Raw genomic sequence first — 57,671 nt, forward strand, 5'->3', positions numbered from 1 at the left:
CGCTACACATGCCTTGCGCCATCAATTGATGGATGCGCTCCACCGCTTCCTGCTGTTCTGAATGGCTCAGTGATAGGATACCTGCAAGCATGTGTTTATCTCCAGTCAAATAGCTTTAAAGTATACATATACGCCTTAAAGCGGTAGAACCCAATTGCGGGTTATTTAGGCGGGCCACACGCAACCAGGCATGCGCGCAGCGACTGACTATGGCAGAATAGCCAGCAACGACAACCAGGTTGATTAAAGTTCATGAATATCTCCACCCCAAACATAAAGTCCTTGCCCTATACCCGTAGCGCGCTGGTGGAATACTTCACACCGCTTGCCCGGCAACCATGGGCGATGCTGCTGCATTCGGGATTCGCCGAACATCCACACAATCGTTTCGATATTTTGGTGGCAGACCCCCTAACCACGCTGACCACCCACAGCGCGCTTACTGAAATCCACCAGGGTGGGAGCAGCAGGCAATCATCACAAGATCCCTTCAGCCTGCTGCAACAACAGTTGGATACCCACCGGTGGCAGCCACAATTTCGTGCTGGCCTGCCGTTTCAGGGCGGTGCTTTGGGGCTGTTCGGCTACGATCTTGGCCGACGGATTGAGCAACTGCCACAGCATGCTGTGGCAGACATCGCGCTGCCAGATATGGCTGTGGGCATTTATGACTGGGCGCTGATCGCCGATCACCAACAACAAAAGCTGACATTACTCAGCTATCAGGATGTGGAACAGCGCTGGCACTGGCTCAAGCAACAACCGGTAACAACTCCGCCCCCCTTCGCCCTGACCAGCGGCTGGCAAGCCAATATGACACGGCAACAGTACGGTGAGAAATTCCAGCATATTCAACATTATCTGCGCAGCGGTGATTGTTACCAGATCAATCTAGCTCAGCGTTTTTCTGCCACCTATCATGGGGATGAGTGGCAGGCTTTCCAACTGCTGAGTGCCAGTAACCGTGCGCCGTTTTCCGCTTTTATCCGCCTGCCGAAAAACAGCGTGTTGAGTGTCTCTCCTGAGCGTTTCCTGTGGTTGGAGCAGCAGCAGATCCAAACCCGGCCTATCAAAGGCACCTTGCCGCGACTGGCCGATGCGCTACAGGATGCTGAACAAGCGCGTCGTCTGGCTAATTCCGCCAAAGACCGCGCTGAAAACCTAATGATCGTCGATCTACTGCGTAACGATATTGGCCACGTTGCATTACCGGGCAGCATGCGCGTGCCTGAGCTGTTTGCGGTTGAACCCTTTCCGGCGGTGTATCACCTGGTGAGCACCATCACAGCGGCGCTGCCAAACACTACGCCAGCTAGCGAACTGCTGCGCGCTTGCTTCCCCGGTGGTTCAATCACTGGCGCGCCCAAGGTACGGGCGATGGCCATCATTGAAGAGTTAGAGCCACAGCGCCGCAACGCTTATTGTGGCAGCATCGGCTACCTGAGCGCCTGCTGTACCATGGACACCAATATCACCATCCGGACCCTGGTCACTGAAAACGGGCGCATTTATTGCTCCGCAGGCGGCGGGATTGTGGCAGAAAGCCAGGAACAGGCAGAATATCAGGAAACCTTTGACAAAGTTGGCCGGATCTTGCCACAGCTTGGAGATCATTGCGCCTCAAATTAGCTTGCTGGCTCACAGAGTTTTAAAAAAACTATAAACCCGCTCTTAAACCGTATCAAAGACCGGTCAAATGATGCTATCTTCAGATAGCTTATCGTCAAAATAAGGATAAATAAGGATTAAGTGGGCGCGATTAGGCTTTATTGAGGGTGTATTGGGTTAGTTGCTTACAACCGGCCAATAGGCCGACGAACATCAGGGCAGCAGCGCCCAACAGGATCTTCTTCATTTGTGCTTCATAGCGACTGCCAGTAAAAATACCACATATAATTGATTAAATTATCATTATAAAGTCTTACTGGTTATGGAAGAAATGAATATCGGGCAGTGATTAGGGGGATAAGGCGCACTCACCAGTATGTCAGTACGCTATTAGGCAGGCTGAGGAGACTATTATTGTGTTGGTACTGAGTTGAGAACCTCGATAAGGGTGGATACGCACCTGCTCAAGATCGATCTGGTCACGCTCGTTGGCAGCGTTGACGATCTGCAATTGCTTGATGATTGCGCTTTTAAGGGAGGCATTTTCGGCGATGACCTGAGCCAACGCCTTCTCTAACCAAGGTTGAACGTGCGCACATCATGCGCAGGTTCAATATCATCTTTTCCAGCAACTATGGTAATTGCATATCTTCAGCCATAGGCTAAATACCTGCACCAAATAGTAGATCACTGAAGGAACTCAATCCGGTTTGAGCGATCTGATCAATCGCCAAACATCACAACCCCTCACAACCGGACTGAGTAATGCCGAACATAGCACCCATACCCCGACATGAACGACGTCAGATACAAAAAATTATCCAGAAAACACCAGATAAAAATTATGCCAGACGCCTTATCGCCATGTTGATGTTACACCGTGGCTACACGCTGAATTACCTAGGTAAAACCTTATGTGCCGCTGTCGGACGATGGGTTAATTTGTTCACATTGGGCGGCTATGAAGGATTGGCAAGCCTTTCACCTGGACGCCCCCGAAAATGGCCCACGGAGGCGATGTTGAAGATGCTTGATTTGCTCGTTCAGCGTTCTCCATAGGACTTTGGCTATCTGCGCTCTCGGTGGAATACTGAGATGTTAACGATTGAAATTAATAAATTATTTAACTCAACGTTACATCCTGGCTCACTTCGGCGCTGGTTGCCGAGAGCCGGTATTGTGTGGCGTAGAGCGGCTGCAACATCCCGTCTTTTACGAAGATGAGGTAGACATCGATATGAACCCTAAAATAGGTGCTGACTGGCAGAAAAAGGGTCAACAAAAACGCATCACGACACCGGGACAGAATGAAAAGCATTACCTCGCGGGTGCCCTTTATGCAGGAACCGGAAGAGTTGATTATGTCAGTGGAAACCATAAAAACTCGGGTTTATTCATTAGCCTGTTACGCAAGCTGAGAAGCACATACCGAAGTGCCAAAACCATTACGCTGATTGTCGATAATTACATCATTCATAAGAGTAAAGAAACGTTGAGCTGGTTGCGGCGCAACCCGAATTTTATTGTCATTTATCAGCCAGTTTACTCTCCATGGGTAAACAGGATAGAGCTCCTATGGTTGGCTTTATATGAGACAGTCACACGCAATCACCGTTGCCGGACGAGATGGCAATTGCTAAAAAATATGGGTCATTTTATGAAAGCCGCCTCACCGTTACCAGGCAATAAACCTGGCTTAACGAAAGTGGAGCGGTATTAGGCGCAGGTATTTAGTGCATAAACGAGATTCTTATCGCCTGGCGGATTACTATGCTGAAAATCACCTGTTTCTCAAGCCTTGGGAGCCGGTACGTGATAACAGCCACTGCTACCATACGGTTGGCATGTGTGGCTAGATGATCACCGAGATGCAAAAACAAGGCAGTGCCTACTATCTCCTTATATTTGATGCGCAAGAACATGAGGTAAGAGACGCAGCGAATTTTAGCAATGTGTTGCGTGATGCGTTTCATGCCTGTTTCCTCGGTTATTCATTGGGTGAAAAATGGCAAGGGCAGGGGCTAATGTACGAGGCATTGCAACCCGCCATCCGTTATATGCAGCGCCATCAGCACATGCATCGCATCATGGTCAACTACATGCCGCACAATCATCGTAGCGGCGCACTGCTCAACCGCCTGGGGTTTGAACCTGAGGGGTATGCCAAGGATTATCTGCTAATCGACGGGCAGTGGCAGGATCATATATTGACGGCGCATTAACCTAACCTATAAAGAATGGTTACCGCCACGCTAGCGTCATCTGGGATGGTAGCTATTCTGCTGCGGATACGTAAACTTACCTGGTAGTTTCATTCACGCCTGCTGATGCAGGCGTCGATATTTATTGTACAGAGCAGAAAACGACATGAACCTACTAAAATCACTGGCCGCAGTCAGTACTATGACGATGTTTTCACGGCTGCTGGGTTTTGCGCGTGATGCTATCGTAGCGCGCGTTTTTGGTGCTGGTATGGCAACGGACGCCTTTTTTGTGGCGTTCAAGCTTCCTAACATGCTGCGCCGCATTTTTGCTGAAGGGGCGTTCTCCCAATCGTTTGTGCCGATCTTGGCCGAATATAAAAGTCAGCAGGGTGAACAGGCGACGCGCACCTTCATTGCCTATGTATCCGGCATGTTGACGCTGGTATTGGCGCTAGTGACGGTATTGAGCATGTTGGCTGCACCCTGGGTGATCTACATCACCGCGCCAGGTTTTGTCGATACACCGGACAAGTTCGCCTTGACTTCAGCACTACTGCGCATCACTTTTCCTTATATCTTGCTGATTTCGCTCGCTTCGCTGGTAGGTGCAATCCTCAATACCTGGAACCGCTTCTCGATCCCGGCCTTTGCGCCGACGCTGCTTAATGTCAGTATGATTGGGTTTGCGCTGTTTGCCGCTCCTTACTTCCACCCACCGGTGTTGGCGCTGGCCTGGGCGGTGGTGGTGGGTGGTGTATCGCAACTGGGCTATCAGTTGCCGCATCTGCGCAAGCTAGGCATGCTGGTGCTGCCGCGCCTCACATTGCGTGAGGCGGGGGTATGGCGCGTAATGCGCCAGATGGGGCCTGCGATCCTCGGAGTGTCGGTAAGCCAGATCTCATTGATCATCAACACTATCTTCGCCTCGTTTCTGGTGTCCGGCTCGGTATCCTGGATGTATTATGCTGACCGCCTGATGGAGTTTCCTTCCGGTGTGTTGGGGGTGGCATTGGGGACTATCCTGCTACCGTCGCTAGCAAAAAGTTTCTCCAGTGGTAATCAGGATGAATACTCACAGCTGATGGACTGGGGATTGCGTCTGTGCTTTCTGCTGGCGTTGCCGAGTGCTATCGCGCTGGGCATTCTGGCTAAACCGCTGACCGTTGCGCTGTTTCAGTACGGCAAATTCAGCGCCTTTGATGCGGCGATGACTCAGCGCGCGCTGGTGGCTTACTCGGTGGGGTTGATGGGGTTGATCTTAGTGAAAGTGTTGGCACCGGGCTTCTACTCGCGTCAGGACATCAAAACGCCGGTTAAAATTGCCATCATTACGCTGATTATGACTCAGGTGATGAACCTGACGTTTCTCAGTTCACTCAAGCACGCCGGATTGGCGTTATCGATAGGTTTGGCGGCTTGTTTGAACGCTGCGCTTCTATATTGGCAACTACGCCAGCAGAAAATTTTTCAGCCGCAGCCGGGTTGGGCGGTTTTTATCAGTAAACTGGGAATTGCCGTGCTGGTTATGGCGGGGGTGTTGATGAGCGTGATGTTGCTTATGCCGTGTTGGGATCAGGGCAATATGCTGGAGCGTCTATTGCGTTTGGCCGTAGTTGTGGTTGCCGGGGTGGTGGCCTATTTTGCGGTGCTGGCGGGGCTGGGTTTCCGTCCGCGCGATTTCGCCCGCCAGGTCGCTTGATTTGGCGCTATCGCGTAACTTTCTTTATTGTCTTATAAGCACCTACGGCCAAATGGAACTTACTTCGTTGATGCTGGAGTCTACGGTTTTAATATCATTAACTAAGGTGAAACCGTAAGTTCATGTTCGAATGCTCCCGCTATTCCCAGCAACAATAAACGGGCCGTTGCCACGGATCGGGCTCGTTTTGCTATTTGGAATTACCGTTTCAGGAACAATTAATTCATCTGAAACAACCAGTATTACTGTGAAAAAAGGGGACTATATCAGAAGTATGAAACGGTAAATTTTGCGGTCCCCGGCGTTGTTGAATAAATCGAACTTTTTGGCCGGCATGAGGATCCGATCACTCTCATTCTGTCAAAATAGCGACATTCCGTGGCCCAGCAAAAGTTCAACATCACCAACTGGAAGGCTTACAACAACGCCTTTATCACTCGGGGCTCACTCACTTACTGGGGGGATGAAACGGCACTTCACGCCTGGTACTGCGAGGCAAAACCTTCTCTGCGTGGTCGCCCACCACATTATTCCGATATGGCAATCACCAGCGTATTGATGCTGAAACGGATTTTCGGCCTGACACTTCGCGCCATCCAGGGCTTCGTCGATTCCATTATCACACTGATCAAAGTGCCGTTGAACTACCCGGACGACACCTGCATCAGTAAGCGGGCGAAGTCCGGCCATGTCCCGTTTAAAACCCCAACGCTGGGTGAAATGGCGCACCTCGTTATCGACTCTACCCGGCTCAACGTGTTGGGTGAAGGGGAGTAGAAGGTAAAAAAACACGGTCAGGAAAAACGGCGTATCTGGCGAAAACTGCATTTGGCCGTAGATACAGAAACACATGAGGTCATCTGTGCTGACCTTTCTTTGAGCAATGTCACCGATACCGAAGCCTTCCCAGGTCTCATCCGTCAGAGGTACCGTAAAATCAAAGTCGCCTCGGCGGATCGGGCTTAGGATACGCGAGTGTGTGATGATAAGTTAAGGGGCAAGAAGCTCAAGGCGTTAATACCGCCCAGCAGCGGAGCCTGTTATTGGTCGGCAGACTATGCAGAGCGAAATTAAGCGGTGGCGAAACAGCGCGTTACCGGAGACAACACACGGTGGAAAAGTATCACAAGCTACCACCGACGTTCGATAGCGGCAACAGCGAGGTACAGAGTAAAATAGCTATTTGGTGGTCACCTGTCGCTGCGAGATTATGATGGGCAAGTTGCAGAGGCGCTGGCCATGATCTGTGCATTAAATAAGATGACGCTCGCCGGTATGACAGAAAGTGTACGCCTTGCCTGAAAGATGCCCATTCACGGGACTCTTTATTACAAATCCGATTTATTCAACAAAGCCCGGCTCTACGCCACACAATACCGGCTCTCGGCAACCAGCGCCGAAGTGAGCCAGGATGTAACGTCGAGTTAAATAATTTATTAATTTCAATCGTTAACATCTCAGCACTCCACAGAGAGCGCAGATAGCCAAAGTCCTGTGGAGAACGCTGAGCGAGCAAATCAAGCATCTTTAACATCGCCTCCGTGGGCCATGAACGGGCGGCACATAAGGTTTTACCTAGGTAAGTCAGCGTTGTAGCCACGGTGTAACATCAACATGGCGATAAGGCGTCTGGCATAATTTTTATCTGGTGTTTTCTGGATAATTTTTTGCATCTGACGTCGTTCATTTCGGGGGATGGGTGCTATGATCGGCATAATTCAGTCCGGTTGTGAGGGGTTGTGATGTTTGGCGATTGATCAGATCGCTCAAACCGGATTGAGTTCCTTCAGTGATATACTATTTGGCGAAGGTATTTATGGCAGTGCTCACCCTCCTCACGGACTCCCTTGTACGCGCCGGTTATCGCGCGCTGTCCATATCCAAACGGTGCTGCTGCTGAGCTTCAGCGCATCTGCATTGCGGTGCCTTGATGGCCTCTGGAATATAGAGAAATATCTTCAGTGATCAGAAAAAATGATTCCTTACGGGCGACAACTGTCTTTCTGATCCAGAGCAGGTATTATCGCACCTTCCATACATTTATTAACTGAACAGTTTATATGAGAACACCATGCCATCAATTACACTCACTCACCTCAAAAATATTAAACATCGCGGCGAGAAAATTACGATGCTCACCTGCTACGATGCCATCTTTGCGCATGAACTAAGCTCCGCAGGTGTTGAAATGCTGCTTATCGGCGATACTCTGGGAATGATCCTGCAGGGGCATGACAGCACACTTCCGGTAACGCTGGCTGACATGGTTTATCACACCGCCTGCGTCAGACGCGGGAACAACGGCAGCTTTATTATCGCCGATCTTTCTTTCATGACCTGCTCTTCACCCAAACAGGCTCTGCACAGTTCGGCGCAACTGATGCAGGCCGGTGCTCAGATGGTCAAGCTGGAAGGGGGAGCATGGCTCTGTGAGACGGTGCGTCAGTTAACGCGTAACGGTATTCCTGTTTGCCCACACATTGGGTTGACGCCTCAGTCCGTGAACGTTTTGGGCGGATTTAACGTACAGGGACGGGATCAGATACAGGCGGAGGCTTTGATCGAAACTGCGAAAAAATTTGAAGGAGCGGGTGCCGCGATGTTGCTGGTTGAAGCCGTACCCCCATCCCTGGGCAAAGCATTGAGCGAGGCGGTAACAATACCTGTCATTGGTATCGGTGCTGGTCCTGATACTGACGGTCAGGTTTTGGTTCTGCACGATATGCTCGGTCTGAGCATGACCGGCCGGGTACCTAAATTCGTGAAGAACTTTATGAAAGGTCAGGAAGACATTCAAGGTGCGATAAAAAGTTATATTGCAGCAGTTAAAGACGGTATTTTCCCAGCGCCGGAACACTGTTACGCAGTATAACCGGCACACATCAGGCTGTTCCTGTGAAGCACTTGGCTAAACATCTGTCCGCAAGCTTGTGGGGACTGTTCAATAACGGCATAGAGGGGGGGTGGGCGATTTACTGGACTTATTTATGTATTCTTACGAGGAGCGTTTGCGCAGTAATGTTCTCCCCTGAGAGAGTTTATCGTATTCAGTAAACCCAACCCTGACCAATTATTCCACCAACGACTGCATGCAGGAAGCTTGCATACGGCTCAAAATTGTTCCGTCAATGCGAGTTCACCGGATACTTACGTCAGAACTCATTTGATTGCTATTGAGAAGCACTCGACCATCAGAACTTGCTTAGGCAATAATGGAGGTTCCGCCGTATCCTAACAGTTGAACCGGGGCGAAGGTCGCCATGCCGTGGCAAGAGCCATCTGCTACGGTCAGTGTGGTGAAGATCAGAAAACGTTACCGAGAGGGATAGGAAGATCAGTTGGGTGCGCTGGATCTGGTGACAAACGCAGTGGTACTGTGGAATACGCTTTATATACAGGAAGCTGGTTATTCCTGCTAAATACCTGCGCCTAATACCGCTCCACTTTCGTTAAGCCAGGTTTATTGCCTGGGAACGGTGAGGCGGCTTTCATAAAATGACCCATATTTTTTAGCAATTGCCACCTCGTCCGGAAACGGTGATTGCGTTTGACTGTCTCATGTAAAGCCAACCACAGGAGCTCTATCCTATTTACCCATAGAAAGTAAAATGGCTGATAAATAACAATAACATTCTGGTTGCGCCGCAACCAGCTCAACGTTTCTTTACTCTTGTGAATGATGTAATTATCGACAATAAGCGTAATGGTTTTGGCACTTCGGTATGTGCTTCTCAGCTTGCGTAACAGGCTAATAAATAAACCCGATTTTTTATGGGTCACACTGACATAATCAACTCTTCCGGTTCCTGCAGGCTTTATTGAATAAATCAGATTTGGAATAAAGAGTCCCGTGAATTTGCATCTTTCAGGCAAGGCGTACACTTTCTGGCATACCGGCGAGCGGCATCTTGTTTAATGCACAGATCATGGCCAGCGCCTCTGCAACTTGCCCATCATAATCTCGCCGCGACAGGTGACCACCAAATAGCTGTTTTACTCTGTACCTCGCTGTTGCCGCTATCGAACGTCGGTGGTAGCCTGTGATACTTTTCCACCGTGTGTTGTCTCCGGTAACGCGCTGGTTCGCCACCGCTTGATTTCGTTCTGCATACTGCCGACCAATAACGGGCTCGCTTCTCGGCGGTATTAACACCTTGAGCTTCTTGCCCCTTAACTCAGTCCAGTTGTCAGGGTTTGTGATGTTTGGCGATTGATGAGATCGCTCAAACTGGATTGAGTTCCTTCAGTGATCTACTATTTGGCGCAGGTGCAGGTATTTAGCGTAATGGATAAATATAGGTGGGATAAAACAGGGGGGGTAGTACTGGCCCCTGAGGAGAACTTAGGGTGCTGGGGCCGGAACGGCATCCTGCGTTGTATCGCTGTATTTAGCAGGGGCGAGTAAGCCAAACATGCTCATGAACTCTTGCAACGACATCTTGCTACCGTTGAAATCAAGCTGATTATCTGCATAGTCTAAGCTGCTACTGATCACATTGTCCTTCTGGGTGGCAAGTTTAAACATCTGGCTCATTATCGCCAGCACCTGCACCTGCTGCTGTGCGAGCTTACGTGCATCTTCTGCGTATGTAGCCCTGTAACCGCGCGGCCTGCGTCGTGGTTTCGGCCGCCATGGTGAGCGGAATAGTCAGGTGGGCGTCCAATTTTTTAATCGAACGGGTGATCAGTTGATCTAACGACCCGGCTTGCGACGGAGCAGTCAATGCAAGATCCAGCGTGAAGCGGCTCTCGCCCTGGCTGTTTTTACAGCTTAGCGGCGCTACGCTGATGGTCGGATTGTTCTTCAGAAGCAGCGGAAAGTTTTTTAGCAGAATATCGGTGGTTTGCAGCTCATAAGTGGCGGGCCCCACGCCCTGGACATGCTGCAACAGATCCAGAGCCTGCTGATTATAGTGATTAATAAATTATTTCAAAGACTTATATTCAATCTTGTCGATTTTTAACGTCAGTTTACCGGTTCCGAAATCGTTGCCCTGGATCTTCAGCGCGTCCAGGGTGTAATCGATCTGCCCACCAATGTTGTTGCCTTGCTCGCTAAATTTGCTCACCAGGTTAAAGCCGTCTAACGCTACGGTGTCCTTGCCATCGACGGCCAGTTTGAAGTGCTGTATGGTTATTGTCTGATCGCTGAGGTCTATATCGAACTGGCTAGCATGACTGGCACACTTGAGGCTAACACCATGAACGCTGATTTTCTTGGTCTGGCCACACCCATTTTGGGCGCTGAATAATGGCGCTAGCGTTATTGGCATCAAGCACAATGGCGGTCATGTCACGCGATACGTCGGCATTTAGGGTACCTACCGCCACTGAATTCCAGCGAGGAGTTACCTATTGGGTATTCCAACGGGGTGATGTTGATGGCGGAAGACGTGTCACTGCTGTAGGAGATACGATAGGTGGCGTTGAACGGTGATTTCCCCTTGGTGATATCAAACAGGTTCCTTACCGCCTTGGTGTTCTCCAATTCGATATGCGCCGATGCCATGCTTGGCAGCAGGTTGAACTTTTTCAACTGAGCAAATAGAAATGGGCCGTTCTCAATGGTTGTAAGGAAGGCCACTTCATAGCCGGGCTTCAGCGCTATGGCGTCGGTGGACGCGCTACCAGCAGAGCGCAGCACATAGCGGATTTTGCAACTAAAAATGCCACGCTGAACATGCTAATAGCTCAGTTTAGCACCAGTCTTGGGCAGGAAATCCTGTAACTAACGATTGGTGTTATTAACCACTTCGTCCATACGTTGCTCGATCAGTTTGCCAGTGAACCAGGAAGCTCCAGTCCATGCTGCGCGAGCAGCAACAATGACTAACGATTTTTTCATACGTTGTGATCATCCTTTATAAACCCTTTCTATCTCGCCTAAATACCTGCGCCAAATAGTATATCACTGAAGGCACTCAATCCGGTTTGAGCGATCTGATCAATCGCCAAACATCACAACCCTTCACAACCGGACTGAGTAATGCCGATCATAGCACCAATCCCCCGATATGAACGACGTCAGATGCAAAAAATTATCCAGAAAACACCAGATAAAAATTATGCCAGACGCCTTATCGCCATGTTGATATTACACCGTGTGGACGCCCCCGAAAATGGCCCACGGAGGCGATGTTGAAGATGCTTGATTTGCTCATTCAGCGTTCTCCACAGGACTTTGGCTATCTGCGCTCTCGGTGGAATACTGAGATGTTAACGATTGAAATTAATAAATTATTTAACTCAACGTTACATCCTGGCTCACTTCGGCGCTGGTTGCCGAGAGCCGGTATTGTGTGGCGTAGAGCGGCTGCAACATCCCGTCTTTTACGAAGATGAGGTAGACATCGATATGAACCCTAAAATAGGTGCTGACTGGCAGAAAAAGGGTCAACAAAAACGCATCACGACACCGGGACAGAATGAAAAGCATTACCTCGCGGGTGCCCTTTATGCAGGAACCGGAAGAGTTGATTATGTCAGTGGAAACCATAAAAACTCGGGTTTATTCATTAGCCTGTTACGCAAGCTGAGAAGCACATACCGAAGTGCCAAAACCATTACGCTGATTGTCGATAATTACATCATTCACAAGAGTAAAGAAACGTTGAGCTGGTTGCGGCGCAACCCGAATTTTATTGTTATTTATCAGCCATTTTACTTTCCATGGGTAAACAGGATAGAGCTCCTGTGGTTGGCTTTACATGAGACAGTTACACGCAATCACCGTTGCCGGACGAGATGGCAATTGCTAAAAAATATGGGTCATTTTATGAAAGCCGCCTCACCGTTACCAGGCAATAAACCTGGCTTAATGAAAGTTGAGCGGTATTAGGCGCAGGTATTTAGATGAATAGGCAAATAGGCGCAACATAAAAACGCCCTCTACGTTTAATTGTGTGAGCAACTCGACAATATGCCAAGAAATCACGGTAGCTGGTTGTAAACGCGAGCTATACGCCCGTTACCGCTCGCGTTGACTGGCGATTCAAACGCGCCGATAAAGCAGGATCTACCCGGCTTTAATACCCATTGTTGTCCTTGCTTTTCTAGCACTGCCTCACCGTTAACGCAAAATACGATGGCTGAGCTGTTTTGCACAAATGCCTGTGGCGTAGCAGTCAGCTCATGCAGCGAGAAGGCAAAATCCTCTACCGGGATGGGGAAAAACAGTTCGTTACCCCGCTGTTCAGGTTGAACCAATAAAGCAGACGCAGGATGTGGACGGAATTGCAGGTTAGCCAGCAACTGAGGAATATCGATGAACTTCGGCGTCAGGCCAGCACGCAGCACGTTATCCGAGTTGGCCATCACTTCCAGCGCTACGCCTTTGAGGTAAGCGTGCGGCGTTTCGGCATGCAGGAACATCGCCTCACCTGGTTCAAGCTGCACGAGGTTCAGAAGTAGGGGTGAGAATAAACCACTGTCTTGCGGGTAAAAACCAGCGATAAAGCGTAGGGTATCCCAGGGTTCACCCTGTTGGTTATTTAGTGCAACTTTTAACACGCCAAGCGCCCGCGATTTCTGTTCACCACTGATTGCCAACAGGCTAGCGAATAAGCTGGACAAATGTGCGATATCCTGATGATCCAAGAAGGTAGGGATATCCTGGTGTGCGTCGGCGATCGGTTGCAGCAAAGAGACGATATCGTCCAGAGTGCGAAAGCCATTCATTGCCAGGAATGGCGTTAGTGCGAACACCAGTTCTGGCTTGTGGTTCGGATCTTTAAAGCTGCGTTCTGCGGCATCCAACGGAATGCCGACGGCATTTTCTTTGGCGTAGCCGTCTTCGGCGGCGATTTTTCTGGGGTGCACTTGAATCGACAGCGGTTGATCGGCGCACAGCACCTTGAACAGGAATGGCAACTCGCCAAAACGGTTGGCGATGTCGGCTCCCAACTGCTTTGACGGATTTTCATCGATCAGTTCGCGCAGTGAGCGCAGCCCACCATTACCGTCCGCTACATAGGAAGGGCTTTTAGGGTGAGCCCCCATCCATAGCTCGGCCATGGGTTGTTGGTTGGTATTGGTGATACCGAAGAGTTGAGTTAGCGCATCATAGCTGCCCCAGGCATAGTTCTGCACCGAGTTAGTCATCTTTTGCATCTTGAAAAGCATCCTTATGCGTTCATAGTCGCATCAACGATTGTTAATTTTATAATTTTTATCATTAAAATTTTTTACACACGCCTAATTAAACCGTCACTTTGCAGCGGCTGGCACGCTCAAATAATAAAAGGTAAGTCTGTGCCATTAAACTTGGCAAAGTATAGCGTGGTAACCATCGGTGCAACAAATTCCTTAAAGTCAGAATAGCGCATGCTTTTTCAGCATGCCGCGCAACTGGTGATAGGTTAGTCCCAGCAGTTGTGCCGCCTTACGCTGGTTAAATTTTGCTTGGTGCAGTGCCGCTTCGATCAGCAATTTCTCCTGCCCATCTTGCCAAGCCTCTAAATCCAGCGGCAGAGAGGGCTGCGCATCGCAGTAGCCTACTTGTGGCAGTTCGCGATGGGTAAAAGGATTGATGACAATCTTATCAACCAATTTGCTGCTACTGGTGCCGTGACGGTATATCGAACGTTCCACCACGTTTTTCAACTCACGCACGTTTCCTGGCCAGTGATAACCCAGCAGGGTATCTCTGGCACCTTTGGTGAAACCGGGGAACAGCGGCAACGACAGCTCGCGGCATATGTGGATGGCGAAGTGTTCGGCCAGCAGCATAGTGTCTTGATGACGCTGACGCAGCGGCGGTAACTGCACCACGTCAAATGCCAACCGATCCAGAAGGTCAGCGCGGAATTTGCCCGCGGCTGCTAATGCGGGCAGATCGGCATTGGTGGCACACAACAGGCGGACATCTACCTGTAGTGTCTGGCTACCGCAGACACGCTCTAATTGACCATATTCGATCACCCGCAGCAGCTTTTCCTGCACCGGCATCAGCGCGGTAGCTAACTCATCAAGAAACAGCGTGCCGCCATCGGCGCGTTCAAAGCGCCCCAGATGACGTTTCTGCGAACCGGTAAAGGCACCGGCTTCGTGGCAGAACAGCTCGGAGTCCAGTAGATTGTCGTTCAGCGCTGCACAGTTGATCGATATAAAAGGAGCCCTGCCAACGGTTTGACAGATAGTGCAGGCGGTGGGCGATCAGCTCTTTGCCTGTGCCACGTTCGCCGATCACCAGCACCGGTTTTTCAGTTTCGCGAGTTGAGAGACTTGCTCCAATACTTCGATAAAGACGTTTGCCTCGCCCAGTAGGTTGTCTAACTGCTCGATCATGATGAAATTCGCCAATATTTGGTGAGAAAAAATAATTTATACTAGCATTATTAAGAGTCAAAAGTAAATAGTATTTATAATTCAATAAATTAAATATTGGCATGGATTTTGATTATCTCTGATGGAACTTTACACAGCGTTTCAGACGCCATTAAAAACCAAGAGGATATGAATTATGGGTATTTTTTCTCGTTTTGCCGACATCGTGAACGCCAATATCAACACCCTGCTGGACAAAGCAGAGGATCCGCAGAAATTGGTACGCTTGATGATTCAGGAAATGGAAGACACACTGGTTGAAGTACGCTCCGCCTCGGCACGCGCGCTGGCACAGAAGAAACAGTTACTACGTCGCATCGAGCAGGGTGAAAACCAACTGAACGACTGGCAGCACAAAGCCGAGTTGGCGCTGCGCAAAGATAAAGAAGATTTGGCTCGCGCAGCACTGATTGAAAAGCAAAGGGTCGCTGACCTGATCGCCACGCTGACGTATGAGCTATCCATCGTGGAGGAAACGCTGGCACGTATGAAGAGCGAAATAGGCGAGCTGGAAAACAAGCTAACCGAAACCCGGGCGCGCCAACACACATTGACGCTGCGCCACTAGGCGGCCTCCTCTTCTCGCGAAGTGCGCCGTCAACTCGACAGTGGCAAGCTGGATAAAACCCTGGCGCGTTTCGAGCAGTTCGAACGCCGGATCGACCACATGGAAGCGGAAGCTGAAAGCATCAGTATCGGTAAAAAGAACGCTTTGGATCACGCGTTTGCCGAACTGAAAGCCGATGACGACATCAGCGAGCAACTGGCAGCGCTGAAAGCCAAAATGAACCGTTCCGAGTAAGGCGGCAGCGGTCATGGCGCAAGCGGCCGCCATCCAAAGACCCTAAAAAGGAATAGAAATGAGTGCATTATTACTTGCCATTCCGTTGACACTCTTTGTGTTGTTTATCTTGCCGATTTAGCTTTGGTTGCATTACAGCCATCGGCAATCTGGCATTCAACTGAGCCATCAGGATATGCAGCTTTTATTGCAGTTGACTGAAGATGCCAAACGCATGTGTGAACGTATTCAGGTGCTGGAAAAGATCCTTGATGCCGAACACCCGAACTGGAGAAGATCATGATGAGCAACATTCTGGGTAGTAAAAAACTGTATCGTGTGCCAGAAGAAGGCAAGGTGAAAGGCGTATGCGCCGGTCTGGCGCACTATATCGCCACGTCAATTGCTCGATCAACTGGCGTATCAGCTAGACAGCGGCGAACAGCAACTGCGACAGGTTGAACGCTACGTCACCTCCGATACCTTCAGTGTGCAAAGCCACTTCGGCAAACTTTAAACATGCTGCTACGCAACATACCGGAGGGTATCGCCAATGAATAAAAACTATGCCTTGAATGTCGACAAAGCGGGTAGATTTAAACCGAGATCGGGAGCAATGTTGAAGGCCTTGTCTAAAGTTATGCTCATAGCGTTACTGAATTACGGTCCGGCGGGTGCGGCTAACTGGCTGTTGAAGGCCGTGGGCCGTAAACCGATCCGCGTTATGTTGGCGTTGGTGCTGGAACTGTTGTTCCGCAAGGGGCTAAACGAGATGTAGGGGCGTGATGCAAAGGGCAACAATAAAACGACTGCAAAATGAGTTAACTTCACTGGTCAAACCTGGAATGAATCGTCATTTGTGTCTGGCAGTAACGGGCCTGAGCCGTAGCGGTAAAACGGCTTTTATCACTGATTTTGTCAATCAATTGCTGCACGTATAGAACGGGGCGCGCCTGCTGTTATTCTCGCCAGTGCGCGAGGGGCGCCTGCTGGGTGTCAAACGCATTGCGCAGCGTGACCTGTGCATCCAGCGCTTTACCTATGATCAAGGGTTGGCACAGTTATACGGTACACCGCAAATCTGGCCGACCCCGACACGCGGCGTCAGCGAGATCTGCCTGACGTTGCGTTACCGTTCCAACAGTTCGCTGCTGCGTCACTTCAAAGAGACCTCCACGTTATATCTGGAAATTATCGATTATCCCGGTGAGTGACTGCTGGATTTGCAGATGCTCGAACAGGATTACCTAGTCTGGTCGCGCCAGATGGTGGGGCTACTGCAAGGTAATCGCGCTCAGTGGGCCAAAACTTGGTTGGATCTGTGCAAAAGCTGTGACCCACTGGCACCCGCCGATTAGAACAGGCTAGCGGCGATCGCCCAGAGTTACATCGACTACCTGCTGCGCTACAAACATTAAGGGCTGCACTTTATTCAGCCGGGGCGTTTCGTGCTGCCGGGTGATCTGGCAGGCACACCCGCGCTGCAATTCTTTCCGTGGCCGAATGTTGACGCCCTCGGCGAACCAAGGTTGGCACAGGCTGACAGGCACACCTACATCGGCATGCTGCGCGCACGCTTTAATTACTATTGCCAATCGATTGTCAAAAACTTCTATCAGCAACATTTTGCCAGCATCGATCGGCAGATCGTTCTGGTCGATTGCCTAAAAGCGCTCAACAGTGGGCCACAAGCGTTCAACGAGATGCGCTTGGCGCTTAGCTAATTGATGGGCGTTGTTGAATAAATCTAACTTTTGGCAGGCACGCGGATCAGATCACTCTCCTTCTGTCAAAATAGCGACATTCCGTGGCCCAGCAAAAGTTCAACATCACCAACTGGAAGGCTTAAAACAACGCCCTTATCACTCGGGGTTTACTCACTTGCTGGGGGGATGAAACGGCACTTCACGCCTGGTACTGCGAGGCAAAACCTTCTCTGCGTGGTCGCCGACAACATTATTCCGATATGGCAATCACCAGCGTATTGATGCTGAAACGGATTTTCGGCCTGACACTTCGCGCCCTCCAGGGCTTCGTCGACTCCATTGTCACACTGATCAAAGTGCCGTTGAACTGCCCGGACGACACCTGCATCAGTAAGCGGGCAAAGTCCGGCCATGTCCCGTTTCCCGTTTAAAACCCCAACGCCGGGTGAAAGTGCGCACCTCGTTATCGACTCTAGCGGGCTCAACATGTTGGGTGAAGGCGAGTGGAAGGTAAAAAAACACGGTCAGGAAAAACGGCGGATCTGGCGAAAACTGCATTTGGCCGTAGATACAGAAACACATGAGGTCATCTGTGCTGACCTTTCTTTGAGCAATGTCACCGATACCGAAGCCTTCCCAGGTCTCATCCGTCAGAGGTACCGTAAAATCAAAGTCGCCTCGGCGGATCGGGCTTAGGATACGCGAGTGTGTGATGATAAGTTAAGGGGCAAGAAGCTCAAGGCGTTAATACCGCCCAGCAGCGGAGCCCGTTATTGGTCGGCAGACTATGCAGAGCGAAATCAAGCGGTGGTGAACCAGCGCGTTACCGGAGACAACACACGGTGGAAAAGTATCACAGGCTACCACCGACGTTCGATAGCGGCAACAGCGAGGTACAGAGTAAAACAGCTATTTGGTGGTCACCTGTCGCTGCGAGATTATGATGGGCACGTTGCAGAGGCGCAGGCGATGATCTGTGCATTAAACAAGATGCCGCTCGCCGGTATGCCAAAGTGTACGCCTTGCCTGAAAGATGCCCATTCACGGGACTCTTTATTCCAAATCCAATTTATTCAACAAAGCCCATCTGACGTCGTTCATGTCGTGGGATGGGTGCTATGATCGGCATTACTCAGTCCGGTTGTGAGGGTTTGTGATGTTTGGTGATTGATCAGATCGCTCAAACCGGATTGAGTTCCTTCAGTTATCTACTATTTGGCGCAGGTATTTAGGTAAAAATACCATTTCAAAGTGGTTTGCAAAGTCAAGAGAACTCACACTGTTAAGCTGGAGCGGAAGTCCTCCATCGTTTCATGAAATACGAAGCCTTTCAGCCAGACTATACACCGAGTCTATCTCTGGAGATGGAGAGTTTGCACAGAAACTGCTTGGACACAAATTGGCAGCAATGACGGAAAAATATCAGGACTGATGAGGTAGCGAATGGATAGAAATAGCCGTATGATTATGACCGAATTTTGATTAATAGTGACATTTTTATTTTAAAATATTGATTTATAAGATAAAAAATAATGTAAACCTTTGCAAAGTAAAGCGCTCCAAGATTTCGTCATCGATAAAATCGATGACCTGAAAGGCCAAGACATTCTTGTTCTAAATGTACAGGGCAAATCCAGCATCACCGACTGCATCATTATCTACACCGGCACCTCTACTACCCGTCATCGTGATGTCAATCGCTGACCACCTGATGCAACAATCCCGCGCTGCTGGCATAGCACTGCATGGTTATGAAAGGCCAGGAATTTCCTACTGGGTGAGGTGATTGTGCATGTGATGCAGGAAGAGAGCCATCACCTTTACGAGTTGGAAAAACTCTGGAGCTAAGCGGTGAAACTGCAACTGGTGGCGGTCGGCACCAAAATGCCAGACTGGGTGCAAACCAGCCTTATCGATTATCTGCATCGCTTTCCCAAGGATATGCCGTTTGAGCTGAGTAAAATCCCGGCCGGCAAGCGCGGCAAGAGCGTTGACATCAAACGTATTCTGAAAAAAGAAGGCGAACAGATGCTGGCGGCAGTGGGTAAAGGCAATCGCGTTGTCACGCTGGATATCCCCAGCACAGCATGGGAAACGCCGCAACTGGCGCAGCAGCTTGAGCGCTGGAAGCAAGATGGCCGCAACGTCAGCCTACTGATTGGCGGCCCAGAAGGGCTGGCTCCGGCGTGCAAAGCCGCAGCAGAACAGAGCTGGTCGCTCTCGCCGTTGACATTACCGCATCCTTTAGTGCGCGTTCTGGTGGCTTAAAGCCTCTACCGTGCCTGGAGTATTGCAACAAATCATCCTTATCACCGGGAATAATCGGTGATAATCGTGACAGAGTGAAAAGCAGCGGGATGAAAATAGAACGTAACCCTTTTCGCGACTATACAGCTGAATCTGTCCTGTTTGTACGCCGCGACTTGGTGGCATTCTTGGTCATTCTGGTGCTGAGCGGCATCCTGATCACCAACCTGTATCATCTGCAAATTGTGCGCTTTGAGGATTACCGTACCCGCTCTAATGAAAACCGCATCAAGTTGGTGCCCATCGCCCCCAGCCGTGGCATCATCTATGATCGTAACGGCACCCCACTGGTGCTCAACCGCACCATTTATCAGTTACAGCTCATGCCGGAAAAGGTCAACAATCTGGAGGCCACGCTGCAGGCTCTGCGTCCGGTGGTCGATTTAACCGATGATGACATCACCAATTTCGAAAAAGAGCGTCAGCGCTCGCGCCGCTTTGTCTCAATTCCCGTGAAAACCGCACTAAATGAAGCACAGGTCGCCCGCTTTGCAGTCAATCAGTTCCGTTTCCCCGGTGTGGAAGTAAAAGGCTACCAGCGCCGCTACTACCCTTATGGTTCCACCCTCACCAATGTCATTGGCTACGTATCGAAGATTAACGATCGTGACATCGAACGGCTGGATTCAGGACGGTAAACTGGCCAATTACGCCGCCACCCGCGATATCGGCAAGTTGGGCATCGAGCGCTATTATGAAAAAACGTTGCATGGTTGCATGGCAAAACCGGCTAAGATGAGGTTGAAGTCAACAACCGGGGTAAGGTGATCCGCCAACTGCACGAACAGCCGCCTTCCGTCGGCCAGGACGTTTACTTGATGTTAGATCTCAACCTGCAACGCTATATCGAGCAGCTACTGGTGGGTAGCCGCGCTGCGGTGGTGGTGAGTAATCCGCATACCGGCAGCATTTTGGCAATGGTCTCCAACCCCAGCTACGATGCGAACTTGTTCGTCGATGGTATTTCCAAAAAAGATTATCAAGGGCTGCTGAACGATCCAAACCGCCCGCTGATCAATCGTGCCACTCAGGGGCTATACCCCCCCGCATCAACGGTGAAACCCTACATTGCCGTTTCGGCACTCAGTGCCGGGGTGATAACCAAAAATACCGTGGTGTTCGATCCCGGTTGGTGGCAGTTTCCCGGTTCGGAAAAACGCTTCCGCGACTGGAAAAAATGGGGTCACTTCCGCCTCAACGTCACCAAAGCGCTGGAGGAATCCTCAGATACCTTTTTCTATCAAGTCGCCTATGATATGGGTATGGATCGGCTATCGACCTGGTTAACCAAGTTCGGTTACGGCCAGTATACCGGTATCGACCTGTCTGAATAGTGCTCTAGCTTGATACCGACCCGTGAGTGGAAGCTCAAACGTTATAAAAAACCGTGGTATCGGGGTGATACCATTCCAGTCGGCATCGGCCAAGGCTACTGGACCGCTACGTCTATCCAAATGTCCAAGGCGCTCAATACTCTGATTAACGATGGCAATGTCAAAACGCCACATCTGCTACAAAGTACCCGCGTCAACGGTGTGCTGGTGCCATTCCGCCAGGTAGATAGCCCGCAGATCGGGGATATTCACTCCGGCTTCTGGGAAATTGCCAAATACGGCATGTATGGTGTTGCCAATCGTCAGAACGGTACGGCACGTCATTACTGCGCAGATGCGCCTTACCTCGCGGCGACAAAATCGGGTACAGCACAAGTATTCGGCTACGAAACCTACAACGCTAATAAACTGGCAGAACATCTGCGTGACCATAAGCTGATGACTGCCTTTGCACCGTACAACAACCCTACGGTGTCAGTCGCTATCATTTTGGAAAACGGCGGTGCCGGCCCAGCGGATCGGGACGATTACTCATCAGATCCTCGATCATATCCTGCTGGGAGACAACAATACACAATTACCCAATGAGGCTCCGCTGCCGCCTGGTGTAGAAGGTGATTAGGAAGATAGAACATGACTGAAAGCCAACAAAAAGGCTCGATCTGGGCCAAAATTCACATCGATCCCACGTTCCTGTTGCTCATTCTCACTCTGCTGATTTACAGCGCGTTGGTGATGTTGAGCGCTAGTGGCCAGGACATTGGGATGATGGAGCGCAAGATCGGTCAAATCGTCATCGGGCTTATCGTTCTGGGCGTAATGGCGCAGATCCCGCCGCGAGTCTATGAAAGCTGGGCCCCCTATCTATATATTACCTATGTGATTTTATTGATACTGGTAGATGCTTTCGGCTAGATCAGTAAAGGCGTGCAACGCTGGCTGGATCTCGGTTTCGTGCTCTTCCAACCATCAGAAATCGCTAAAATTGCCGTGCCGCTGATGGTCGCACGCTTTATGAACCGCGATGTCTGCCCGCCTTCGCTGAAGAATACCGGCATCGCGCTGGTGCTGATTTTCTTCCCAGCCCTGCTGGTCGCAGCACAACCGGATCTGGGCACCTCAATCCTTATCGCCGCATCCGGCCTGTTCGTGCTGTTCTTATCCGGCATGAACTGGAAGCTGATCGCTATCGCCGCCCTGCTGCTGGCGGCCTTTATCCCGGTGCTGTGGTTCTTCCTGATGCACGGCTATCAGCGTGATCGCGTCATGATGCTGCTAGATCCAGAAAGCGATCCACTCGGTGCCGGCTATCATATTATTCAGTCGAAAATCGCCATTTGTTCCGGGGGACTGGTGGGCAAAGGCTGGTTGCACAGCACTCAATCACAGTTGGAGTTTCTGCCGGAACGCCACACTGACTTTATCTTCGCGGTATTGGCCTTCGATCCCAGTTCCCTGACAGCAGCCCATCCGAGGCTACCAATCAATCCCAAGTTACGTGCGCATTACCAACCTGGCTAATAGCCGTCAGTTGGTGGTGCGCATCAACGATCGCGACCCTTAAACCAAAGGCCGCATCATCGACTTCTCGAAAGCCGCCGCCGATCGCCTGAACCTGACCAATAACACTAAGGTCAAGGTCGATTTTATTCGCGTTGCGCCAGACGGCACCCTAAGCTGACCCGGCACCACGGTTGGGAAACAAAGATATGCCCTACCGGCGCGTCCGGATCTCGGCGCCAGCAGCATGGGTACGCCAGTGCAAATAAGCCCCACTCACCAATGGTGCAGCGGTGCACCAGGTCGCTAACAGTAGCCTGAACATCAGCGACAATGTACCAGAAAATAACAGCCACAGTGGTTTCTTCGGTGTACCTTGGCACCATGCGTGATTGCTCCACATAAACTGCCGTGGCCGCTGCCTCAACGGGTGATTATTGGGTGCAGATCGGAGCGTTGAGCAACGTCGAACACGCTCAGCGTTGGGCGCAACGCCTGAGCCAGCAGTTTGGAGTACCGGGCAAAGTCGCAGCATCCAGCCAGGCGGTACAACTGCAACAGCGCTTGTCTAGCGAAGCACAGCGACACTCTTTCATCATTGTGGACCTTTAGCATTAACTACGGCCGAACAGGATTAATAAGCGCTTACTTAGCTAAAACATTTTCTTGTAGCTAAAGTGTCTTTAAACCAGATGTGTCCAGTGATTAATGGTCAGCGCAAAGCAGAAGTAGCACCTCCTTCACTGCAAATCAGAAATGTCCTTACCCCTATCGAAGCCAGATAGTTTTATTCATTTGTCACTTACCCAGAAAATTTCCCTCTCGGTGAGTAGAGCGTTTGCTTTACAGCAGATGCAAGATATGTATATCAATTGCTATACAAGAAGGAGCAAATCATGAAATCTGATGTTCAGCTCAATATTCAGGCAAAATAGGCTCAGCGAGTACTGATCGATACAGCAGCCAACATTCTACATAAATCGCGTACTGACTTTATCCTCGAGATGGCCTGTCAGGCTGCTGAAAACGTGCTTCTTGATCGCCGGATATTTAATCTCAATGATGAACAATACGCAGAATTTATCGATATGCTGGATGCACCAGTCACAGCTAATCCGGCACTGGATGCACTGCTGGCAAGAAAACCGCAGTGGGAAAAGTAACAGCACCGACACCGCTCAACAAGATATACATTCTTTCAAAGTTTCACTCCGGGAAAACAGTACTGGATGAATGGATTAAACACCGGGGATTGAAAAATCAATCCATCGGTGCAGCAAGGACGTTTGTGGTATGCAGGGAACATTCTTCACAGGTGGTCGGTTTTTACTCACTGGCTACTGGGTAGTGTGACTCATGCTATTGCACCAAGCAGCCTTAGAAGAAACATGCCTTATCCCATCTCGGTCATAATACCGGCAAGAATAGCTGTCTATGCGGGTTACCATGTTAAGGGCCTTCGCACTGATTTACTTCACGATGCAGTATTACGCATCTGTCGCGTGGCAGAGAATATCGGGGTACGTGCCATCATGTTTCATGCCCTGTCTGACGCGGCAAAACAATTTTATCTGCATCATGGGCTTATGCAGTCAAACACTCAAGAAAAAACGCTTTTTCTCCGATTGCATCGTATTGTTTAAACCTGAGCAAGCAACCTAGCGCTTGATTTTATCTAGGACATGATATCTACGAGCAGCATCCTTTTACCAGATCTCTGCTCGTATCAATTCATACATAAATTTAATGTCTGTTTAGGGGACATTACAGCTTGGCGTTAACAGTCCAATGATGAATAATCCCTACCGGGATCTTATATGTTATAGTGTGATCTTTACCCTCACGGATGTTGTAGTTACGATCATGAAACATGTAAATTATTTTCGCTTCATCAAGCGTATAGCACTCAGTACCGTTATCACAATGAGCACCGCTACTGTAGCGCATGCCGATGACGTTAATATAAAGACCATGATCCCAGATGTCCCGCAAATCGATGCGGCAGCATACATACTGATCGATTACAATTCCGGCAAGGTGCTGGCTGAGATGAACGCCGATGCGCGCCGCGATCCAGCCAGCCTGACCAAAATGATGACCAGCTACGTTATTGGCCACACGCTGAAAGTCGGCAAGATCGGCGAGGAAGATCTGGTTACTGTGGGTAAAGATGCTTGGGCGACGGGCAACCCTGTGTTCAAAGGTTCTTCGCTGATGTTCCTTATACCAGGCGATCGCGTATCAGTCGCCAAGCTGAGCCGTGGTATTAACCTACAGTCCGGTAACGATGCCTGCGTGGCGATGGCCGACTATGTAGCGGGTAGCCAGGATGCGTTCGTTAATCTGATGAATACCTACGTTAACAAGCTTAGCCTACAGAATACCCACTTCCAGACGGTACATGGCCTGGATGCGCAGAGTCAGTACAGTTCGGCACGCGATATGGCGCTGATCGGCCAGGCACTGATCCGCGATGTACCAGACGAGTACGCAATTTATAAAGAAAAAGAGTTTACTTTCAATAATATACGCCAGATGAACCGTAACGGTCTACTGTGGGATACCAGCTTAAACGTTGATGGCATTAAAACCGGCCACACCGATGCAGCGGGATACAACCTGGTAGCTTCGGCCACTGCAGGCCAGATGCGTCTGATCTCCGCCGTACTGGGTGGCCGTACCTACAAAAGCCGTGAAACCGAAAGCAAGAAATTGCTGACCTGGGGCTTTCGTTTCTTCGAAACCGTCGCGCCATTAAAAGTCGGCAAAGCGTTCGCTTCTGAACCCGTGTGGTTTGGCAATGCCGATCGCGTCGATCTGGGCGTGGATAAAGACGTCTATCTGACAATCCCACGTGGCCGCATGAAAGATCTGAAGGCCAGCTACGTGCTCAATACCCCAGAAATTCACGCTCCGTCGGCGAAGAACCAGGTTGTCGGCAACATCAACTTCCAACTGGATGGTAAAATCATCGACCAATGCCCGCTAGTAGTGATGAACGAGGTGAAAGAAGGCGGCTTCTTTAGCCGTACCGTTGACTGCGTCAAACTGATGTTTCATCGCTGGTTCGGATAAGAGGTGATAAGTGGTAATCGTCAAAAATTTTGTAATGTCTGTCACAAAATATGAAGGCCAGCCGAGCAAAAGTGTGCACTTAGCGCCTATCCAGTAGGCACACATTGCTGCAGCCATGATCGCATGGACTGTACATTAACCCTTGCCTTAAAGATAGTTTCTCCAGGGGCCTTCTGCTAGCGAGGCGGCTTTTTCATATGCTGACAGAAGACTAATATCTTGAGGCTCTATATTTTTTGGGGCTTTGTTGAATAAATCGGATTTGGAATAAAGAGTCCCGTGAATGGGCATCTTTCAGGCAAGGCGTACACTTTCTGGCATACCGGCAAGCGGCATCTTGTTTAATGCACAGATTTACTCTTTACCTCGCTGTTGCCGCTATCGAACGTCGGTGGTAGCCTGTGATACTTTTCCACCGTGTGTTGTCTCCGGTAACGCGCTGGTGCACCACCGCTTAATTTCGCTCTGCATAGTCTGCCGACCAATAACGGGCTCCGCTGCTGGGCGGTATTAACGCCTTGAGCTTCTTGCCCCTTAACTCATCATCACACACTCGCGTATCCTAAGCCCGATCTGCCGAGGCGACTTTGATTTTACGGTCCCTCTGACGGATGAGACCTGGGAAGGCTTCTATATCGGTGACATTGCTCAAGGAAAGGTCAGCACAGATGACCTCATGTGTTGCTGTATCTACGGCCAAATGCAGTTTTCGCCAGATCCGCCGTTTTTCCTGACCGTGTTTTTTTGCCATCCACTCGCCTTCACCCAACATGTTGAGCCCGCTAGAGTCGATAACGAGGTGCGCAATTTCACCCAGCGTTGGGGTTTTAAACGGGACATGGCCGGACTTTGCCCGCTTACTGATGCAGGTGTCGTCCGGGCAGTTCAACGGCACTTTGATCAGTGTGACAATGGAGTCGACAAAGCCCTGGAGGGCGCGAAGTGTCAGGCCGAAAATCCGTTTCAGCATCAATACGCTGGTGATTGCCATATCGGAATAATGTGGTGGGCGACCACGCAGAGAAGGTTTTGCCTCGCAGTACCAGGCGTGAAGTGCCATTTCATCCCCACAGCAAGTGAGTGAATCCCGAGTGATAAGGGCGTTGTTGTAAGCCTTCCAGTTGGTGATGTTGAACTTTTGCTGGGCCACGGAATGTCGCTATGTTGACAGAAGGAGAGTGATCTGATCCTCGTCCCGGCAAAAAGTTTGATTTATTCAACAACGCCGCTGCAACCAAGACATGAAGCGGATTCCCTTGCATTAAACGTTTTAAAAAGGCCATTATGCCTTTAGGAGCCTTATCCCCAACTGCCCCTAATAATATAAGGTAACGTAACAGGTATTTAGAGCCTATCCCACTTAGGGGCGCTTAGCACGTGGTAACATTTTCCATGCATCCTTAGTGGGTAGGCGAAATAATAGCGATATTTTCCTCATCAATAGCACCGGGTAGAGCTGCTTTATAGGGTCTGTTCATTTAGCTCAGGGAAGCGACCCAGCGGATTATTGTGCAAATTTTGGCTAGAATAAACCCAAAATCGCCCTAAAATTGCTATAGAAGGTTGTCGTTGCGCCGCAGATTCCCGATAATAGGCGGCTTTATTTTTTTAGGTATCGTAATGACTGAATACATGTTCCTTTTTGTCGGTACCGTACTGGTGAACAACTTCGTCTTGGTTAAGTTTCTTGGCCTGTGTCCCTTCCTCGGCGTATCCAAGAAGCTGGAAAGCGCCATCGGCATGGGGATGGCCACCACCTTTGTTATGACGTTGGCATCTGTCAGCGCTTGGCTGATCAATACCTTTATCTTGGTTCCGCTAGATCTTGTGTATCTGCGCACGCTGTCGTTCATTCTGGTGATCGCAGTGGTGGTGCAATTTACCGAGATGGTGGTGCGTAAAACCAGTCCAGCATTGTATCGCCTGCTGGGCATCTTCCTGCCGCTGATCACCACCAACTGCGCGGTGCTCGGCGTAGCACTGCTTAACGTCAATCTGGGCTATAACTTCCTACATTCTGCGGTGTATGGCTTCAGCGCTGCCGCTGGATTTTCTCTGGTGATGGTGCTGTTTGCTGCTATCCGCGAACACCTGGCTATTGCCGATGTGCCAGCACCGTTTCGTGGTTCCGCGATATCCCTGATCACTGCCGGGTTGATGTCGCTGGCCTTTATGGGCTTTACCGGGCTGGTGAAAGGCTAATGAGCGCATTGTGGGTTGCTATTGCGGTGCTCAGTGCGCTCGGGTTTCTGTTCGGTCTGGCGCTGGGCTATGCCGCACGGCGCTTTGAGGTAGCAGAAGATCCGGTAGCCGAACAGATCGATGATATTCTGCCGCAAAGCCAATGCGGACAGTGCGGATACCCCGGTTGCCGTCCCTATGCCGAGGCGGTGGCCAATGGTGAGATGATCAACAAGTGCGCTCCTGGCGGCGAGGTTGTGATGCTAAAACTGGCTGAGTTGCTCAACGTAGAGCCACAGCCATTAGGCAGCGAAATTGACGCCGAACCGGTACGACAAGTCGCCTATATCGACGAAGCCAACTGTATCGGCTGTACCAAGTGCATTCAAGCCTGCCCGGTAGATGCTATTGTGGGTGCTACCCGTACCATGCACACGGTGATTGCAGACATCTGTACCGGTTGCGATCTGTGCGTTGCCCCCTGCCCTACTGACTGTATTGAAATGAGACCGATCGCTACCAATCCCGCTAACTGGAAGTGGGATATGAAGACCATCCCAGTGCAAGTAATTCATGTGGAGCGACATGTTTAAGCTGTTCGACGCGTTTAAAAATGACCGGATATGGGATTTTGACGGTGGAATACATCCGCCGGAAATGAAGGCGCAATCTTGCTGCGTGCCACTGCGTGCCGCTCCCCTGCCAAAGACCTTTGTGATCCCGCTACAGCAACATTTGGGGCCGGAGGGCGAGCTGTGCATCACCCTCGGTGATCTGGTGCTGAAAGGCCAACCCCTGACTGTCGGTCAAGGCCGTGTTGTTCCTTTACACGCCCCGACTTCCGGCACCGTCAACGCCATAAAGCCGCATATCACCGCCCACCCCTCTGGGCTGGCAGAGCTGTGCGTGTTCATTGAGGCTGACGGCGAAGACCGCTGGGGTCAACGCGATCCGGTGGCGGATTACCGCCAACTGTCAGCGGCAGAGCTGATTCAACGCATCCATCATGCTGGTATTGCCGGCCTGGGTGGTGCTGGCTTCCCCACCTCCAGCAAATTGCAAAGCGGCATCAGCAGCGTGGAGACGCTGATCCTTAATGCCGCCGAGTGTGAGCCTTATATCACCGCAGATGATCGTCTAATGCAAGAGCATGCCGATCAAATCATTGAGGGTACGCAGATCCTGCGCCATGTGCTGCAACCGAAAGTCACCTTCATCGGTATCGAAGATAACAAACCAGAGGCCATTGCGGCGCTAAAGCAAGCACTGCATGGTCAACCAGGTATTGCGCTGCAGGTGATCCCGACCAAGTACCCTTCCGGTGGGGCCAAGCAACTGACCAAAATCCTCACTGGCAAAGAAGTACCGCACGGCAAGCACTCCTCTGCCATCGGTGTGTTGATGCAGAACGTTGGTACTGCCTTCGCGATTAAACGCGCAATAGTCAACGGTGAACCATTGATTGAACGCGTGGTCACCCTGACCGGCGAGGCGCTCAGTAAGCCAGGTAACCTGTTGGCGCGCATAGGTACGCCGGTACAGCATCTATTAGACTATGCCGGTTTCCAACCGCAGGCGCAGCCGATGGTAGTTATGGGGGGGCCGTTGATGGGTTTTACCCTTCCCGCTCTCAGCATACCTATTGTTAAAATCAGCAATTGCATTCTGGCCCCGTCGCTCAATGAAATGTCGCCGCAAGTGCCTGAACAGGCATGCATCCGTTGCGGGTTGTGCGTGGATGCCTGCCCTGCGGGTTTGTTACCGCAGCAACTTTACTGGTTCAGCCGTGGCAAGGAGCATGACAAAGCGCGTAACCATAATCTGTCCGACTGCATCGAGTGTGGTGCCTGTGCGTTCGTATGCCCCAGTAATATTCCACTGGTGCAGTACTACCGGCAAGAAAAGGCCGAGATTAAGGCCATCGATCAGGCAGCGGCCCGTACCGCCGAAGCCAAAGCACGTTATGCAGCCAAGCTAGCGCGTTTAGAACGTGAGAAGCTAGCACGTGAACAGCGTTACCAGAAAGCGGCCATAAAACTGACCAATGACGATCAGAATAAAGTGCAAGCCGCACTGGCACGGGTGCGTAGCAAAAACGCTGAGGCAACAGCCACGACGGTTCATGGCCAGCAGCTAGATAACAGCGAGATCACCGCTGCCCGTGAAGCACGCAAGGCACAGGCGCGCGAATGCCGCGCCCAGCAGGAAACCCAGGCCAGTACAAGCGAAGATCCGCGCAAAGCGGCGGTGGATGCTGCACTGGCACGCGTGAAAGCTAAAAAAGAAGCGGTGCTGGCCCCCCTCCCTGTGCCAAACCCAGCAGCACCTGCTGTGGTTGAAGCAGATCCACGCAAGGCAGCGGTAGCAGCAGCCATCGCCCGTGCTAAACCCAAGAAAGCAGCACGGGAAGTCTCGCCTTATGAAACCAATGAAGAGTAACCCGATTAAAGCGTATTAACCTGGCAATGAATCTGGTAGAATATCCAGCGATAAATTTTCACAGCGCCTTGTCGTGCAGGGCGATAGAACTGCCACAAGTTTGGCAAAAGGTGTCGTTACTCTATGAAGTTCAGGCCGGTATCATCTACAGCCGCCAGAGGCTTACACATTGCCAGTTCACCCTTCGCCCATAACCCGCAAAACACCCACCGCATCATGCTTTGGGTGATGCTGGCATGTATTCCTGGTATCGCGGCGCAGGTAGGCTTGTTTGGTTACGGCACATTCATTCAAACCGCGTTGGCGATGATAGTCGCACTGCTGGCGGAAGCGGCCATTCTAACTTTGCGCAAACTACCGGTGTGCCGTCGGTTGGCGGACAACTCCTCGCTACTGACTGCCCTGCTGCTCGGCATCAGCTTGCCCCAGTTAGCCCCATGGTGGATGATCGTCATCGGCACCTTTTGTGCCATCGTGATCGCCAAACAATTATACGGGGGCTTGGGGCAGAACCCGTTCAACCCGGCGATGGTCGGCTATGTGGTGCTACTGATCTCCTTCCCAGTACAGATGACCAGTTGGTTATCGCCGCACGAACTACGCGCCACGACACTGTCATTCCAAGATACCTGGCTGATCATTTTTAGTGGGCATAGTGCTCAGGGGTCTGACATCCACGCGTTGCAGATGGCTTATGACGGCGTCAGCCAAGCCACGCCACTGGATGCTTTCAAAACCGGTTTACGCAGCGGCTACAGCGTTGAACAGGTGTTACAGCAGCCGCTGTTTAGTGGTGTGCTGGCGGGCATTGGCTGGCAGTGGGTCAACCTCGGTTTTCTCGTCGGCGGCCTGTTCATGCTCACCTGTAAGCTGATCCACTGGCAGATCCCGGTCAGCATGCTGGCAGCGCTTGGCATCTGCTCTGGGATAGCTTGGGGATGCGATGCGGCCCACCAGGCATCGCCGCTGATTCATCTGTTCTCCGGTGCCAGCATGCTCGGCGCATTTTTTATCGCCACAGATCCGGTCAGCGCCTCAACCACGCCGAGGGGGCGCCTAATTTACGGCGCGCTGATTGGTGTGCTGGTATGGCTGATCCGCGTTTATGGCGGCTACCCGGATGGCGTTGCCTTCGCCGTGTTGTTGGCTAATATCACCGTACCTCTAATCGACCATTACACGCAGCCGCGCGTTTACGGTCATCGCTAAGGAGCCATGATGCTAAAATCAATGAAGAAACATGGCACCACGCTGGCGGTTTTCGCTGCGGTCACCACGGGTTTGACTGCTGTAGTTAACAGCCTGACGCAAAAAACCATCGCGCATCAGGCGGCACAGCAGCAAAAAGCATTGCTCGATCAGGTCGTGCCGCCGGAGAATTACGACAATAATATGCAAGCGGAGTGCTTTCTGGTCAGCGATCCGATATTGGGCAACAGCGGCCCACATCACCTGTATCTGGCGCGAAAAAATGGTCAGCCAAGCGCCGCGGCGCTGGAGACCATTGCGCCGGACGGTTACTCTGGTGCTATTCAACTGCTGGTCGGTGCTGACTTCAACGGCACCGTGCTTGGCACCCGGGTGATCGAGCATCACGAAACGCCAGGCTTAGGCGACAAAATTGAACTGCGCATATCGAATTGGATCGCCTTCTTTAGCGGCAAGAAGCTCGAAAGCTCAGGTGATAAACACTGGGCTGTAAAGAAGGATGGCGGCGTGTTCGATCAATTCACCGGTGCGACCATCACCCCACGTGCCGTGGTGAATGCTGTGCGGCGCACGGCATTGTATATGGAAACGTTGCCACCTAAACTGGGTAGCTTATCGGTATGTGGAACCAACAAATGAGTGAAGCAAAAGATCTGATTGTTCAGGGGTTATGGAAGAATAATTCAGCGCTGGTGCAACTGCTGGGAATGTGCCCACTGTTGGCGGTGACCTCCACGGTCACCAACGCCCTTGGGCTGGGCCTGGCAACCACTTTAGTACTGACGCTGACCAACGCCTCCATTTCTGCGGTACGCCGCTGGGTGCCAAGTGAAGTACGCATCCCGATTTATGTAATGATTATCGCGGCGGTTGTCAGTATCGTGCAAATGCTGATCAACGCCTACACCTTTGGCCTTTACCAGTCTTTGGGGATCTTTATTCCGCTGATCGTCACCAACTGCATCGTGGTTGGCCGCGCTGAGGCAGTAGCAGCTAAGAAGTCTATTGGCCTGTCGGCACTAGATGGTATGGCCATCGGTATCGGTGCGACTAGCGTAATGGTGACGCTAGGCGCGATGCGCGAGCTGCTAAGCAAAGGCACGCTGTTTGATGGTGCCGATATGCTGCTGGGCAGTTGGGCCAAGTTGATGCGTATTGAGGTGGTGCATTTTGATAGCCCATTTCTGCTAGCAATGCTGTCGCCAGGGGCCTTTATTGGCCTGGGTCTGCTGCTGGCGCTGAAGTACCTGATAGACGAGAAGATGAAGGTGCGTAAGGCTCAGGCCAGCATTCCCGTCGCAATGTTGGCAGTAGAATGCACAGATAAAGTCCGATGAATAAATTCAAGCGACTAGAAATTTTTACCCGGCTGCACGACAACAACCCGCATCCGACCACTGAGCTGGTGTATACCACGCCGTTTGAGTTGCTGATTTCGGTGCTGCTTTCTGCGCAGGCTACTGATGTCAGCGTCAATAAGGCGACGGCGAAGCTGTATCCAGTCGCCAATACGCCGGCCGCCCTGCTGGCGCTAGGTATCGATGGCGTCAAGGCGTACATCAAGACCATAGGCCTGTTCAACAGCAAGGCTGAAAATGTGATTAGAACCTGCCGCAGGTTGCTGGAACTGCACGGCGGTGAAGTCCCCGAAGACCTCGCCGCGTTGGAGGCGCTGCCAGGCGTAGGCCGTAAAACTGCCAATGTGGTGCTGAACACCGCCTTTGGCTGGCCAACTATTGCCGTAGATACCCATATCTTCCGCGTCTGCAACCGCACGCATTTCGCACCGGGAAAAAACGTCGATCTGGTCGAGGAAAAGTTGCTGAAGGTGGTTCCTGCCGAGTTCAAGGTCGACTGCCACCACTGGCTGATCCTGCATGGGCGCTACACCTGCGTTGCGAGAAGGCCCCGCTGTAGTTCCTGCGTTATCGAAGATCTGTGCGAGTTTAAAGAAAAGGTTTACCCCAGCGCTTAATGCTCCGAGAAACCAAACTACCCTGGCTTCCTGCCTGGTGCTCTTCCTATTTCACTGCGTGTTTTTATCAAATATGCGATATCTAGCAGTAAATGTTCCTGCATGGGCGTTGTTGAATAAATCATATACACTTGTCCCTGGATAATAACGTCTCCTGATTAGGTTGATGATAACATTAATATAAATGTGGCTATTCGCAAGGTTACAACGACGCTTGCCATTAGCCAACACATGGTGTGTAGGACCCTGCGCGTGGCAGCGAGAGGAAAGAGGACGATAGCCTGATGACATTCAGTGTAGATTGAAAAATGAAAATAATGAGGTCGCTCTCATTCTTCTTCTTCGTCTAATAGTCCTGTCATCAAACACAAAACCTGTGCATACAATCTGTCTGAAGAACTCAGTTGGCGGGTTGCCGACAAGGCGAAATGATAAACTTTGCGTATCCAATCCAACCTGGTTGACATAAACTGACGCCAGGGAATGAACCTAATGTTATAGACGGCCAACGGGCCATCTGGGTTCATGGCCTTGGTGTACACACCTGTAAGAAGGAAACTAACGATGACTCAAACCGTACATTTTCAAGGCAATCCGCTCAGCGTGGCAGGCAAAATGCCACAGCCGGGCAAACAAGCCAAAGCCTTCTAGCTGGTTGCCAAAGACCTGTCAGACGTAGAACTGAGCAGCTTTGTAGGTAAACGCAAAGTCCTTAACATTTTCCCTAGCGTTGACACTGGCGTTTGCGCGAGTTCAGTACGTAAATTTAACCAGTTGGCCAGCGACATAGACAATACCGTGGTGCTGTGCATTTCTTCTGATCTGCCGTTCGCATAATCCCATTTCTGCGGCGCAGAGGGCCTGAACAACGTGATTACGCTGTCCACCCTGCGGGGCGCAGCCGTTCAAACATAGCTATGGTGTTGATATCGCTGATGGGCCGTTGGCGGGCCTGGCCGACCGTGCCGTGGTGGTGCTAGATAGCCAAGATAACGTTTTGTACAGCGAGCTTGTGGATGAAATCATCACCGAACCGAATTACGATGCAGCGTTAGCGGCGTTGAAATAAAAACACCCCGCGGTAAACCCAAAGGCATTGCCAGGATCTTTTTACTCTTTGCCTGCCTTGCGGCTGCTTATCCCGCACTCACGCAACTTGTCGATGGCAGTATGGGATATGCCCAACCGCTTCACCAGCTTGCGGGTGCTGGGATAAGTGCGGCACAACCGTGTCAGCACCGAGCATTCAAAACGCTTGCTGATATTGTCCAATGACCCTTCCAAGACGTCATCCCCAGGTGGCAGATCCCCGTTGAACTTTGGCAGCACAATATCCTGCGGAAGCAGTTCGTAGCCCTCAGCCTGAGTCAGTGCACGATAGATGGCGTTTTTCAATTGCCTCACGTTGCCCGGCCAGGCGTATTGACGGAGGAAACTACCTAGATCGTTGGCCAACCTAGGCAGCGCCACGACTTGCTCATCGGCGAAACGTGCTACAAACAATTCGGTCAACGGCATGATGTCTTGCGGACGCGCGCGCATCGGCGGAATGGTAATGTTGAGTACGTTGATGCGATAATAGAGATCTTCACGGAACTCGTTGCGCTGCACCAGTTCAGTCATATTCTTCTGAGTCGCACAGATTACCCGTATATCGACATGTACTTCATACTCCTCACCCACTCGGCGGAAAGTGCCGTCATTGAGAAAGCGCAGTAACTTGGTTTGCATGCGCAGCGACATCTCACCGATTTCATCCAGTAGCAACGCCCCCCCCGCTGGCTTGCTCGAAAAAGCCCTTATTACCTTCCAATGCGTTAGGATAAGCGCCCAGCGCATGGCCGAAAAGTTCACTTTCCATCACATGATCCGGCAATGCAGCGCAGTTTAACTCAACGCCTCAACGCCAGAAATGGCTGTTTACCACGTGGGCTGCCTAGGTGGCAGGCGAGCGCCAGAATATCTTTGCCGGTGCCAGTGGCGCCGACGATCAGCAGCGGCGCATCAAACATCGCCAGCTTGCGCGCCTGTTCCAGAACATGGCACATCGGTGCGCTGACGGCAACGATATGATCGAATTCGGTATCGTCATTGACAGAAAGATCCTGAAACTGACGCCCTATCCGCGCGGTTGATTTCAGCATTACTACCGCCCCCACAGCATTGTTGTGCTGATCCTCGTCTCCTCGTCTTCCAGATAAATAGGCGTGATATCCATCAGGAAGTCCTGGCTGCGGATCACCACCCCCGCGGAATGTGGCGCGGAGTGTTTGCTATCTAGCCAGCAGTTAAAGTTGTAGCCGCCGATCAGCACGCTGGCCGTCTGGTGGCGGATTTTGTCCTTGCTTAAGCTAAACAGCACCTGATCCGCCGGATTGACCAGTTCGACCTTGCCTTTCATGTCGATCGACAACACCGGTTCTGGCATTGATTCCCGCAACGCACGCTGTTTACGTTTAGACGGTATGAAATTGACAATGCGCACATCAGTCACGCCGTCAATGTGGCGGATCTCCGTCATCAACACGCGAAAAGTGTCAAATTCAAGCTGGGAAAAATTGAGGTAAATACGGCCGATGGGAGCGATTTCGATGCCACGTAAAGTTCGGATGCCCCCGCGAAGGCAATGTTCAGCAGTACCAATCGAAATAGCCAAATGCGGCTAAAATAGCCCAGAGCAATACCATATACCGCAGCAATGCGATTAATCAGGTGAATATTGCGCCAGGCGATAAACGCCATGTCAACGAGCGCTAACCGGCTGATGGCGATCATCAACGTTGACTCGGCAGCTGCATGGCTGATTTCCCGACGTGCCTTGTTATCCAGCACTGGCTGCACTAGCTTGGCGTACAGTTCCACCACCTCGCGATCGTTCTGGGTTTCATGTAATGAAGCCTGCCAGCGCTGCAGCGCTGGGTGCCCCTTCTCCAACCCAGCCTGACGTGCCAGCGTCTCACAGAATGCACGGCTTTTGCCTAGGCCGTGGCTGTGCAGCAGTTCGCGCGACACGTTGCGCTCTTTCGCCCGTTGATGTAAACGATACAGGCGGTACCATTCGGTGATCAGCAAGCGAATACTGGCAAGGAGGATCACACCACTGGCCACACCACCGCCGATGGCAATCCAATCCTGCTGCCCCCAAGCAGTATGCAGCCATTGCACGCTCTGCGCCACTAGGCTGGCAGCGAAAAGTACAAACCCGACGGTGACCACTTTGCGCCATAGGCTACGTCTCGGCTTCAGTACTGCCATAATGATGTCTTCTTCCTGTTGCAGCTCAGATGCCGTCGGATAAAAGCGTTCGGCCTGTTCTTGATCGAAGGTGATACCAGAGCGCAACTCCAGGGCCTGGGATGGCGATAGTGGTTGTTCAAAATCGATACGGGGTTTGATCGACTCACTCATCGCAATGTCTCTTCCAGTAAAAACTCCATCGCTGCATCCAGGCGGATGTGCGGCAAAGGGCTGTCCACGTTCATGGTACGCGGACGGAATGGGTCAAAATAGAACCCTGGATGTTGCCAGAACGCTGGCCTAGGCAGACGCACAGGCACTTCGCTAGGAAACACAGTCAGTGGTGCGCCATCTCCAGCCGATTGCCCTTCAGCGCCGGTATAGACTGCCCCTGATGTTCAACAATGCCGCTTTCAGTGGCCTGCACTGCCGCGAGAGCCACACAATCCATGCTTATACCCTCAAATCCGGCGTTTTGCCACGCTTCTTGTACTAACTGCTGCAACAGCGAGACCAGATTGGCGTGCTAATCGGTAGTGATATGATCCGCCTTAGTCGCGGCGAACATCAGTTTGTCGATGGTGGGCGAAAACAGCCGACGCAACAGCGTGCGTTTGCCGTAATGGAAACTCTGCATCAATTGGGCTTTGTTGAATAAATCGGATTTGGAATAAAGAGTCCCGTGAATGGGTATCTTTCAGGCAAGGCGTACACTTTCTGGCATACCGGTGAGCGGCATCTTGTTTAATGCACAGATCATGGCCAGCGCCTCTGCAACTTGCCCATCATAATCTCGCAGCGACAGGGGACCACCAAATAGCTGTTTTACTCTATACCTCGCTGTTGCCGCTATCGAACGTCGGTGGTAGCCTGTGATACTTTTCCACCGTGTGTTGTCTCTGGTAAGGCGCTGGTTCGCTACCGCTTGATTTCGCTCTGCATAGTCTGGCGACTAATAACGGGTTCCGCTGCTGGGCGGTATTAACGCCTTGAGCTTCTTGCCCCTTAACTCATCATGACTCACTCGCGTATCCTAAGCCCGATCCGCCTAGGCGACTTTGATTTTACGGTACCTCTGGCGGATGAGACCTGGGAAGGCTTCGGTATCGGTGACATTGCTCAAGGAAAGATCAGCACAGATGACCTCATGTGTTTCTGTATCTACGGCCAAATGCAGTTTTCGCCAGATCCGCCGTTTTTCCTGACCGTGTTTTTTTACCTTCCACTCCCCTTAACCCAACACGTTGAGCGTTGAGCCCGGTAGAGTCGATAACGAGGTGCGCAATTTCACCTGGCGTTGGTGTTTTAAACGGGACATGGCCGGACTTCGCCCGCTTACTGATGCAGGTGTCGTCCGGGCAGTTCAACGGCACTTTGATCAGTGTGACAATGGAGTCGCCGAAGCCCTGGAGGGCGCGAAGTGTCAGGCCGAAAATCCGTTTCAGCATCAATACGCTGGTAATTGCCATATCGGAATAATGTGGTGGGCGACCACGCAGAGAAGGTTTTGCCTCGCAGTACCAGGCGTGAAGTGCCGTTTCATCCCCCCAGCAAGTGAGTGAATCCCGAGTGATAAGGGCGTTGTTGTAAGCCTTCAAGTTGGTGATGTTTAACTTTTGCTGGGCCACGGAATGTCGCTATTTTGACAGAAGGAGAGTGATCTGATCCTCGTCCCGGCCAAAAGTTCTATTTATTCAACAACGCCACATACCTGGGCAAGTTGGTTAGTACAGGCGGGTGTACTGCTCTCCGCCATTGCAGTAAATGGGAGGATGGGAGTCTATCGAGATGGTATAACGTTACGCCCATTTATCACCGGTTCACTTGACAGAACATGCCAGAAAAATTGACGAAGTCTTGGCGGGCGATGTCAATAGTCTGGCACTTTTGGAAAATATAACAGTTTGTGAATAGCATAATATACTGATTTTACTGGTACGCCCTACAGGATTTGAACCTATGACCTACGGCTTAGAAGGCCGTTGCTCTATCCAACTGAGCTAAGGGCGCGCTGGGTGGCGGGGTTGGATTATACGGTCAGCGTTTATTGAGTCAATTCTTTTTCATACCGTCCCGGCTGCAACCGTGCATTATGCTGATTTTGCGCTATCGGTCAGTGCGTGGGTAGGTAAACACAGCCATCAAGCTTAGATGATAACTAAGGGCCGATCCCATTAGGCTATTTTATTTGCCATTTTGCACCTGGGCAGTTCTCACCCTACTAACGTGTTCCCTGTACGCGCCAGTTGTTGCCCCTTGTCCCTGTCCAAACTGGCTGCTGCAACATACGCCTACTGGGATAGGCTCTAAACTTGCCCAGTCGATGGTAGAAAAAGGCAGACTTGCCCAGTCGATGGTAGAAAAAGGCAGAGGGGATAATGCCGTTGATATAAAAAAGCGTAAATCATGATAAGGATAATTCAGCGCCTGACAGCGCGCTCAGCTTCTGACAAAATAACGCCATCCCCGCTTTCTCAAATGATGGATTTCCTCACTGATGGCAGCAAAGATTATTGATGGTAAAACGATTGCGCAGCAAGTTAAAAACGAAGTGGCTGAGCAAGTTAAACAACGAATAGTGGCCGGTAAACGTGCCCCAGGTCTGGCGGTGGTGTTAGTCGGAGAGAACCCAGCCTCACAGATTTACATTGCCAGCAAGCGCCGCGCCTGTGATGAAGTGGGCTTTCTTTCCCGCTCCTACGATCTGCCCGCCACTACCAGTGAGGCTGAACTACTGGCGTTTATCGACCAATTGAACACCGATTCGGCAATCGACGGCATTCTGGTGCAACTGCCGCTGCCCGTCGGTATCGATAACGTCAAGGTGCTAGATCGCATACATCCCGATAAAGACATTGATGGCCTCCATCCGTACAATGTTGGCCGTCTGTGCCAGCGTGCACCTACACTGCGCCCTTGTACTCCAAGGGGCATCGTCACCCTGCTGGAGCATTATAACATTGATACTTATGGCCTGAATGCCGTGGTAGTCGGTGCCTCCAACATCGTCGGACGCCCGATGAGCATGGAGTTGCTGCTGGCCGGTTGCACCACCACCATAACCCACCGCTTCACCAAAAATTTGCGGCATCATGTTGAAAACGCCGATCTGCTGGTGGTAGCGGTCGGCAAACCGGGTTTTATTCTGGGGAACTGGATCAAACCGGGTGCCATTGTGGTAGATGTTGGCATCAATCGTCTAGACACTGGCAAAGTGGTCGGTGATGTGGATTTCGACGCCGCCAGCGAACGCGCTGCCTATATTACGCCCGTGCCGGGTGGCGTTGGCCCGATGACCGTTGCCACACTGATCCAAAATACCTTGCAAGCCTGCGAGGTCCATCACGATGTTTAACCTAAGTAAGGCAATATGGATATTTTTAACCTGGATAATCACCCCTACGTCGCACTGTGCGAACGGCGTTGTTGAATAAATCGAACATTTGGCCGGGACGAGGATCAGATCACTCTCCTTCTGTCAAAATAGCGACATTCCGTGGCCCAGCAAAAGTTAAACATCACCAACTTGAAGGCTTACAACAACGCCCTTATCACTCGGGATTCACTCACTTGCTTGGGGGATGAAACGGCACTTCACGCCTGGTACTGCGAGGCAAAACCTTCTCTGCGTGGTCGCCCACCACATTATTCCGATCTGGCAATTACCAGCGTATTGATGCTGAAACGGATTTTCGGCCTGACACTTCGCGCCCTACAGGGCTTCGTCGACTCCATTGTCACACTGATTAAAGTGCTGTTGAACTGCCCGGACGACACCTGTATCAGTAAGCGGGCGAAGTCCGGCCATGTCCCGTTTAAAACCGCAACGCCGGGTGAAATTGCGCACCTCGTTATCGACTCTAGCGGGCTCAACGTGTTGGGTGAAGGCGAGTGGATGGCAAAAAAACACGGTCAGGAAAAACGGCGTATCTGGCGAAAACTGCATTTGGCCGTAGATACAGAAACACATGAGGTCATCTGTGCTGACCTTTCCTTGAGCAATATCACCGATACCGAAGCCTTCCCAGGTCTCATCCGTCAGAGGTACCGTAAAATCAAAGTCGCCTAGGCGGATCGGGCTTAGGATACGCGAGTGTGTGATGATGAGTTAAGGGGCAAGAAGCTCAAGGCGTTAATACCGCCCAGCAGCGGAGCCCGTTATTTATGCAGAGCGAAATCAAGCGGTGGCGAACCAGCGCGTTACCGGAGACAATACACGGTGGAAAAGTATCACAGGCTACCACCGAGGTTCGATAGCGGCAACAGCGAGGTACAGAGTAAAATAGCTATTTGGTGGTCACCTGTCGCTGCGAGATTATGATGGGCAAGTTGCAGAGGCGCTGGCCATGATCTGTGCATTAAACAAGATGCCGCTCGCTGGTATGCCAGAAAGTGTATGCCTTGCCTGAAAGATGCCCATTCAGGGGACTTTTTATTCCAAATCCGATTTATTCAACAACGCCATAGTCATCATGAATATTGCCTATCAGGAGCCGCATATTGAGCCTTAATGACGTTATCACCTGGGTCAGCGACGTCGTGCGTCAGCACGAGGTCTGGGCCATCCCCATTATCTTCTTTCTGGCGTTCGGCGAGTCGTTGGCGTTTCTGTCACTGCTACTGCCGGCCACGGTGATCCTGCTGGCACTGGGGGCGCTGATCGGCGAAAGCGGTATCGCTTTCTGGCCGATTTGGGCTGCTGCTGCCGTTGGCGCTTTCTTAGGCGACTGGCTTTCCTATTGGATCGGTCATCACTATCAGCATCGGGTTGTTGATATGTGGCCACTGTCGCGCAATCCTCAATTGCTGACACGCGGCCATGCCTTTTTTGAGCGCTGTGGCGTGCTGGGCATTTTCATCGGCCGTTTCTTCGGCCCATTGCGCGCCGTGGTGCCGTTGGTCGGCGGGATCTGCGGCATGCAGCAGGGCTATTTCCAACTGGCGAATATCACCTCAGCGATGATTTGGGCGTTTGGCATTCTGGCACCTGGCGCATTGGGTATTAAATGGCTAAGCCAGTGGTTAGGCTGAGGGCTGCTTATTTATACCCTAGATAATTCAAGTTGCATGTGCGTTAGCTTTCCTTACTCACCCCAGTCACTTACTGATGTAAGCTCCTGGGGGTTTGGCTGCGTTGATGCCTTCCTGAAACTTGAATTATCTAGGGTATAGAACCTATCTAATAAGGCTATTTTATTTGCCATTTTGGCTCTGGGCAGTATTCACCCTCCTCAACTACAGCGCAGAGTGCTGATAAAAGCCTGGTTGATTCGTCCTTTTTGAAGGACAGTCAGGCTGAGATCTCACTGAAAAATTATTGGAAATACCTCAAAGATGACGCCGACATTGCTAAGCCTCAGGAAATCCACAGCGCCTGGGGACAGGGGCTGGCGCTAGGCTATCAATCAGGTTATCTGGCAGATATCCTCGGTGTTAACCTTGATTACTACAGCTCAGTAAAACTGGGCGCTAAATACCTGCGCCAAATAGTAGATCACTGTAAGGAACTCAATCCGGTTTGAGCGATCTGATCAATCGCCAAACATCACAACCCCTCACAACCGGACTGAGTAATGCCGAACATAGCACCCATACCCCGACATGAACGACGTCAGATACAAAAAATTATCCAGAAAACACCAGATAAAAATTATGCCAGACGCCTTATCGCCATGTTGATGTTACACCGTGGCTACACGCTGAATTACCTAGGTAAAACCTTATGTGCCGCTGTCGGACGATGGGTTAATTTGTTCACATTGGGCGGCTATGAAGGATTGGCAAGCCTTTCACCTGGACGCCCCCGAAAATGGCCCACGGAGGCGATGTTGAAGATGCTTGATTTGCTCGTTCAGCGTTCTCCACAGGACTTTGGCTATCTGCGCTCTCGGTGGAATACTGAGATGTTAACGATTGAAATTAATAAATTATTTAACTCAACGTTACATCCTGGCTCACTTCGGCGCTGGTTGCCGAGAGCCGGTATTGTGTGGCGTAGAGCGGCTGCAACATCCCGTCTTTTACGAAGATGAGGTAGACATCGATATGAACCCTAAAATAGGTGCTGACTGGCAGAAAAAGGGTCAACAAAAACGCATCACGACACCGGGACAGAATGAAAAGCATTACCTCGCGGGTGCCCTTTATGCAGGAACCGGAAGAGTTGATTATGTCAGTGGAAACCATAAAAACTCGGGTTTATTCATTAGCCTGTTACGCAAGCTGAGAAGCACATACCAAAGTGCCAAAACCATTACGCTGATTGTCGATAATTACATCATTCATAAGAGTAAAGAAACGTTGAGCTGGTTGCGGCGCAACCCGAATTTTATTGTCATTTATCAGCCAGTTTACTCTCCATGGGTAAACAGGATAGAGCTCCTATGGTTGGCTTTATATGAGACAGTCACACGCAATCACCGTTGCCGGACGAGATGGCAATTGCTAAAAAATATGGGTCATTTTATGAAAGCCGCCTCACCGTTCCTAGGCAATAAACCTGGGTTAATGAAAGTGGAGCGGTATTAAGCGCAGGTATTTAGTTCGAACAGGCGTCTGCGTAGTTGACTGGGCGAGGAGGTGTGCAGGAGCGTTAACAGTTGCTTCTGCAACAGCGCCCAGTTGGCAGAGTGATCCCGCTGCGCTTTGCCGTCCAACAGCGCTTTGACCATATTGATAGGCACGCCGCGCTCTATCCAAATGCGGATGGTACGAATACGCGCCACGTCCTCGTTGTCATACAGGCGGTGGCCGCCTTCGCTGCGTTTCGGTTTCAGCAGCCCGTAGCGCCGCTGCCAGGCGCGTAGCGTGACGGGATTGATGTCGCAGAGTTGGGCTACTTCACCGATGCTGTAAAAGAGCATATCCTTCTCCTAGCTTAAGATATCGAACACTAAACCATAGCGGGGAAGGCTAAAGTTGTACAAAAAAATAACCTGCACAACTTTAGACGCTGTGGAAAACGTGAGCTACAACCTGGAAAGGCGATGAGTACAGCGAGACATTGCCTACCACTCATCATTAACTCAAGCTGACGCGTTAGCCGGTCTGTGGAACAATACGCCATCATTTCGTTTAGATAAGAGTCAAATGTCGCTCTCCTGTGCAATTAAACATCAGATCAGGCAGTGGTACAAAGTCTTGCAGCAGCAAATACCGGATTTTATTTCCCGTACTCCCCAGCGCGAGATGATCGCCGAAGTGGCGAAAACTCTGGCCGGCGATTCTCCGCGCCATCTAGCGATCGAAGCACCGACGGGTGTTGGCAAAACGCTGTCATATTTGATCCCTGGCATTGCCGTGGGGCGGGCAGAGGGCAAGCCGCTGGTGGTCAGCACGGCTAATGTGGCGTTGCAAGATCAGATCTACAGCAAAGACTTGCCACTGCTGAAAAAGATCATCTCCGATTTGAAGTTCACTGGGGCCTTTGGGCGCGGGCGCTACCTGTGCCCACGCAACCTGGCGGCGATAAGTACTGATACCCGGGAGCAAGGCGATTTGCCGCTGTTTCTCGACGACGAACGGGGACCTTCCAGCGGAACAGAGCTGGCATTGTGCCAGAAACTGGCCAAGGCGTTCAGCTGCTGTGAGTGGGATGGGCTGCGCGATCACTATTCCCTATCTATCGGTGATCCCCTGTGGGCCAGGTTGAGCACCGATAAAGCCAATTGCCTAGGGCGCAACTGCCATTATATCCGCGAATGCCCATTTTATATCGCCCGTAAAGAGATTGAGAGCGCCGATGTAGTGGTAACCAACCATGCTCTGGTGATGGCGGCATTGGAAACTGAGTCGGTGTTGCCGAACCCGAAAGCGCTGCTGCTAGTTCTGGATGAAGGGCATCACCTGCCTGATGTGGCGCGCGATGCGTTGGAGATTAGCGGTGAAATCACTGCGCTGTCAGCCAACCTGCAACTGGATATGCTGGTGCATCAGGTCGAACAGTGTATGAGCCAGTATCGGCCGAAAAACCCGCCAGGGCTGGCCAACAGCGAGCGACTCAACCACCACTGTGAGACGTTGCGCGAGCAGGTGCAACTCTTCGAACGCCAGGTCAGCGCCTATCTGCCCAGCGACAGCGTGGTGGCTGAGCACCGTTTCGAGATGGGGGTATTGCCAACGGAAATGATGGAAAACTGTGTGCGCTTGTTCAAACTCACCGATACCCTACGCGGACTGACGGAATTTGTGCTGAATGTGCTCACCGAACAGACTGGCAAGCACGATATCATCGCTTTGCAGCGTTCAGTTATTCAGCTAAGCTGTATCCTGGGTTATCTAGAGGTGATGAGCAAACTGTGGCACCTGGCAGCACTTAATAACTCTTCTAGTGCGCCAATCTCCAAATGGGTGACGCGCGATCAGCGCGATAATGTGAGCCATATTTACTTGCACTGCGTTGGCATCCGCGTCAGCGAGCAGTTGGAAAAACTGCTGTGGCGCAAGGTGCCGCATGTGGTGATCACCTCGGCAACGCTGCGTTCGCTAAATAGCTTTGCGCGGTTACAGGAAATGAGTGGTCTGAACGAGCAGGCTGGCGATCGCTTTATGACATTGGCATCGCCGTTTAACCACGTTGCACAGGGCAAGATCATTATCCCGCAAATGCGTTTTGAACCGGTAATCGCCACCGAGGCGCAGCACTTGGAAGAGATGGCGCGCTTCTTCCGCGCCGAGCAGGACAGCGGTCAGCACCAAGGCATGCTGATCCTGTTCAGTAGCCACCGGGCGATGCAGACTTTTCTCGGTTACGTGACCGATCTGCGCCTAAAGTTGCTGGTACAGGGCGATCAGCCGCGTTACCGCCTGGTGGAAGAGCACTGCAAACGGGTGGAAAAGGGGATCACCAGCGTGTTGGTCGGCTTACAGTCATTTTCCGAAGGGCTGGATCTGAAAGGTGAGTTACTGACTCAGGTGCATATTCACAAAATAGCCTTCCCGCCGATCGACAGCCCGGTGATCGTTACCGAGGCCGAATGGCTGAAATCGCTGAAGCGCTATCCGTTTGAAGTACAGAGCCTGCCGAGCGCCTCGTTTAACCTGATCCAGCAAGTAGGCCGCCTGATCCGCAGTAACCAATGCCACGGCGAGATAGTGATCTATGATCGCCGGTTGTTGACCAAAGGCTATGGTGCAAGGTTGTTGGCGGCGCTACCGGTGTTCCCTATTGAGCAGCGTGCGCTGCCGGAAGCTGACAAAGCACATTTGGCGGCGTTGAAATCTGCCGCAGCAGCGGTACAGAAAGAGAAAAAACGCCGCCACAAGCGTTAGGTGACCTAAACAGAAACGATGGGCGAAAAAAAGCCCATTATTGAGTGGGATCAATCAAGAAACGTGCTGAAGGAACTCCTGTAAACGTACGCTGGGTGGGTGGTTGATCAAATAGTGGGGATGACCGTCCTGCGCAATTCGTCCTTGGTCGATGAAGATCAGACGCGATGCCACTTTTTCGGCAAAGCCGATTTCGTGGGTGACGATCACCATGGTCATGCCTTCTTCTGCCAGATCCTGCATAACCTTCAGCACTTCATGGCGTAGTTCTGGGTCCAGCGCGGAGGTTGGCTCATCAAACAGCATCATTTTCGGCTTTACCGCCAGTGCGCGGGCGATCGCCACGCGCTGCTGTTGTCCACCGGACAACTCAGATGGGTAATGATGGGCTCGTTCGGCCAAACCTACTTTGGCCAGCAGCTCACGTGCCAGCTTATCTGCTGCTGACTTCTTCAAACGGCGTACGCGGATCGGGCCGAAGGCGACGTTTTCCAACGCTGTCAAGTGAGGGAAAAGGTAGAATTGCTGGAACACCATGCCGGCTTCTTGGCGGATCAGACGATCGTCCACCTTGGGATCGTTAGCCCTCAGGCCATCGATGATCAGCTCACCGCTGGTGATCGCTTCCAATTTATTGATGCAACGCAGCAGAGTGGATTTGCCGGAGCCGGAAGGCCCAATAATCACCACCACTTCGCCCTGGTTAATCTTTAGATCGATATCATGCAGCACCTGGGTTGAACCAAAGTGCTTGGAGACGTTGTTAAATTCAATCACAGGATTTTCATCCTTCTTTCCAGACGCCTCAGCACGAAGCTCAGCACCAAAGTAATAATCAGATAAATAACTGCCACAGCGCTCCAAATTTCCAGTGCGCGGAAGTTACCGGCAATAATTTCCTGACCTTGACGGGTCAGTTCCGCTACGCCGATCACGATGAATAGCGAGGTGTCTTTAATGCTGATGATCCATTGGTTGCCCAGCGGTGGAAGCATGCGGCGCAAAGCCAGTGGCATAATGATGTAGCGGATGGTTTCACACCGCGACAGGCCGAGTGCCAGACCGGCTTCACGGAAGCCGTTATGGATCGATAACACCGCGCCACGGGTGATTTCCGCAATATAGGCCCCGGAGTTGATCATGATGGTGACCACTGCGGCACTGAACGGATCGATGCGCAAATCGCTAAAGGCCATCGGCAGGGCAAAGTAGATAAACATCACTTGTACTACAATCGGCGTGCCACGGATTATCTCGATAAACACCAAGGCGATATGGTTGACGATAAAACCGCCATAGGTGCGGGCAATGCCGGCGATAAGACCAATAATGAGCCCACCAATCAGACCAAGGGCCGAAATCCACAAGGTCATTTTTGCGCCTTCTAACAGAATGGGGATGGCGGGCCAGATGGCGCTCCAATCGAACTGCATGGTAATTCTCCCGGTGAACTCAAAACATAAAGATCAGACGCAACAAAAGTCAGGGGCTAAGTGATTACCCCCTGGGTTTAGGTGAATAATGCTACTGCCTGAATTACTTAGGCTCAGTACTGAACCATTTTTTATAGATTTCGGTGTATGTGCCGTTGTCGCGCAGGGTTTTCAGCGCGCCGTTCACCTTTATACGCAACTCATCGTTGCCCTTCGGAAAGGCGATGCCATACTGCTGAGCTTCCAGCAAGTCGCCCACGGTTTTAAACCTACCAGCACCTGCGGTCTTGATGAAGTACAAGATGTTGGGCGTATCGTGCAGCACGGCATCAGCGCGCTTGGTTCCCAGTTCCATATAGGCGTTGTCGATGTTGGGGAACTGACGTAGATGCGTAGTGTTGATGTGTTGCTTGGCGTAGTTAACCGAACCGGTGCCGCTTTTTACCGCGACCACTTTGCCGTTCAGATCGTCGATACCTTTTTCGGTGGTGTTGTCGGCGTTAACCATGACCAGCAGACCGCTGGTGTAGTAGCCATCAGAGAACTCGATAGCTTTCTTGCGTTCGTCGGTAATGGTGATGCCAGCCAGAGCTAGATCAATGTTCTTGGTTTGTAGGGCAGGAATTATACCGCCGAAGTCCATTGGTTTCAGGGTGTAATTCAGCTTCAGCTCTTTTGCCACCGCCGCCCATAGATCGATATCGAAACCCACATAATGCTCGCCTTGCTTGAATTCAAAGGGAACGAAGGCGGTATCGACAGCGACAGCCAGTTTATCTACTGCGTGAGAACTTATGGCAAAGGCTAGGGAAAGTGCAGCCAAGGAGAGATTGAATACTGATTTCATATGAAGCATTCCTGTACAGGTTGCGGGTTACCTATTTTTTATAATGCAGTCGTTGCTATGAAAAAAGCGTGCCATTTCTGCAAATTTTAAAAAAACAATAGGTTATAACCGAAAAAGAGGCCTTAGAGGCAGACTGTTATTTTTATGCACCAAACAAAGGCGCCAAAATGAGGCGTTAGGGATTATTTTGGTGCGTTTGGTTATCATTAACAGATGATGGGGTGTGAAACAATCAATTGATAACATTTTTGTTTCAATATTGATAACTGGATATAACTTTTTCACTATCCATCTTTTTCACTATCCATGAGGTGGGCTAGTACACTGAGGATGAAAACGGGGTAACGCTGATACACCAAATGATCGTGGTGCATCAATTCCTGGCTGTCCGTTATAACGTCCACTTCGGTATCCCGTACGTGAGTGCGGTGGAAGGTCAAAACAAAAGTAAAAAAATTAAAGGCTAAAGACCTTGACGACATACCACGTAGTTAGTGGCGGTGTTGACGGCACCGCCGATATAGCCATATTTCAGTTGGACGTCGTAGTAGAGTTTATCCCTATCCTGCCCATTCCACTCCGATGACCAGTATTCGAAGGAGTAGTCGGGGGCGTAAAAATCCGCGCACCTGTAATTCGTAAGGGCGCCCCACTCACTCTACAGACCCCCCATGACGCCGCGATTGCCTCGACGGTGGTTAGGGTTGCCATTCAACTCCTGCACCGTCGCGAGGCTGTAGCCAGACTGTCTACTGCAGTATCTCTTTGCATCAGCCTACGTCATTTCTATCTGTTTATCGTTGATAAACCCGCTTTTCAGCGTGAAGTTGTATGTGATGACGTTACCCCTTCCGCTCTTCCGTGTGCCAGTAATGGTCACTTTCTTGCCGGTACCCGTATTGCTGAAGGCTACAACGCCGTCGTTCACTGTTACCCATGAGGTATCTGAGGCCCAGGTGTAGTTTGGTGCCTGATTGCCATCGTTGAGTTCAAGTGTAAATTTCGCTCCCTTAAAGCCAGTGGTTGGGAAGCCCGCGTCTTTGTTAAAGGTATAGCCGTTGACGGCAATATCTTTTAAGTATCCATTAATGGTGATGGTGTAAGCGGGCAAGCTATTGGCACTACGCTAGCCTGGGAGTTGCAGCGTAGCTTTTAGGTCGCTACCCGTCTATTTAGCCACCTGCACACGGTCATAGGTCAGAGTAGATACCTGGCCGCTGACCGGGTTACTCTGGGCATCCTTTCGTCACCGTCAGCACCATCTTGCTGCCAGCCACGTAGCTATTCTTATCACGCGGTAGCTATTCTTATCACGCGTGATGGCTGAGTTTTCCTGGGCGGCATGACTTTCAGTGATCACTGGGGCCAGTACCGTCACCCTAATTTCGCTCCGCTCTGTGCGATTCCCACGGGTGTCCACTGCTACGCCACTCAACAGGTAGGTGTTTATCTCTTGCCCCACTTTCTGGTACGGCGGCAGTACTAGGCTGTAATCTGCGCCGACCTGCACAATTTTACCGCCCGAAGCCAGTAGTATCGGTGCCGTCCATTTAATGTGTGCCAAACCGTATTTTCTGGTCACCGATACGCCCAGCGACTTTTGCTCGCCCGTGTAGCCGCTTACCTGTTCTGCCATTTGCAGGTTTATCACCTGCTGCTGATGGTACTTCAGGAGGATATTGTTGTTACGTGCCACCAGGTCGTAGCAGCTGCCTGCCAGGCTGTGCATCGCTGCCACAGCCTCTGGATTAAGTTGCTGATGCCACGGTACGCCCAATTGATGGTGCAGCTCAACACTTAGGTGAATGTCGCTTTTGCTGTGCTGTCCCTGCCGCTGTTCCGCACTGTGAAGGTGATGAGAGGAATTGGGGTATAGTCCATGTGAGGGTGTGGGGGTTGTGCTGTCTGGTTTCCTTTCCAAACAGTGCCACATCTTTACCGTAATACTACTGATACGCCAGTTTCACGCCAAGCTGAGGCAGCAAGGGTAGCCAAGCCTGCACATGCACGTCCCAGCCGTTGGCAGGGCGGACTTCATAGTCTTCCACATTCGGTGAATCCTTCCAGCCTGTCAGACGTCTATAGCTGTTGACATTCAGCTTCAGGAAATCGCGCCAGTATTCTACGCCAATGCCAGCTCGCGCGTGTTCTTGGGATAAATCATAATCACCAAAGATATTGCCGCCTAGCATGTAGCCGGGTGAAAAGTGGCGGAATCCCACCCCGATATTTGACTGGGTTCGGTCATCAGTACGGTGTAGGCTGCCTTGGATAAAAACCAGCCTATCCTTTTGTTCCTACACAAGTAGGTAAAATTGTGAGTTTTTCAGGGAAAATTTTTATCGGTATCAAGCTGCACCCGAGCAGTACCAAACTGGTTCAGCCATTGCTGGGTCTCGCCGCTGACCACACTATTTAACGTTCCTCTGGCTCTGTTTGCTGCGGCGTCCCCCGTCCGATTATTGGACAGAAAATCCCCCATTTTTGAGGCCAGACTCGTTATTTTCTGCAACTGCCCATCATCACTGGCCTGCTGTTCCGCCGCTTTAGAGGTGGCTGCATCATTCCATATGATTTCGGGAAGCGGTGCCAGCGGCACATCCAGCTCATCACCAGGTTGCAGATGCTCAAACCCGTGCGCAAAGGTGCGAAACTGATTAAGCTTGCGCAGCTCCTCCAATGTCATATGATATTTTTGAGACAATAATGGGCGTTATTGAATAAATCGGATTTGGAATAAAGAGTCCCGTGAATGGGCAGCTTTCAGGCAAGGCGTACACTTTCTGGCATACCGGCGAGCGGCATCTTGTTTAATGCACAGATTTACTCTGTACCTCGCTGTTGCCGCTATCGAACGTCGGTGGTAGCCTGTGATACTTTTCCACCGTGTGTTGTCTCCGGTAACGCGCTGGTTCGCCACCGCTTGATTTCGCTCTGCATAGTCTGCCGACCAATAACGGGCTCCGCTGCTGGGCGGTATTAACGCCTTGAGCTTCTTGCCCCTTAACTCATCATCACACACTCGCGTATCCTAAGCCCGATCCGCCTAGGCGACTTTGATGTTACGGTACCTCTGGCGGATAAGACCTGGGAAGGCTTCGGTATCGGTGACATTGCTCAAGGAAAGGTCAGCACAGATGACCTCATGTGTTTCTGTATCTACGGCCAAATGCAGTTTTCGCCAGATCCGCCGTTTTTCCTGACCGTGTTTTTTTACCATCCACTCGCCTTCACCCAACACGTTGAGCCCGCTAGAGTCGATAACGAGGTGCGCAATTTCACCCGGCGTTGGGGTTTTAAACGGGACATGGCCGGACTTCGCCCGCTTACTGATGCAGGTGTCGTCCGGGCAATTCAACGGCACTTTGATCAGTGTGACACTGGAGTCGATGAAGCCCTGGAGGGTGCGAAGTGTCAGGCCGAAAATCCGTTTCAGCATCAATACGCTGGTGATTGCCATATCGGAATAATGTGGTGGGCGACCACGCAGAGAAGGTTTTGCCTCGCAGTACCAGGCGTGAAGTGCCGTTTCATCCCCCCAGCAAGTGAGTGAATCCCGAGTGATAAGGGCGTTTTTGTAAGCCTTCCAGTTGGTGATGTTGAACTTTTGCTGGGCCACGGAATGTCGCTATGTTGACAGAAGGAGAGTGATCTGATCCTCGTGCCGGCCAAATGTTCAATTTATTCAACAACGCCGATGACTATACCCAAAATAATTCAATTTGCAGGATGGCGACAACGCAGCGATAGATGCTTCGGTAACCCATTTAAACCGCGTTTGCGATGAACCTCATTATTCATGAGGTTCATTAATCCCCTTGAGCTTACATCAGTCAGTGACTGGGGTGAGCGAGGAAAACTAACGTACAGGCAACTTAGAACCTGTGCCAGCAGGCGCACATTGTTGTAGCCCGTTTGCACGCTGACAGCGCGCAACAACCGCAGCTTACAGGGAGTACCTGAGGAGGGTGAGCACTGCCCAAAGCCAAAATGGCAAATAACATAGCCTGATGGGATAGGTTCTTAAAGTATGTCGAGTATATAACCCTAACAGATTAACCGCGAATAGGACAACAGACCACCGAGCGGCCACAGCGTTCAGGCTTGCTGTTTGCGCAGGCGCTGTGCGGCCAGCACCATATTGTGGCCAGGGACTGACGGTTTTCCGTCCAGCCACGGGTTTTCAGGCCGCAGTCCAGGTTAACCCACAGGCGTTCCGCCGGGATGTTCTGCGCCGCTTTACGCATCGGCGCTTCGATCCATTCTGCGCTTGGCACGTTCAGCGAGTGGATGTCGTACACGCCTGGGCCGATTTCGTTCGGATACTCGAACTCTTTGAAGGTTTCCAACAGATCCATATCGGAACGTGAGGTTTCAATGGTGATCACATCGGCATCCAATGACGCGATAGAATCCATGATATCGTTGAACTCGCAGTAACACATGTGGGTATGGATCTGAGTATCATCCTGCGCTACCGCAGCGTTCAGTTTGAAGGTATCCACTGCCCAGTTCAGGTACGCCGCCCAGTCGGATTGACGCAGCGGCAGACCTTCTCGCAGCGCAGGCTCGTCGATCTGGATGATACCGATGCCGGCTTTTTCCAAGTCTTCTACTTCATCGCGCAGTGCCAAGGCGATCTGTTTGGCGATCACTTCATGGGTGACGTCTTAGCGCGGGAACGACCAGCACAGGATGGTCACCGGACCGGTCAACATGCCTTTTACGGGCTTGTCGGTCAGCGACTGAGCGTATTTCGCCCACTCGACGGTGATGGCTTGCGGGCGGCTGATGTCGCCGATAATCACTGGTGGCTTCACGCAGCAGGAACCGTAACTTTGCATCCAGCCGTTCTGGATAAAGACAAAACCATCGAGGTTCTCGCCGAAATATTCCACCATGTCGTTGCGCTCTGCTTCGCCATGCACCAGCACATCCAGCTCAAGGCGTTCTTGCTCGACGATCGCCTGCTTAATGTGTTAGCTGATGCTGGTGCGGTAGCGGTTGCCGTCAAGCCGACCTTGTTTGAAATCCAAACGCAGGCTGCGGATCTCGGTAGTCTTTGGGAACGACCCTATGGTCGCCGTGGGCCAGGTGGGTAGGTTGAAGCGCTCACGTTTTGCCTGAGCGCGCTGGGCATAAGGACGCTGGCGTTCGCTATCCCGTGCAGCGATCGCCGCCAGGCGTTTGCCTAACTGCGCATTGTGTACGCGGCTGGACTGACGGCGGACGCGGATTGGCGCGCTGTAGGCGTCCAACTCGGCCTTGTTTTGCCGTGCCAGCAGCGTTCAGTGCCAAGCTTAGCAGCGCCAATTCGGCGCATTTCTGCAACGCGAAGGCCAACCAGCTTTTGACTTCCTCGTCTAAGCAGTTTTCTACACTGAGATCGATCGGGCTGTGCAGAAGGGAGCAAGAAGTGCCGATCCACAGTGGACGGCGGCCAACCAGCGGTTGCAAGCGGCTGAACTAACTGCTCAGATCGGTATGCCAAATATTGCGGCCATTAATCACACTGACAGTAGCCACTCTTTTAGTAGCGCCTGATTCAGCACGGCGATATCGTCATGGTCGGCAACCAGATCAACGTGCAGACATTGCACCGGCAGTGTACAGAGAGTGTCAAGATTGTGGCCTATGCTGTCAAAATAGGTGGTTAGCAGCAGTTTTACCATGCCCTTCTACCAGCCATTAAGCATATCAAAAACTATTTTGGATACATAGAGCCAATTCCATTTGGACCAGGACAGCGTGCAACAACCACAACGTACAAGGAGTACGTGAGGCGGGTGAGCACTGCCCAGGGCAAAATGGCAAATTAAGTAGCCTGATGAGATAGGTGCATAGTGTGATACCGGTTTCAGCGCGGATATCCGCTATCTCCAAGTATCATTGGCTATTGGTCATTTTTGGGTTGAGAGGATGGATTGCAATGCATCAAGAGGGGCTTTACGAGGAAACAGAAAACAGTGGGTTGATCTAACTTACGCTCTGGGCAATCAATTTTTTGTAGCTTTGTCTGGGCGTTGACAGAGAAGACGTTGGGTGAGAAGGTGGTCGGCGAGAGAGGATTTGAACCTCCGACCCACTGGTCCCAAGCCAGTTGCGCTACCAAGCTGCGCTACTCGCCGATGCTTTGTTGCAGATAGTTACAGTTACAACGCTTATATTTGTGTGGTGCGAAGAGAGGGGCTCGAACCCTCACGTCCGTAAGAACACTAACACCTGAAGCTAGCGCGTCTACCAATTCCGCCACCTTCGCACAGTCACAAAACAGCTTACGCATTTTTCCTGAATTTGGGGTGGCTAATGGGACTCGAACCCACGACAGCTGGAATCACAATCCAGGGCTCTACCAGCTGAGCTATAGCCACCATAATGTCTTAACTTAATGCGATAATACCGCTACCGCAGATACTGCGCACAAACTTAATGGCGCGCCCGACAGGATTCGAACCTGAGGCCTCTGCCTCCGGAGGGCAGAGCTCTATCCAACTGAGCTACGGGCGCGTAGCGCCGTTGCGGTAGGGGATACTACGGATTTACACTAATTCTGTCTAGTGCTTTTCGCAAAAATGTTTGCGTTTGATTACCTGCCCTTGCAGTGCATCGTATGCTGGCTTAAAGGCGTTCCGCCATTCCTGCGGTAACTCCAGCACCAGCGCAGGCTCGTCGATCTGCACCCGTTCGATACCGAGTTTTGCCAGTTCGATAAGCACCTATTGGTAGACCGGTAGGATATCTTTCAGCAGTGACAGGCGGTCGAACGACTCACCCTTCACTTTGCCCAGCCACAGATAGGTGACGGGTCACAGCAGTACCGGTTTGATTTTGTGGCCCAGTACTAGCGCTTCGTCAACCTCATCCTCCAGCCTAGTTTGAACTGCTGGCCCTGATGGAATTCAGGCACTATGTCGTGGTAGTTGGTGTTGAACCACTTGGTCATTTCCGTTGCGGCTGCTGGCTCACCGCTCGGCGCACGGCCAATGCGGAATAGCGTGTCCAAATCGATACAACGATCGGCATTCTGATGGCGCGTTGGCACGTTGCCTAGCAGCAGGCTGGTGGTCAGTACATGGTCGTACCAAGCGAAATCGCCGACCGGTACCCAATCTACCGCGGCCTATCGTTGCTGTTGCCAATGGCTTGCGCGTAGCTCACGGCGAACAGCCAGCAATTCTTCCTGCGTTGTGTTGCCTGCCCAGTAGCTTTCCTGCGCTTTTTTCAGTTCACGTTGTAGCCCAACGAGTGGAAAACCCAGTGTGTGATGTAAAATTGTCATTTTCATACTCATAATTTAGCCATCTAGATGTTTACACATCCATAATCCGCAGCTACTGTATTAACCACAAGCACAATTTATTCATTTTCACTGTGAAGGATCCTCATGATTGAACTGAAACACTGACGGACGCTGCAAGCTCTGCGCAATACCGGCTCGCTGGCGGCGGCGGCAGCTCAACTCCATCAGACGCAGTCTGCGCTGTCACATCAGTTCAGCGATCTGGAGCAGCGTCTCGGCTTCAAGCTGTTTGTGCGCAAAAGCCAGCCGCTGTGCTTCACCGCGCAGGGCAAAATTTTGTTACAGCTAGCGGAAAAGGTGTTGCAGCAGATCCAGCAGGCCCTGCAGGCCTGTCACGAATCGCACTAGGCTACGTTGCGCATCGCGATTGAATGCCACAGTTGCATCCAGTGGCTGACGCTAGCGCTGGATAACTTCCTCCTCCACTTTCCGCAGGTGGTGATGGACTTCAAGTCCGGCGTTACCTTCCGATCCGCAGCCCGCGCTGCAACAGGGCGAGCTGGATCTGGTGCTGACCTCGGACATATTGCCGCGCAGCAGCCTGCATTATTCACCGATGTTTGATTTTGAGGTGCGCCTGGTACTGGCCCCAGACCATCCGCTGGCAAGCAAGCGGCACATTGAGCCGGAAGATCTGAGCGATGAAATGCTGATGATTTACCCGGTGCAGCGCCAGCGTCTGGACATCTGGAGATATTTCCTACATCCGGCGGGTGTCAGCCCAACGCTTAAAAGCGTGAATAACACGCTGCTGCTGATTCAGATGGTATCGGCGCGGATGGGGATTGCGGCGCTGCCGCACTGGGTGGTGGAAAGCTTTGAGCGTCAGGGGCTGGGTGGTGACCAAAATCCTGGGTGACGGACTGTGGAGCCGCCTGTACAATGCGGTGCGCGATGGTGAACAGCGTCAGGACAATGCTGAGTATATGCCGATCCACCATCATTAATATTCCAAGTCAAAAAAACTAGCTTACAATGCTTACTATTGCTGTAGTAGGGCGTTGTTGAATAAATCGGATTTGGAATAAAAGAGTACCGTGAATGGGCATCTTTCAGGCAAGGCGTACACTTTCTGGCATACCGGCGAGCGTCATCTTGTTTAGTGCACAGATCATGGCCAGCGCCTCTGCAACTTGCCCATCATAATCTCGCAGCGACAGGTGACTACCAAATAGCTGTTTTACTCTGTACCTCGCTGGTGCCGCTATCGAACGTCGGTGGTAGCCTGTGATACTTTTCCACCGTGTGTTGTCTCCGGTAACGCGCTGGTTCACCACTGATTGATTTCGGTCTGCATAGTCTGCCGACCAATAACGGGCTCCGCTGCTGGGCGGTATTAACGCCTTGAGCTTCTTGCCCCTTAACTCATCATCACACACTCGCGTATCCTAAGCCCGATCCGCCGAGGCGACTTTGATTTTACGGTACCTCTGGCGGATGAGACCTGGGAAGGCTTCGGTATCGGTGACATTGCTCAAGGAAAGGTCAGCACAGATGACCTCATGTGTTTCTGTATCTACGGCCAAATGCAGTTTTCGCCAGATACGCCGTTTTTCCTGACCGTGTTTTTTTACCTTCCACTCCCCTTAACCCAACACGTTGAGCCCGGTAGAGTCGATAACGAGGTGCGCAATTTCACCCAGCGTTGGGGTTTTAAACGGGACATGGCCAGACTTCGCCCGCTTACTGATGCAGGTGTCGTCCGGGCAGTTCAACGGCACTTTGATCAGTGTGACCATGGAGTCGACGAAGCCCTGGAGGGCGCGAAGTGTCAGGCAGAAAATCCGTTTCAGCATCAATACGCTGGTGATTGCCATTACGCTGGTCATTGCCATATCGGAATAATGTTGTCGGCGACCACGCAGAGAAGGTTTTGCCTCGCAGTACCAGGCGTGAAGTGCCGTTTCATCCACGGAGAAAGTGAGTGAACCCCGAGTGATAAGGGCGTTGTTGTAAGCCTTACAGTTGGTGATGTTGAACTTTTGCTGGGCCACGGAATGTCGCTATTTTGACAGAAGGAGAGTGATCTGATCCGCGTGCCGGCCAAAAGTTCGATTTATTCAACAACGCCAGTTAGGCGGCTAAAAATGCGGCTCAAGGTAAAGAATAATGTTCCTGCCTGACTGAACAACAGCATTTTACCCTATAATACTCACAGGTTTTTGTAGAAAGGCAGGGGATATATTATGACGCAGGATGAAATGAAAAAAGCAGTGGGTTGGGCCGCGCTGGAATACGTAAT

At 51.3% G+C, this 57,671-nt stretch carries 34 protein-coding genes, 5 tRNA genes and 37 pseudogenes (2 of these 76 running past the window's edge); 42 read left to right on the top strand and 34 right to left on the bottom strand.

The features are described from left to right. On the bottom strand, positions 1-91 hold the 5' end (the start) of the coding sequence (locus AACL06_RS04180; RefSeq protein ID WP_339038036.1) for a YoaH family protein. It extends 101 nt beyond the left edge of the window; 91 of the gene's 192 nt are visible here — the first part of the coding sequence; its start codon is at positions 89-91; the stop codon falls past the left edge of the window. Positions 92-252: 161 nt separating this feature from the next. Here AACL06_RS04180 and pabB point away from each other — a divergent pair, with 161 nt between their 5' ends. Next, on the top strand, positions 253-1,629 hold the full coding sequence (gene pabB, locus AACL06_RS04185; protein ID WP_339038038.1) for an aminodeoxychorismate synthase component 1: 1,377 nt from the start codon (positions 253-255) through the stop codon (positions 1,627-1,629). Positions 1,630-1,765: 136 nt separating this feature from the next. Here pabB and AACL06_RS04190 read toward each other — a convergent pair. Both AACL06_RS04190 and AACL06_RS04195 read right to left on the bottom strand, forming a co-directional pair. Then, positions 1,766-1,855, bottom strand: a pseudogene (locus AACL06_RS04190) (lipoprotein); the annotation flags it as partial. A 164-nt stretch (positions 1,856-2,019) separates the two neighbouring features. Then, positions 2,020-2,228, bottom strand: a pseudogene (locus AACL06_RS04195) (hypothetical protein). Between the two features lie 145 nt (positions 2,229-2,373). On the opposite strand from AACL06_RS04195, the pseudogene AACL06_RS04200 reads away from it, so the two are divergent. The 4 genes and pseudogenes from AACL06_RS04200 (at position 2,374) to AACL06_RS04215 (ending at position 6,813) form a co-directional block, all read left to right on the top strand. Beyond that, positions 2,374-3,328 (top strand): annotated as a pseudogene (locus tag AACL06_RS04200) (IS630 family transposase). Next, a pseudogene (rimJ, locus tag AACL06_RS04205) lies at positions 3,324-3,830 on the top strand (ribosomal protein S5-alanine N-acetyltransferase). Before AACL06_RS04200 ends, rimJ begins: the two co-directional pseudogenes overlap by 5 nt. A gap of 145 nt (positions 3,831-3,975) precedes the next feature. Continuing rightward, positions 3,976-5,511: a murein biosynthesis integral membrane protein MurJ gene (gene murJ / locus AACL06_RS04210; RefSeq protein WP_339038278.1), complete on the top strand. Its 1,536-nt coding sequence runs from the start codon at positions 3,976-3,978 to the stop codon at positions 5,509-5,511. A 378-nt stretch (positions 5,512-5,889) separates the two neighbouring features. Continuing rightward, positions 5,890-6,813 (top strand): annotated as a pseudogene (locus AACL06_RS04215) (IS5 family transposase). A 55-nt stretch (positions 6,814-6,868) separates the two neighbouring features. Here AACL06_RS04215 and AACL06_RS04220 read toward each other — a convergent pair. Continuing rightward, positions 6,869-7,226, bottom strand: a pseudogene (locus AACL06_RS04220) (IS630 family transposase); the annotation flags it as partial. Positions 7,227-7,582: 356 nt separating this feature from the next. On the opposite strand from AACL06_RS04220, the gene panB reads away from it, so the two are divergent. Both panB and AACL06_RS04230 read left to right on the top strand, forming a co-directional pair. Continuing rightward, a complete protein-coding gene (gene panB / locus AACL06_RS04225) occupies positions 7,583-8,383 on the top strand; it encodes a 3-methyl-2-oxobutanoate hydroxymethyltransferase (RefSeq protein ID WP_339038040.1) in 801 nt (266 codons plus the stop codon). Positions 8,384-8,746: 363 nt separating this feature from the next. After that, positions 8,747-8,912, top strand: a pseudogene (locus AACL06_RS04230) (Tn3 family transposase); the annotation flags it as partial. A 28-nt stretch (positions 8,913-8,940) separates the two neighbouring features. Here AACL06_RS04230 and AACL06_RS04235 read toward each other — a convergent pair. From AACL06_RS04235 to AACL06_RS04245, 3 pseudogenes are all read right to left on the bottom strand, one after another. After that, positions 8,941-9,321: pseudogene (locus tag AACL06_RS04235) on the bottom strand (transposase); the annotation flags it as partial. A 55-nt stretch (positions 9,322-9,376) separates the two neighbouring features. Next, positions 9,377-9,688, bottom strand: a pseudogene (locus AACL06_RS04240) (IS5/IS1182 family transposase); the annotation flags it as partial. A 165-nt stretch (positions 9,689-9,853) separates the two neighbouring features. Further along, positions 9,854-11,356: pseudogene (locus AACL06_RS04245) on the bottom strand (YdgA family protein). 141 nt (positions 11,357-11,497) lie between these two features. On the opposite strand from AACL06_RS04245, the pseudogene AACL06_RS04250 reads away from it, so the two are divergent. Then, positions 11,498-12,349: pseudogene (locus AACL06_RS04250) on the top strand (IS630 family transposase). A gap of 92 nt (positions 12,350-12,441) precedes the next feature. On the opposite strand, the gene manA reads toward AACL06_RS04250, so the two are convergent. Beyond that, complete coding sequence (manA, locus tag AACL06_RS04255; protein WP_339038042.1) at positions 12,442-13,620, bottom strand: mannose-6-phosphate isomerase; 1,179 nt, start codon at positions 13,618-13,620, stop codon at positions 12,442-12,444. A 201-nt stretch (positions 13,621-13,821) separates the two neighbouring features. Next, positions 13,822-14,796 (bottom strand): annotated as a pseudogene (gene pspF, locus AACL06_RS04260) (phage shock protein operon transcriptional activator). Positions 14,797-14,971: 175 nt separating this feature from the next. Between pspF and pspA the strand changes: the two are divergent. From pspA to dacA, 16 genes and pseudogenes are all read left to right on the top strand, one after another. Continuing rightward, a pseudogene (pspA, locus tag AACL06_RS04265) lies at positions 14,972-15,637 on the top strand (phage shock protein PspA). A 58-nt stretch (positions 15,638-15,695) separates the two neighbouring features. After that, positions 15,696-15,920, top strand: a pseudogene (pspB, locus tag AACL06_RS04270) (envelope stress response membrane protein PspB). Continuing rightward, a pseudogene (locus AACL06_RS04275) lies at positions 15,920-16,133 on the top strand (PspC domain-containing protein). Before pspB ends, AACL06_RS04275 begins: the two co-directional pseudogenes overlap by 1 nt. 36 nt (positions 16,134-16,169) lie before the next feature. After that, a complete protein-coding gene (locus AACL06_RS04280) occupies positions 16,170-16,394 on the top strand; it encodes a phage shock protein PspD (RefSeq protein ID WP_339038044.1) in 225 nt (74 codons plus the stop codon). A 22-nt stretch (positions 16,395-16,416) separates the two neighbouring features. Next, positions 16,417-17,337 (top strand): annotated as a pseudogene (locus AACL06_RS04285) (YcjX family protein); the annotation flags it as partial. 13 nt (positions 17,338-17,350) lie between these two features. After that, the gene (locus AACL06_RS04290) at positions 17,351-17,512 is read left to right on the top strand and encodes a hypothetical protein (RefSeq protein WP_339038045.1); all 162 of its coding nucleotides are present in this window, start codon (positions 17,351-17,353) and stop codon (positions 17,510-17,512) included. Beyond that, positions 17,478-18,336, top strand: a pseudogene (locus tag AACL06_RS04295) (IS5 family transposase); the annotation flags it as partial. The gene AACL06_RS04290 and the pseudogene AACL06_RS04295, both read left to right, overlap by 35 nt. Positions 18,337-18,565: 229 nt before the next feature. Further along, on the top strand, positions 18,566-18,754 hold the full coding sequence (locus tag AACL06_RS04300; RefSeq protein WP_339038280.1) for a hypothetical protein: 189 nt from the start codon (positions 18,566-18,568) through the stop codon (positions 18,752-18,754). A gap of 110 nt (positions 18,755-18,864) precedes the next feature. After that, a pseudogene (locus AACL06_RS04305) lies at positions 18,865-19,170 on the top strand (RsfS/YbeB/iojap family protein). Between the two features lie 3 nt (positions 19,171-19,173). Continuing rightward, complete coding sequence (gene rlmH, locus AACL06_RS04310) at positions 19,174-19,590, top strand: 23S rRNA (pseudouridine(1915)-N(3))-methyltransferase RlmH (protein ID WP_339038047.1); 417 nt, start codon at positions 19,174-19,176, stop codon at positions 19,588-19,590. 89 nt (positions 19,591-19,679) lie between these two features. Next, positions 19,680-21,585, top strand: a pseudogene (gene mrdA / locus AACL06_RS04315) (peptidoglycan DD-transpeptidase MrdA). Between the two features lie 11 nt (positions 21,586-21,596). Beyond that, positions 21,597-22,403: pseudogene (locus tag AACL06_RS04320) on the top strand (FtsW/RodA/SpoVE family cell cycle protein); the annotation flags it as partial. After that, positions 22,404-23,075: pseudogene (locus AACL06_RS04325) on the top strand (RlpA-like double-psi beta-barrel domain-containing protein); the annotation flags it as partial. 335 nt (positions 23,076-23,410) lie between these two features. Beyond that, complete coding sequence (locus tag AACL06_RS04330) at positions 23,411-23,626, top strand: DUF1778 domain-containing protein (protein WP_339038282.1); 216 nt, start codon at positions 23,411-23,413, stop codon at positions 23,624-23,626. Beyond that, positions 23,614-24,106, top strand: a pseudogene (locus AACL06_RS04335) (GNAT family N-acetyltransferase). The gene AACL06_RS04330 and the pseudogene AACL06_RS04335 overlap by 13 nt, the downstream one beginning before the upstream one ends. Before the next feature lie 220 nt (positions 24,107-24,326). Continuing rightward, positions 24,327-25,538 (top strand): D-alanyl-D-alanine carboxypeptidase DacA, encoded by a 1,212-nt coding sequence (gene dacA, locus AACL06_RS04340; RefSeq protein ID WP_339038048.1) that lies wholly within the window; start codon positions 24,327-24,329, stop codon positions 25,536-25,538. 367 nt (positions 25,539-25,905) lie between these two features. On the opposite strand, the pseudogene AACL06_RS04345 reads toward dacA, so the two are convergent. Then, positions 25,906-26,667, bottom strand: a pseudogene (locus AACL06_RS04345) (IS5 family transposase); the annotation flags it as partial. Beyond that, positions 26,600-26,761 (bottom strand): hypothetical protein, encoded by a 162-nt coding sequence (locus tag AACL06_RS04350; protein ID WP_339038050.1) that lies wholly within the window; start codon positions 26,759-26,761, stop codon positions 26,600-26,602. The gene AACL06_RS04350 and the pseudogene AACL06_RS04345, both read right to left, overlap by 68 nt. A gap of 397 nt (positions 26,762-27,158) precedes the next feature. Between AACL06_RS04350 and rsxA the strand changes: the two genes are divergently transcribed. The 8 genes and pseudogenes from rsxA (at position 27,159) to tpx (ending at position 34,411) form a co-directional block, all read left to right on the top strand. After that, the gene (gene rsxA, locus AACL06_RS04355; RefSeq protein ID WP_339038052.1) at positions 27,159-27,740 is read left to right on the top strand and encodes an electron transport complex subunit RsxA; all 582 of its coding nucleotides are present in this window, start codon (positions 27,159-27,161) and stop codon (positions 27,738-27,740) included. After that, entirely contained in the window at positions 27,740-28,312 is a 573-nt protein-coding gene (gene rsxB / locus AACL06_RS04360; protein ID WP_339038054.1) for an electron transport complex subunit RsxB, read from the top strand. The genes rsxA and rsxB overlap by 1 nt, the downstream gene beginning before the upstream one ends. Continuing rightward, positions 28,305-30,158: an electron transport complex subunit RsxC gene (gene rsxC / locus AACL06_RS04365; protein WP_339038056.1), complete on the top strand. Its 1,854-nt coding sequence runs from the start codon at positions 28,305-28,307 to the stop codon at positions 30,156-30,158. Before rsxB ends, rsxC begins: the two co-directional genes overlap by 8 nt. 123 nt (positions 30,159-30,281) lie before the next feature. Next, on the top strand, positions 30,282-31,367 hold the full coding sequence (gene rsxD, locus AACL06_RS04370) for an electron transport complex subunit RsxD (protein WP_339038058.1): 1,086 nt from the start codon (positions 30,282-30,284) through the stop codon (positions 31,365-31,367). 9 nt (positions 31,368-31,376) lie between these two features. After that, complete coding sequence (gene rsxG / locus AACL06_RS04375) at positions 31,377-32,006, top strand: electron transport complex subunit RsxG (RefSeq protein WP_339038284.1); 630 nt, start codon at positions 31,377-31,379, stop codon at positions 32,004-32,006. Next, on the top strand, positions 32,003-32,704 hold the full coding sequence (locus tag AACL06_RS04380) for an electron transport complex subunit E (protein WP_339038060.1): 702 nt from the start codon (positions 32,003-32,005) through the stop codon (positions 32,702-32,704). The genes rsxG and AACL06_RS04380 overlap by 4 nt, the downstream gene beginning before the upstream one ends. Continuing rightward, entirely contained in the window at positions 32,701-33,342 is a 642-nt protein-coding gene (nth, locus tag AACL06_RS04385; RefSeq protein WP_339038062.1) for an endonuclease III, read from the top strand. The genes AACL06_RS04380 and nth overlap by 4 nt, the downstream gene beginning before the upstream one ends. A 564-nt stretch (positions 33,343-33,906) precedes the next feature. Beyond that, positions 33,907-34,411 (top strand): annotated as a pseudogene (gene tpx / locus AACL06_RS04390) (thiol peroxidase). Positions 34,412-34,452: 41 nt separating this feature from the next. Here the strand turns inward: tpx and tyrR are convergent. The 4 pseudogenes from tyrR to AACL06_RS04410 all read right to left on the bottom strand — a co-directional run. Next, positions 34,453-35,944, bottom strand: a pseudogene (gene tyrR, locus AACL06_RS04395) (transcriptional regulator TyrR); the annotation flags it as partial. Further along, positions 35,944-36,750: pseudogene (locus AACL06_RS04400) on the bottom strand (TIGR01620 family protein); the annotation flags it as partial. The pseudogenes AACL06_RS04400 and tyrR, both read right to left, overlap by 1 nt. Beyond that, a pseudogene (locus AACL06_RS04405) lies at positions 36,747-37,222 on the bottom strand (YcjX family protein); the annotation flags it as partial. The pseudogenes AACL06_RS04400 and AACL06_RS04405, both read right to left, overlap by 4 nt. A 54-nt stretch (positions 37,223-37,276) precedes the next feature. Continuing rightward, positions 37,277-38,207: pseudogene (locus AACL06_RS04410) on the bottom strand (IS5 family transposase). 78 nt (positions 38,208-38,285) lie between these two features. Between AACL06_RS04410 and AACL06_RS04415 the strand changes: the two are divergent. Next, positions 38,286-38,493 (top strand): annotated as a pseudogene (locus AACL06_RS04415) (tyrosine-type recombinase/integrase); the annotation flags it as partial. A gap of 19 nt (positions 38,494-38,512) precedes the next feature. Here AACL06_RS04415 and AACL06_RS04420 read toward each other — a convergent pair. Then, a tRNA-Arg gene (locus tag AACL06_RS04420) sits at positions 38,513-38,589 on the bottom strand. Between the two features lie 487 nt (positions 38,590-39,076). Here AACL06_RS04420 and folD point away from each other — a divergent pair. The 6 genes and pseudogenes from folD to AACL06_RS04450 all read left to right on the top strand — a co-directional run bounded on the left by folD (position 39,077) and on the right by AACL06_RS04450 (position 43,107). Further along, positions 39,077-39,934, top strand: coding sequence for a bifunctional methylenetetrahydrofolate dehydrogenase/methenyltetrahydrofolate cyclohydrolase FolD (folD, locus tag AACL06_RS04425; protein ID WP_339038064.1), 858 nt, complete (start codon positions 39,077-39,079; stop codon positions 39,932-39,934). Between the two features lie 68 nt (positions 39,935-40,002). Beyond that, the gene (locus tag AACL06_RS04430; RefSeq protein WP_339038066.1) at positions 40,003-40,164 is read left to right on the top strand and encodes a hypothetical protein; all 162 of its coding nucleotides are present in this window, start codon (positions 40,003-40,005) and stop codon (positions 40,162-40,164) included. Then, a pseudogene (locus tag AACL06_RS04435) lies at positions 40,097-40,988 on the top strand (IS5 family transposase). Before AACL06_RS04430 ends, AACL06_RS04435 begins: the two are co-directional and overlap by 68 nt. A gap of 91 nt (positions 40,989-41,079) precedes the next feature. After that, the gene (locus AACL06_RS04440) at positions 41,080-41,610 is read left to right on the top strand and encodes a DedA family protein (protein WP_339038068.1); all 531 of its coding nucleotides are present in this window, start codon (positions 41,080-41,082) and stop codon (positions 41,608-41,610) included. Between the two features lie 248 nt (positions 41,611-41,858). Continuing rightward, positions 41,859-42,101: an OprD family outer membrane porin gene (locus AACL06_RS04445; protein WP_339038070.1), complete on the top strand. Its 243-nt coding sequence runs from the start codon at positions 41,859-41,861 to the stop codon at positions 42,099-42,101. A 51-nt stretch (positions 42,102-42,152) separates the two neighbouring features. After that, positions 42,153-43,107 (top strand): annotated as a pseudogene (locus tag AACL06_RS04450) (IS630 family transposase). On the opposite strand, the gene AACL06_RS04455 reads toward AACL06_RS04450, so the two are convergent. Continuing rightward, positions 43,104-43,442 carry a MerR family transcriptional regulator gene (locus AACL06_RS04455; protein WP_339038072.1) on the bottom strand — a complete coding sequence of 113 codons (339 nt, stop codon included), beginning with the start codon at positions 43,440-43,442 and terminating at the stop codon, positions 43,104-43,106. The pseudogene AACL06_RS04450 and the gene AACL06_RS04455 sit on opposite strands and share 4 nt — an antisense overlap. A 226-nt stretch (positions 43,443-43,668) precedes the next feature. On the opposite strand from AACL06_RS04455, the gene dinG reads away from it, so the two are divergent. Beyond that, positions 43,669-45,849 carry an ATP-dependent DNA helicase DinG gene (gene dinG, locus AACL06_RS04460; protein WP_339038073.1) on the top strand — a complete coding sequence of 727 codons (2,181 nt, stop codon included), beginning with the start codon at positions 43,669-43,671 and terminating at the stop codon, positions 45,847-45,849. Between the two features lie 54 nt (positions 45,850-45,903). On the opposite strand, the gene glnQ is transcribed toward dinG, so the two are convergent. The 16 genes and pseudogenes from glnQ to AACL06_RS04545 form a co-directional block, all read right to left on the bottom strand. Further along, positions 45,904-46,626, bottom strand: coding sequence for a glutamine ABC transporter ATP-binding protein GlnQ (gene glnQ / locus AACL06_RS04465; protein WP_339038075.1), 723 nt, complete (start codon positions 46,624-46,626; stop codon positions 45,904-45,906). Beyond that, positions 46,623-47,282 carry a glutamine ABC transporter permease GlnP gene (gene glnP / locus AACL06_RS04470; RefSeq protein WP_339038077.1) on the bottom strand — a complete coding sequence of 220 codons (660 nt, stop codon included), beginning with the start codon at positions 47,280-47,282 and terminating at the stop codon, positions 46,623-46,625. Before glnP ends, glnQ begins: the two co-directional genes overlap by 4 nt. Before the next feature lie 103 nt (positions 47,283-47,385). Beyond that, on the bottom strand, positions 47,386-48,129 hold the full coding sequence (gene glnH, locus AACL06_RS04475; protein ID WP_339038079.1) for a glutamine ABC transporter substrate-binding protein GlnH: 744 nt from the start codon (positions 48,127-48,129) through the stop codon (positions 47,386-47,388). A gap of 775 nt (positions 48,130-48,904) precedes the next feature. Continuing rightward, complete coding sequence (locus AACL06_RS04480) at positions 48,905-49,240, bottom strand: hypothetical protein (protein WP_339038081.1); 336 nt, start codon at positions 49,238-49,240, stop codon at positions 48,905-48,907. A 141-nt stretch (positions 49,241-49,381) separates the two neighbouring features. Next, positions 49,382-49,858, bottom strand: coding sequence for a hypothetical protein (locus AACL06_RS04485; RefSeq protein WP_339038501.1), 477 nt, complete (start codon positions 49,856-49,858; stop codon positions 49,382-49,384). A 12-nt stretch (positions 49,859-49,870) separates the two neighbouring features. After that, a pseudogene (locus AACL06_RS04490) lies at positions 49,871-50,062 on the bottom strand (hypothetical protein); the annotation flags it as partial. 13 nt (positions 50,063-50,075) lie between these two features. Beyond that, positions 50,076-50,411 carry an inverse autotransporter beta domain-containing protein gene (locus AACL06_RS04495; protein WP_339038286.1) on the bottom strand — a complete coding sequence of 112 codons (336 nt, stop codon included), beginning with the start codon at positions 50,409-50,411 and terminating at the stop codon, positions 50,076-50,078. Positions 50,412-50,455: 44 nt separating this feature from the next. Further along, positions 50,456-50,833, bottom strand: coding sequence for an inverse autotransporter beta domain-containing protein (locus AACL06_RS04500; protein ID WP_339038083.1), 378 nt, complete (start codon positions 50,831-50,833; stop codon positions 50,456-50,458). A gap of 126 nt (positions 50,834-50,959) precedes the next feature. After that, a pseudogene (locus AACL06_RS04510) lies at positions 50,960-51,727 on the bottom strand (IS5 family transposase); the annotation flags it as partial. Further along, a complete protein-coding gene (locus AACL06_RS04515) occupies positions 51,660-51,821 on the bottom strand; it encodes a hypothetical protein (protein WP_339038087.1) in 162 nt (53 codons plus the stop codon). The gene AACL06_RS04515 and the pseudogene AACL06_RS04510, both read right to left, overlap by 68 nt. A gap of 406 nt (positions 51,822-52,227) precedes the next feature. After that, positions 52,228-53,807: pseudogene (metE, locus tag AACL06_RS04520) on the bottom strand (5-methyltetrahydropteroyltriglutamate--homocysteine S-methyltransferase); the annotation flags it as partial. 373 nt (positions 53,808-54,180) lie between these two features. Beyond that, a tRNA-Pro gene (locus AACL06_RS04525) sits at positions 54,181-54,257 on the bottom strand. Between the two features lie 44 nt (positions 54,258-54,301). Then, positions 54,302-54,388, bottom strand: a tRNA-Leu gene (locus AACL06_RS04530). Between the two features lie 36 nt (positions 54,389-54,424). After that, positions 54,425-54,500: transfer RNA gene (locus tag AACL06_RS04535), tRNA-His, on the bottom strand. 59 nt (positions 54,501-54,559) lie between these two features. Further along, positions 54,560-54,636 (bottom strand) — tRNA-Arg (locus AACL06_RS04540). Between the two features lie 80 nt (positions 54,637-54,716). After that, positions 54,717-55,408 (bottom strand): annotated as a pseudogene (locus AACL06_RS04545) (5-methyltetrahydropteroyltriglutamate--homocysteine S-methyltransferase); the annotation flags it as partial. 132 nt (positions 55,409-55,540) lie between these two features. Here AACL06_RS04545 and metR point away from each other — a divergent pair. Further along, positions 55,541-56,352: pseudogene (gene metR, locus AACL06_RS04550) on the top strand (HTH-type transcriptional regulator MetR); the annotation flags it as partial. 129 nt (positions 56,353-56,481) lie between these two features. Here metR and AACL06_RS04555 read toward each other — a convergent pair. Then, positions 56,482-57,423, bottom strand: a pseudogene (locus tag AACL06_RS04555) (IS5 family transposase). Between the two features lie 192 nt (positions 57,424-57,615). Here AACL06_RS04555 and rpiA point away from each other — a divergent pair. After that, positions 57,616-57,671 carry the start of a ribose-5-phosphate isomerase RpiA gene (rpiA, locus tag AACL06_RS04560; RefSeq protein WP_339038089.1) on the top strand. The gene runs 601 nt beyond the window's last position, so 56 of the gene's 657 nt are visible here — the first part of the coding sequence; its start codon is at positions 57,616-57,618; the stop codon falls past the right edge of the window.

The sequence above is a fragment of the Serratia symbiotica (Periphyllus acericola) genome (assembly GCF_964019515.1).
Classification (GTDB): Bacteria; Pseudomonadota; Gammaproteobacteria; order Enterobacterales; family Enterobacteriaceae; genus Serratia; species Serratia symbiotica_D.

What these genes read in the sequence shown, in the direction of transcription:
- rsxB (WP_339038054.1), top strand. Translation starts at nt 27,740, where the DNA reads ATGAGCGCATTGTGGGTTGCTATTGCGGTGCTCAGTGCGCTCGGGTTT.
- rsxC (WP_339038056.1), top strand. Translation starts at nt 28,305, where the DNA reads ATGTTTAAGCTGTTCGACGCGTTTAAAAATGACCGGATATGGGATTTT.
- pabB (WP_339038038.1), top strand. Translation starts at nt 253, where the DNA reads ATGAATATCTCCACCCCAAACATAAAGTCCTTGCCCTATACCCGTAGC.
- glnH (WP_339038079.1), bottom strand. Translation starts at nt 48,129, where the DNA reads ATGAAATCAGTATTCAATCTCTCCTTGGCTGCACTTTCCCTAGCCTTT.
- dacA (WP_339038048.1), top strand. Translation starts at nt 24,327, where the DNA reads ATGAAACATGTAAATTATTTTCGCTTCATCAAGCGTATAGCACTCAGT.
- murJ (WP_339038278.1), top strand. Translation starts at nt 3,976, where the DNA reads ATGAACCTACTAAAATCACTGGCCGCAGTCAGTACTATGACGATGTTT.
- AACL06_RS04455 (WP_339038072.1), bottom strand. Translation starts at nt 43,442, where the DNA reads ATGCTCTTTTACAGCATCGGTGAAGTAGCCCAACTCTGCGACATCAAT.
- panB (WP_339038040.1), top strand. Translation starts at nt 7,583, where the DNA reads ATGCCATCAATTACACTCACTCACCTCAAAAATATTAAACATCGCGGC.
- folD (WP_339038064.1), top strand. Translation starts at nt 39,077, where the DNA reads ATGGCAGCAAAGATTATTGATGGTAAAACGATTGCGCAGCAAGTTAAA.
- AACL06_RS04485 (WP_339038501.1), bottom strand. Translation starts at nt 49,858, where the DNA reads ATGCACAGCCTGGCAGGCAGCTGCTACGACCTGGTGGCACGTAACAAC.
- AACL06_RS04280 (WP_339038044.1), top strand. Translation starts at nt 16,170, where the DNA reads ATGAATAAAAACTATGCCTTGAATGTCGACAAAGCGGGTAGATTTAAA.
- dinG (WP_339038073.1), top strand. Translation starts at nt 43,669, where the DNA reads ATGTCGCTCTCCTGTGCAATTAAACATCAGATCAGGCAGTGGTACAAA.
- rsxA (WP_339038052.1), top strand. Translation starts at nt 27,159, where the DNA reads ATGACTGAATACATGTTCCTTTTTGTCGGTACCGTACTGGTGAACAAC.
- rsxD (WP_339038058.1), top strand. Translation starts at nt 30,282, where the DNA reads ATGAAGTTCAGGCCGGTATCATCTACAGCCGCCAGAGGCTTACACATT.
- nth (WP_339038062.1), top strand. Translation starts at nt 32,701, where the DNA reads ATGAATAAATTCAAGCGACTAGAAATTTTTACCCGGCTGCACGACAAC.
- manA (WP_339038042.1), bottom strand. Translation starts at nt 13,620, where the DNA reads ATGCAAAAGATGACTAACTCGGTGCAGAACTATGCCTGGGGCAGCTAT.
- rsxG (WP_339038284.1), top strand. Translation starts at nt 31,377, where the DNA reads ATGCTAAAATCAATGAAGAAACATGGCACCACGCTGGCGGTTTTCGCT.
- AACL06_RS04380 (WP_339038060.1), top strand. Translation starts at nt 32,003, where the DNA reads ATGAGTGAAGCAAAAGATCTGATTGTTCAGGGGTTATGGAAGAATAAT.
- glnP (WP_339038077.1), bottom strand. Translation starts at nt 47,282, where the DNA reads ATGCAGTTCGATTGGAGCGCCATCTGGCCCGCCATCCCCATTCTGTTA.